At 61.2% G+C, this 53,975-nt stretch carries 51 protein-coding genes and 1 other RNA gene; 29 read left to right on the top strand and 23 right to left on the bottom strand.

Features of this window, described 5'->3' with window-relative positions; genetic code table 11:
* Window positions 1-468: hypothetical protein (locus tag AO064_RS30965; protein ID WP_208602914.1), on the top strand; the 468-nt coding region annotated here is incomplete at its 5' end.
* On the opposite strand, the gene AO064_RS20010 is transcribed toward AO064_RS30965, so the two are convergent.
* Complete coding sequence (locus AO064_RS20010; RefSeq protein ID WP_064054394.1) at window positions 465-932, bottom strand: TIGR02444 family protein; 468 nt, start codon at window positions 930-932, stop codon at window positions 465-467. The genes AO064_RS30965 and AO064_RS20010 overlap by 4 nt on opposite strands.
* A gap of 50 nt (window positions 933-982) precedes the next feature.
* Between AO064_RS20010 and AO064_RS20005 the strand changes: the two genes are divergently transcribed.
* The 3 genes from AO064_RS20005 (at window position 983) to AO064_RS19995 (ending at window position 4,184) form a co-directional block, all read left to right on the top strand.
* Window positions 983-2,893 (top strand): ATP-binding cassette domain-containing protein, encoded by a 1,911-nt coding sequence (locus AO064_RS20005; RefSeq protein WP_015886483.1) that lies wholly within the window; start codon window positions 983-985, stop codon window positions 2,891-2,893.
* The gene (locus AO064_RS20000) at window positions 2,893-3,465 is read left to right on the top strand and encodes a mechanosensitive ion channel family protein (protein WP_015886482.1); all 573 of its coding nucleotides are present in this window, start codon (window positions 2,893-2,895) and stop codon (window positions 3,463-3,465) included. The genes AO064_RS20005 and AO064_RS20000 overlap by 1 nt, the downstream gene beginning before the upstream one ends.
* Before the next feature lie 86 nt (window positions 3,466-3,551).
* Window positions 3,552-4,184, top strand: coding sequence for a LysE family transporter (locus AO064_RS19995; RefSeq protein ID WP_015886481.1), 633 nt, complete (start codon window positions 3,552-3,554; stop codon window positions 4,182-4,184).
* Between the two features lie 80 nt (window positions 4,185-4,264).
* Here the strand turns inward: AO064_RS19995 and AO064_RS19990 are convergent, their stop codons facing one another.
* From AO064_RS19990 to AO064_RS19975, 4 genes are read right to left on the bottom strand one after another with little or no spacing between them, the layout of a single operon-like run.
* Window positions 4,265-5,005, bottom strand: coding sequence for a hypothetical protein (locus tag AO064_RS19990; protein ID WP_064054393.1), 741 nt, complete (start codon window positions 5,003-5,005; stop codon window positions 4,265-4,267).
* A 3-nt stretch (window positions 5,006-5,008) separates the two neighbouring features.
* Complete coding sequence (gene lpoB / locus AO064_RS19985; RefSeq protein WP_015886479.1) at window positions 5,009-5,596, bottom strand: penicillin-binding protein activator LpoB; 588 nt, start codon at window positions 5,594-5,596, stop codon at window positions 5,009-5,011.
* A 35-nt stretch (window positions 5,597-5,631) separates the two neighbouring features.
* Window positions 5,632-6,003, bottom strand: coding sequence for a YcfL family putative periplasmic lipoprotein (locus AO064_RS19980; protein ID WP_015886478.1), 372 nt, complete (start codon window positions 6,001-6,003; stop codon window positions 5,632-5,634).
* 10 nt (window positions 6,004-6,013) lie between these two features.
* Complete coding sequence (locus tag AO064_RS19975) at window positions 6,014-7,408, bottom strand: COG3014 family protein (RefSeq protein WP_064054392.1); 1,395 nt, start codon at window positions 7,406-7,408, stop codon at window positions 6,014-6,016.
* Window positions 7,409-7,696: 288 nt separating this feature from the next.
* Between AO064_RS19975 and AO064_RS19970 the strand changes: the two genes are divergently transcribed.
* Together AO064_RS19970 and AO064_RS19965 are read left to right on the top strand one after the other, a co-directional pair.
* Entirely contained in the window at window positions 7,697-9,592 is a 1,896-nt protein-coding gene (locus tag AO064_RS19970) for an FTR1 family protein (protein WP_064054391.1), read from the top strand.
* Between the two features lie 2 nt (window positions 9,593-9,594).
* A complete protein-coding gene (locus AO064_RS19965) occupies window positions 9,595-10,050 on the top strand; it encodes a YaiI/YqxD family protein (protein ID WP_064054390.1) in 456 nt (151 codons plus the stop codon).
* A gap of 251 nt (window positions 10,051-10,301) precedes the next feature.
* Here AO064_RS19965 and elbB read toward each other — a convergent pair whose 3' ends face one another.
* A complete protein-coding gene (gene elbB / locus AO064_RS19960; RefSeq protein WP_064054389.1) occupies window positions 10,302-10,967 on the bottom strand; it encodes an isoprenoid biosynthesis glyoxalase ElbB in 666 nt (221 codons plus the stop codon).
* 116 nt (window positions 10,968-11,083) lie between these two features.
* Between elbB and AO064_RS19955 the strand changes: the two genes are divergently transcribed.
* Window positions 11,084-12,319: a sterol desaturase family protein gene (locus tag AO064_RS19955; RefSeq protein WP_015886473.1), complete on the top strand. Its 1,236-nt coding sequence runs from the start codon at window positions 11,084-11,086 to the stop codon at window positions 12,317-12,319.
* Here the strand turns inward: AO064_RS19955 and AO064_RS19950 are convergent.
* Window positions 12,300-12,935, bottom strand: a complete 636-nt coding sequence (locus AO064_RS19950; RefSeq protein ID WP_015886472.1) for a DedA family protein — start codon at window positions 12,933-12,935, stop codon at window positions 12,300-12,302. The genes AO064_RS19955 and AO064_RS19950 overlap by 20 nt on opposite strands.
* A gap of 207 nt (window positions 12,936-13,142) precedes the next feature.
* Between AO064_RS19950 and hemB the strand changes: the two genes are divergently transcribed.
* Entirely contained in the window at window positions 13,143-14,156 is a 1,014-nt protein-coding gene (hemB, locus tag AO064_RS19945; RefSeq protein ID WP_064054388.1) for a porphobilinogen synthase, read from the top strand.
* An 18-nt stretch (window positions 14,157-14,174) separates the two neighbouring features.
* Complete coding sequence (gene ppk1, locus AO064_RS19940) at window positions 14,175-16,397, top strand: polyphosphate kinase 1 (RefSeq protein ID WP_064054387.1); 2,223 nt, start codon at window positions 14,175-14,177, stop codon at window positions 16,395-16,397.
* 221 nt (window positions 16,398-16,618) lie between these two features.
* Here the strand turns inward: ppk1 and ppx are convergent, their stop codons facing one another.
* Window positions 16,619-18,121, bottom strand: a complete 1,503-nt coding sequence (ppx, locus tag AO064_RS19935; protein WP_015886469.1) for an exopolyphosphatase — start codon at window positions 18,119-18,121, stop codon at window positions 16,619-16,621.
* Window positions 18,122-18,564: 443 nt separating this feature from the next.
* Here ppx and AO064_RS19930 point away from each other — a divergent pair, with 443 nt between their 5' ends.
* From AO064_RS19930 to AO064_RS19915, 4 genes are all read left to right on the top strand, one after another.
* Window positions 18,565-19,215 carry a DUF1120 domain-containing protein gene (locus tag AO064_RS19930; protein WP_064054400.1) on the top strand — a complete coding sequence of 217 codons (651 nt, stop codon included), beginning with the start codon at window positions 18,565-18,567 and terminating at the stop codon, window positions 19,213-19,215.
* Window positions 19,216-19,354: 139 nt separating this feature from the next.
* Window positions 19,355-20,047: a fimbria/pilus chaperone family protein gene (locus AO064_RS19925; protein WP_082893965.1), complete on the top strand. Its 693-nt coding sequence runs from the start codon at window positions 19,355-19,357 to the stop codon at window positions 20,045-20,047.
* A gap of 7 nt (window positions 20,048-20,054) precedes the next feature.
* Entirely contained in the window at window positions 20,055-22,571 is a 2,517-nt protein-coding gene (locus tag AO064_RS19920) for a fimbria/pilus outer membrane usher protein (protein ID WP_064054386.1), read from the top strand.
* Between the two features lie 4 nt (window positions 22,572-22,575).
* The gene (locus AO064_RS19915) at window positions 22,576-23,109 is read left to right on the top strand and encodes a DUF1120 domain-containing protein (protein WP_015886465.1); all 534 of its coding nucleotides are present in this window, start codon (window positions 22,576-22,578) and stop codon (window positions 23,107-23,109) included.
* On the opposite strand, the gene AO064_RS19910 is transcribed toward AO064_RS19915, so the two are convergent.
* Genes AO064_RS19910 through AO064_RS19895 form a run of 4 tightly spaced genes read right to left on the bottom strand, consistent with a single transcriptional unit; the run spans window position 23,096 to window position 25,929 of the window.
* Window positions 23,096-23,827: an amino acid ABC transporter ATP-binding protein gene (locus AO064_RS19910; RefSeq protein ID WP_015886464.1), complete on the bottom strand. Its 732-nt coding sequence runs from the start codon at window positions 23,825-23,827 to the stop codon at window positions 23,096-23,098. The two genes, AO064_RS19915 and AO064_RS19910, sit on opposite strands and share 14 nt — an antisense overlap.
* Window positions 23,814-24,464 carry an amino acid ABC transporter permease gene (locus tag AO064_RS19905; RefSeq protein ID WP_046034889.1) on the bottom strand — a complete coding sequence of 217 codons (651 nt, stop codon included), beginning with the start codon at window positions 24,462-24,464 and terminating at the stop codon, window positions 23,814-23,816. Before AO064_RS19905 ends, AO064_RS19910 begins: the two co-directional genes overlap by 14 nt.
* Window positions 24,461-25,129: an amino acid ABC transporter permease gene (locus AO064_RS19900; RefSeq protein ID WP_010207407.1), complete on the bottom strand. Its 669-nt coding sequence runs from the start codon at window positions 25,127-25,129 to the stop codon at window positions 24,461-24,463. The genes AO064_RS19905 and AO064_RS19900 overlap by 4 nt, the downstream gene beginning before the upstream one ends.
* A 14-nt stretch (window positions 25,130-25,143) precedes the next feature.
* Window positions 25,144-25,929, bottom strand: a complete 786-nt coding sequence (locus AO064_RS19895) for a transporter substrate-binding domain-containing protein (protein WP_015886462.1) — start codon at window positions 25,927-25,929, stop codon at window positions 25,144-25,146.
* A gap of 255 nt (window positions 25,930-26,184) precedes the next feature.
* On the opposite strand from AO064_RS19895, the gene AO064_RS19890 reads away from it, so the two are divergent.
* From AO064_RS19890 to AO064_RS19865, 6 genes are all read left to right on the top strand, one after another.
* Complete coding sequence (locus AO064_RS19890) at window positions 26,185-26,880, top strand: FadR/GntR family transcriptional regulator (protein WP_015886461.1); 696 nt, start codon at window positions 26,185-26,187, stop codon at window positions 26,878-26,880.
* A 121-nt stretch (window positions 26,881-27,001) separates the two neighbouring features.
* Complete coding sequence (trxA, locus tag AO064_RS19885; RefSeq protein ID WP_015886460.1) at window positions 27,002-27,331, top strand: thioredoxin TrxA; 330 nt, start codon at window positions 27,002-27,004, stop codon at window positions 27,329-27,331.
* Between the two features lie 234 nt (window positions 27,332-27,565).
* Complete coding sequence (gene rho / locus AO064_RS19880) at window positions 27,566-28,825, top strand: transcription termination factor Rho (RefSeq protein WP_003176825.1); 1,260 nt, start codon at window positions 27,566-27,568, stop codon at window positions 28,823-28,825.
* 156 nt (window positions 28,826-28,981) lie between these two features.
* Window positions 28,982-30,964: an acyltransferase family protein gene (locus AO064_RS19875; RefSeq protein ID WP_064054385.1), complete on the top strand. Its 1,983-nt coding sequence runs from the start codon at window positions 28,982-28,984 to the stop codon at window positions 30,962-30,964.
* Window positions 30,965-31,023: 59 nt separating this feature from the next.
* On the top strand, window positions 31,024-32,490 hold the full coding sequence (ubiD, locus tag AO064_RS19870) for a 4-hydroxy-3-polyprenylbenzoate decarboxylase (protein ID WP_003176824.1): 1,467 nt from the start codon (window positions 31,024-31,026) through the stop codon (window positions 32,488-32,490).
* Window positions 32,490-33,455, top strand: coding sequence for a CDP-6-deoxy-delta-3,4-glucoseen reductase (locus AO064_RS19865; protein WP_064054384.1), 966 nt, complete (start codon window positions 32,490-32,492; stop codon window positions 33,453-33,455). Before ubiD ends, AO064_RS19865 begins: the two co-directional genes overlap by 1 nt.
* A 157-nt stretch (window positions 33,456-33,612) precedes the next feature.
* Here AO064_RS19865 and AO064_RS19860 read toward each other — a convergent pair whose 3' ends face one another.
* Window positions 33,613-34,095: a hypothetical protein gene (locus AO064_RS19860; protein WP_064054383.1), complete on the bottom strand. Its 483-nt coding sequence runs from the start codon at window positions 34,093-34,095 to the stop codon at window positions 33,613-33,615.
* 325 nt (window positions 34,096-34,420) lie between these two features.
* Here AO064_RS19860 and AO064_RS19855 point away from each other — a divergent pair, with 325 nt between their 5' ends.
* Together AO064_RS19855 and AO064_RS19850 are read left to right on the top strand one after the other, a co-directional pair.
* Window positions 34,421-36,808 (top strand): TonB-dependent receptor plug domain-containing protein, encoded by a 2,388-nt coding sequence (locus AO064_RS19855; protein ID WP_064054382.1) that lies wholly within the window; start codon window positions 34,421-34,423, stop codon window positions 36,806-36,808.
* A 27-nt stretch (window positions 36,809-36,835) separates the two neighbouring features.
* Window positions 36,836-37,489: a gamma-glutamylcyclotransferase gene (locus AO064_RS19850; RefSeq protein ID WP_015886454.1), complete on the top strand. Its 654-nt coding sequence runs from the start codon at window positions 36,836-36,838 to the stop codon at window positions 37,487-37,489.
* On the opposite strand, the gene glpT is transcribed toward AO064_RS19850, so the two are convergent.
* Both glpT and AO064_RS19840 read right to left on the bottom strand, forming a co-directional pair.
* Window positions 37,486-38,823, bottom strand: coding sequence for a glycerol-3-phosphate transporter (glpT, locus tag AO064_RS19845; RefSeq protein ID WP_015886453.1), 1,338 nt, complete (start codon window positions 38,821-38,823; stop codon window positions 37,486-37,488). The genes AO064_RS19850 and glpT overlap by 4 nt on opposite strands.
* Window positions 38,824-39,118: 295 nt before the next feature.
* Window positions 39,119-40,096 carry an NADPH:quinone oxidoreductase family protein gene (locus AO064_RS19840; protein ID WP_064054381.1) on the bottom strand — a complete coding sequence of 326 codons (978 nt, stop codon included), beginning with the start codon at window positions 40,094-40,096 and terminating at the stop codon, window positions 39,119-39,121.
* A 150-nt stretch (window positions 40,097-40,246) separates the two neighbouring features.
* Between AO064_RS19840 and AO064_RS19835 the strand changes: the two genes are divergently transcribed.
* Window positions 40,247-40,654, top strand: a complete 408-nt coding sequence (locus AO064_RS19835) for a flagellar basal body-associated protein FliL (protein WP_015886451.1) — start codon at window positions 40,247-40,249, stop codon at window positions 40,652-40,654.
* Window positions 40,655-40,751: 97 nt separating this feature from the next.
* On the opposite strand, the gene AO064_RS19830 is transcribed toward AO064_RS19835, so the two are convergent.
* The 4 genes from AO064_RS19830 to AO064_RS19815 form a co-directional block, all read right to left on the bottom strand.
* Window positions 40,752-41,870 (bottom strand): ABC transporter permease, encoded by a 1,119-nt coding sequence (locus tag AO064_RS19830; RefSeq protein WP_064054380.1) that lies wholly within the window; start codon window positions 41,868-41,870, stop codon window positions 40,752-40,754.
* Window positions 41,870-44,587 carry a ribosome-associated ATPase/putative transporter RbbA gene (gene rbbA, locus AO064_RS19825; RefSeq protein WP_064054379.1) on the bottom strand — a complete coding sequence of 906 codons (2,718 nt, stop codon included), beginning with the start codon at window positions 44,585-44,587 and terminating at the stop codon, window positions 41,870-41,872. Before rbbA ends, AO064_RS19830 begins: the two co-directional genes overlap by 1 nt.
* Window positions 44,584-45,549 carry an HlyD family secretion protein gene (locus AO064_RS19820; protein WP_046035028.1) on the bottom strand — a complete coding sequence of 322 codons (966 nt, stop codon included), beginning with the start codon at window positions 45,547-45,549 and terminating at the stop codon, window positions 44,584-44,586. The genes rbbA and AO064_RS19820 overlap by 4 nt, the downstream gene beginning before the upstream one ends.
* A 69-nt stretch (window positions 45,550-45,618) precedes the next feature.
* Window positions 45,619-46,068: an EVE domain-containing protein gene (locus tag AO064_RS19815; RefSeq protein WP_064054378.1), complete on the bottom strand. Its 450-nt coding sequence runs from the start codon at window positions 46,066-46,068 to the stop codon at window positions 45,619-45,621.
* Between the two features lie 194 nt (window positions 46,069-46,262).
* Between AO064_RS19815 and AO064_RS30960 the strand changes: the two genes are divergently transcribed.
* The gene (locus tag AO064_RS30960) at window positions 46,263-46,409 is read left to right on the top strand and encodes a hypothetical protein (protein WP_015886446.1); all 147 of its coding nucleotides are present in this window, start codon (window positions 46,263-46,265) and stop codon (window positions 46,407-46,409) included.
* 7 nt (window positions 46,410-46,416) lie between these two features.
* On the opposite strand, the gene AO064_RS19810 is transcribed toward AO064_RS30960, so the two are convergent.
* From AO064_RS19810 to AO064_RS19795, 4 genes are all read right to left on the bottom strand, one after another.
* Entirely contained in the window at window positions 46,417-47,046 is a 630-nt protein-coding gene (locus AO064_RS19810) for a 5-formyltetrahydrofolate cyclo-ligase (RefSeq protein WP_064054377.1), read from the bottom strand.
* 56 nt (window positions 47,047-47,102) lie between these two features.
* A non-coding RNA gene (ssrS, locus tag AO064_RS19805) (6S RNA) lies at window positions 47,103-47,281 on the bottom strand.
* Between the two features lie 30 nt (window positions 47,282-47,311).
* Window positions 47,312-47,629, bottom strand: a complete 318-nt coding sequence (locus AO064_RS19800; protein WP_010207385.1) for a cell division protein ZapA — start codon at window positions 47,627-47,629, stop codon at window positions 47,312-47,314.
* Window positions 47,626-47,835: a TIGR02449 family protein gene (locus tag AO064_RS19795; protein WP_007982902.1), complete on the bottom strand. Its 210-nt coding sequence runs from the start codon at window positions 47,833-47,835 to the stop codon at window positions 47,626-47,628. Before AO064_RS19795 ends, AO064_RS19800 begins: the two co-directional genes overlap by 4 nt.
* A gap of 138 nt (window positions 47,836-47,973) precedes the next feature.
* Between AO064_RS19795 and AO064_RS19790 the strand changes: the two genes are divergently transcribed.
* The 6 genes from AO064_RS19790 (at window position 47,974) to AO064_RS19765 (ending at window position 53,930) form a co-directional block, all read left to right on the top strand.
* The gene (locus AO064_RS19790; RefSeq protein ID WP_015886444.1) at window positions 47,974-48,531 is read left to right on the top strand and encodes a YecA/YgfB family protein; all 558 of its coding nucleotides are present in this window, start codon (window positions 47,974-47,976) and stop codon (window positions 48,529-48,531) included.
* A gap of 20 nt (window positions 48,532-48,551) precedes the next feature.
* Window positions 48,552-49,874 (top strand): Xaa-Pro aminopeptidase, encoded by a 1,323-nt coding sequence (pepP, locus tag AO064_RS19785; protein WP_064054376.1) that lies wholly within the window; start codon window positions 48,552-48,554, stop codon window positions 49,872-49,874.
* Window positions 49,871-51,058: a 2-octaprenyl-6-methoxyphenyl hydroxylase gene (gene ubiH / locus AO064_RS19780; RefSeq protein ID WP_015886442.1), complete on the top strand. Its 1,188-nt coding sequence runs from the start codon at window positions 49,871-49,873 to the stop codon at window positions 51,056-51,058. Before pepP ends, ubiH begins: the two co-directional genes overlap by 4 nt.
* Window positions 51,051-51,536, top strand: coding sequence for a DUF4442 domain-containing protein (locus AO064_RS19775; protein ID WP_064054375.1), 486 nt, complete (start codon window positions 51,051-51,053; stop codon window positions 51,534-51,536). The genes ubiH and AO064_RS19775 overlap by 8 nt, the downstream gene beginning before the upstream one ends.
* A 9-nt stretch (window positions 51,537-51,545) precedes the next feature.
* The gene (locus AO064_RS19770; protein ID WP_163825876.1) at window positions 51,546-52,763 is read left to right on the top strand and encodes a 2-octaprenyl-3-methyl-6-methoxy-1,4-benzoquinol hydroxylase; all 1,218 of its coding nucleotides are present in this window, start codon (window positions 51,546-51,548) and stop codon (window positions 52,761-52,763) included.
* 162 nt (window positions 52,764-52,925) lie between these two features.
* Window positions 52,926-53,930, top strand: a complete 1,005-nt coding sequence (locus AO064_RS19765; RefSeq protein WP_064054373.1) for an extracellular solute-binding protein — start codon at window positions 52,926-52,928, stop codon at window positions 53,928-53,930.
* Window positions 53,931-53,975: the final 45 nt, after the last annotated feature.

The raw sequence follows: 53,975 nt of genomic DNA, 5'->3' as shown, positions 1-53,975 counted from the left end.
AAGCCAGTTGCTAAAACGGCTGCTGCAAAACCAGCCGCCAAGCCAGCCGCTAAAACCGCTGCTGCGAAACCAGCTGCCAAGCCAGCCGCTAAAACCGCTGCTGCGAAACCAGCTGCCAAGCCAGCTGCTAAAACGGCTGTTGCAAAACCAGCCGCCAAGCCAGCCGCTAAACCGGCTGCTGCAAAACCAGCCGCCAAGCCAGCCGCTAAAACCGCTGCTGCGAAACCAGCTGCCAAGCCAGTGGCTAAACCGGCTGCTGCAAAACCAGCCGCTAAGCCAGCTGCCAAACCTGCTGCTGCAAAGCCAGCCGCCAAGCCAGCCGTTACCAAACCCGCTGCCGCAAAACCCGCACCGGCCAAGCCAGCAACACCTGCTGCCGCCCCGACAGCGTCCACCGCTCCAACTGCACCGGCCAGCAACACGTCTGCACCGGTAGCGCCAAGCACCACCCCAACCAGCGCTTCCTAAGCGCTGGTGGCCACGACGCGCAGCCGCTGCAGCGCGTCGTGGTCAAGGTTGGCGGCATCCTCAGCCGCCAGTCCTTCCAGCCACAGTTGCTGATTCATCGCTTCGCCAGTCGGCCACGTTTGTGCCAACGCTTCCAGTCGCATCAACAGCTGCCGTTCGGCGTCCAGCTCCAAAGCCTTGACTCGCTCGCGTAATCCCGCCAAATCCTCATCCTGCTGCGCCATGGCGCGCCATTGCATGCGTACGCGTCGTAGCGGCTCGATCACCTGTGCCTGCCAGGGCCTGGCGATTTGTTTCAGCGCCTGTATGCGCTCGGCGGTCACTGTCACAGCGCGCTGCTCCAGCCAGGCGCCACACAGCAACAGGCACACATCCGCCCCTTGCTCCTGCAAGCGCAGGCAAGCGGCTTCGACGTCCGGGCGGGCGTAAGTCGAGAGGGCAAAGCTCCACAGGTCAGCGTACATATTCACACCCAAGCCAGCGGCCAACGAAGCTGGTAGACTCCGCCGCCATTATGATCCGACTTCAAAGCCTAACATTACAGCGTGGCCCGCAACGTCTTCTCGAAGACGCCGAGCTGACCCTGCACGCCGGTCACAAAGCCGGCCTGATCGGTGCCAACGGTGCCGGCAAATCCACGTTGTTCGCCCTGTTGCTGGGTGAGCTGACCCCGGACTCCGGGGACTGCTTGCTGCCGGCCGACTGGCGTATCGCCCATATGCGCCAGGAGATCGACACCCTGGACCGCATCGCGATCGACTACGTGCTCGATGGCGACCTGCGCCTGCGCCAGGTGCAACACGACCTGGCCGAGGCCGAGAAAGCCCAGGATGGCGCCGCTCAGGCCCGCCTGCACTCGGAACTCGACAGCGCCGACGGTTACACCGCCGACGCCCGCGCCCGCAAGATGCTCGCCGGCCTTGGCTTTACCAACGAACAGATGGACCGCCCGGTCGCCGACTTCTCCGGCGGCTGGCGCATGCGCCTGAACCTGGCGCAGGCGCTGATGTGCCCCTCGGATCTGCTGCTGCTCGACGAACCGACCAACCACTTGGACCTCGATGCGATCCTGTGGCTGGAAGACTTCCTCAAGAACTATCAGGGCACCTTGCTGCTGATTTCCCACGACCGGGACTTCCTCGACGCCGTGGTCGACAACATCGCCCACGTCGAACAGAAGAAAATCACGCTCTACCGGGGCGGCTACACCGCATTCGAACGCGCCCGCGCCGAACGCCTGGCCCAGCAGCAACAGGCCTTTGAAAAGCAGCAGGCGCAGCGTGCGCACATGGAAAGCTATATCGCCCGTTTCAAGGCCCAGGCCACCAAGGCCCGCCAGGCCCAGAGCCGGATCAAGGCCCTGGAACGCATGGAAGAGCTGTCGGCGGCCCACGTTGATTCGCCGTTCGACTTTGTGTTTCGTGAGTCGGCGAAGATCTCCAGCCCTCTGCTGGACTTGTCAGATGCCCGCTTGGGGTACGGCGACAAAACCATCCTGGAAAAAGTGAAGCTGCAGCTCACGCCAGGTGCGCGCATCGGTTTGCTCGGCCCTAACGGTGCGGGCAAGTCGACGCTGATCAAGAACCTGTCGGGTGAGCTTTCGCCCCTGGCCGGGCGCTTGACCCGTGGCGAGAACACGGTGGTGGGCTACTTCGCCCAGCACCAGTTGGACTCCCTCGACGCCAAGGCCAGCCCGTTGCTGCACTTGCAGCGCCTGGCGCCGACCGAGCGCGAGCAAACCCTGCGCGACTTCCTCGGTGGTTTCGACTTCCGTGGCGCGCGCATCGATGAGCCGGTGCTGAATTTCTCCGGCGGCGAAAAAGCCCGCCTGGCCCTGGCGTTGATCGCCTGGGACCGCCCGAACCTGCTGCTGCTCGACGAACCGACCAACCACCTGGACCTGGAAATGCGTCTGGCGCTGACCATGGCCCTGCAAGAGTTCAGTGGTGCGGTACTGGTGGTGTCTCACGATCGCCACTTGCTCAAGAGCACCACGGATAATTTCCTGCTGGTGGCGGACGGTAAAGTCGAAGAATTCGACGGCGACCTGGATGACTACGCACGCTGGCTGACGGATTACCGCCTGCGCAATGCGCCGGTCAGCAATACCCCGGTCAACCCCGACAAGACTGACAAGAAAGCCCAGCGTCAGGCTGCCGCTGCGTTGCGCCAACAATTGGCGCCGCACAAGCGTGAAGCCGACAAGCTGGAGGCCGAGTTGGGCAAGGTGCACGAGCGCCTGGCCAAAATCGAAACCAGCTTGGGCGACAGCGCCGTCTACGAAGCCGCCCGTAAGGACGAGTTGCGCGACCTGCTGGCTGAACAGGCCAAGCTCAAGGTCCGCGAAGGGCAATTGGAAGAGACTTGGATGGAAGCCCTCGAAGTGCTGGAAACCCTGCAAGCGGAGCTGGAGGCGCTGTCCTGATGGAAGCGTTGCAACTGCCACTGCCGGCGCAATGGATCGAACCCGTGTGGATCGGCGTGCAAATCCTGCTGATTCTGCTGGCCGGCTACCTCGCCCAGCGTTTTGTTGCCAAAGGCCTGACGCGCCTCGGTGAGCGTTACCCGTTCCCACCGCAATTGTTGATGCCGCTGCGCGGTGGCTTGCGCTGGCTGATCATGGGCAGTGCGCTGATCTTTGTGCTGGGTCGCCTGGGTGTGTCTGCAACGGTGTTGTGGACGGCGCTGTCGGGGTTTGTCGCGGTGGCGGCGGTGGCGTTCTTCGCCATGTGGTCGGTGCTCTCCAACCTGCTGTGCGCCATTCTGATCTTCACCGTCGGGCCGTTTCGCCTGGGTGACATCGTCGAGTTGGTGGACACCGTCGACAAACCGGGTGTGAAAGGCCGCGTCGTGGCGATCAACCTGCTCTACACCACGCTGGTCGAAGTAGCGGAAGCCGGAACCGACAGCGCGATGGTGCAAGTGCCCAACAGCTTGTTCTTCCAGCGCTCGGTGCGACGTTGGCCAGGTACCCATGTGTTTCCGGGCGACCGCTAGCAGTCATCCTGTAAAAATCTATAGCCATTCTTTGGTCGGCGGAGTTAGTTTAAGGCACAACAGCAAACTCCCTCCTGAGGTGTGTAATGGCACTCGATACGTGGCTGGCCTTTTTCCTGGCCAGTTGGATCATCTCCCTTTCCCCTGGCGCCGGCGCCATCGCCTCGATGTCCAGCGGCCTGCAATACGGTTTCCTGCGTGGTTACTGGAACGCCATTGGCCTGCAACTGGGCCTGGCGATGCAGATTGCCGTCGTTGCTTGCGGCCTGGGTGCCATTCTGGCGACGTCGTCCACGGCCTTCTATGTGATCAAATGGTTTGGCGTGGCGTACTTGGTGTACCTGGCTATCAAGCAGTGGCGCGCCTTGCCCATGGACATGACCGATGACGCGGCGGTGCGCCCGATCGGCAAGCCGATGGCGATGATGTTCCGGGGCTTTCTGGTCAATGCCAGCAACCCCAAAGCCTTGGTATTCATGTTGGCGGTGCTGCCGCAGTTCGTGAACCCGCAGGCGCCGCTGCTGATCCAGTACCTGATCCTGGGCGCGACGATGATCTGCGTCGACATGGTCGTGATGGCAGGCTATACGGGGCTGGCGTCGAAGGTGTTGCGCTTGTTGCGTACGCCTAAGCAGCAGAAGCGTATGAACCGCACGTTTGCCGGGTTGTTTGTGGGCGCTGCGGGTTTCCTGGCCAGCTTGCATCGTGCTACCGCGTAACTGAAAAAACTGAATCAAAAATGTGGGAGGGGGCAAGCCCCCTCCCACATTTGGTTTTGTGTTGTCTGTGAGGCTTAGGCTCAGCGCAGAATCTTCGGCGCTTCATCCCTTGGCAGGTTATTGCGCAGTGGCGGTTGGCCAGGGTCTTGATACCCGCCACCCAACTGTTCCGCCAACTGCCGGGCCACATCTTCACCCAAGGCTTTCGACACTTCCTTCACCACGCGCGGCCGGTTCAGGCTCACGCGTACGTCACGGCTGTTCACCAGCTTGGTGTCCTGGCCTTCACCCATGGCGGTAAACGCCGAAGTGATCTCGTAGGTGCGCGTATTGATCAGGCTGAAATCCGCCACCAGCGTCAGGCCCAGCACCGCCGAGTAGCTGTTGGTGTGGTCCAGGGCGTTGATGTCCTGGGTGAAGTCGATGTCTGACAGTGTGCCGAACAGCACATAGTCGGCGCCCTTGAAATTACCGGCCTTGATGCGTTTGATCACGTCGTAGACGTCACCCTTGGCATCGGCGGTGTAGGGCGTGCCCTGCACCAGTTGGAACTGTCGGGACTTGAGGATCTCGCCCTTGATATCACCGCTGAATTTACGCAGCTCGGTCTGTTCGATGTAGCTGGTACGGCTTTCGTACTCGCTGTAGTTCGACGCCCCACTGGCGTGGTAAGCGCTGGCCTGGAAGTTGTTGCTCGCCGAAACCTGGTGGATGTATTCCTCGACCCGCGCCTCGTAGGCCAGGTCGGTCACCGCGATCTTCGGGGCGGCCGAGGCGCCGAAGGCACACAGCAGGCCGATCATGCCGATCCATGCACGCATTGCTTAGCGCTCCGTGGTTTTGCGGATTTCTTTTTCGTCCATCCATTCGGCCAGGCCGCTCTCGACGTCAATCAGCTGCAGGCTGAATTTGTAGAACACGTCCTTGTAGTCCGAGCTGCGCTTGACGATGGAGCTGATGGAGCCTTCCAGGCGGTACTTGGCGGCGACCATATTGCCGGTCTTGCTGACGGTGGACTTCTTGTACAGGCCGCTCTGGTTCTGCAGCTTGAGCTGGTCGACCTGGCTCTGCATGTCGGTGTTGTCGCTGGCAAAGCGTGCGGTGCCGGTCTTCATCAGTTGGGTCTTGATCGACGTGGTGATTTCACGGGTGTCGATGTACTCACTGGTCTTGTTCTTCACGTCGTATACCTGCACCACCGGACGGCCTTGCAGGATGCCGGACTGAGCCAGGGAGCGGGTCATGCTTTCGGCGATCATCTGCAGGTCGGTGGAACCGAACTCATTGGTCACCAGTTCCACTGCCTTGGTATCGCCGTAGCTGATGTTTTTACCGCCCAGTACCGGGGAGGTGTTGGCGCAGCCGCTGGCCAGGACGGCGACGACGGCAAGGATCGAGAAGCGTGCAAACATTGGGAATTCTCTCAGCAGCAAAAAGGATGGACGGCTCAAGGGGTTTTCACTTCAAGACGGAAGTCCGCCGCCTGCGGCACATTGGCAATCGCAGGCAGGAAGGTCGCCTGGTTGGCGTACAGGTTCAGCACTTTCCAGGTTTCTTCATCGCCCACCGGGAAGCCGTCGGCACCCAGCCAGGCAAAGCGGTAATACATCATCTGGTTGCTGCTGGTGATGTTGCTCAACTGAACCTTGGCGGTGAGGAAGCCGTTCTCGCGGGCCACGCGGATGGCACCGACCGCGATGCCCTTGAACTTGCCCATCACCACGATTTTGCTCGCGGCGCTGCCAGGCTCCGGCGGCGGCGGGGTGGCACAGCCGGCCAGCAGGACCAGCGCCAGGGCGCCGAGGATGAAATGACGCATAACGTGCTCCTTAAGGTTGTTTGAGGGCGATGGCCTGGTTGGCGGTGTTCGGCTCCACGTGGGCGGCCAGGCCGCCGGCGAATACCTGGTTGCCGACCACGCGCAGGGTGATGACCTGATAACGCTGATCGGCCTTTACCGTCACCCGCGTGCCGCCCAGGGCGTTGGGCAGGCTGACCTGATGCTCGCCATGCTTGAGGCGCAGGCGGGTCACCTGGGTCAGGTCCGGCAGGGTACGCCACGTGCGGGTGTCGGCGCCTTCGGTGATGGCCGAGGCGATACCCAGCACCAGGCCCGCCATGGGGTTGGTCTTGTTCAGGTTGTTTTGCGCCACGCCACGGGTGACCGCACGCACGGTGGTGCGCAGGATGATCCCCGGCATGTCATCGCGCAGGGCGCGGCGGGACATGGCCGTGGTGCTGTTGAGTGCAGTGAGGTTCTGTTGCTGGCCGTCGACGCCAATCTGCGCGAAGGTTGCGGTGGACGTATCAGCCTTGATCACCGGGAACGACAGCGGGGTGATCACCAGGTTGCCATTGATCGGGATCGGCAGCGGCAGGCGAATAGAGTCGCGGGCCGGTGCCAGGCCGCTCTGTACCACGATCAGCACGTCGGTTTCATCGGCGCCGACCTTGGATTTGTCCAGGTCCAGCAGGGCCTTTTCCAATAATGGCGTGTTGGGGCGCAGTTCAACGGCCTTGCGATAGCCGGGTGCCGCCAGGTCTTTTTCGCCGAGGGCTTCGTAGACAAAGCCAGCCAGGTAATGGCTGAACGCACTCTGGTAGCTGTTTTTCAGGCCGACCACTTCCGGCGCGTCCAGGGTTTCCACCGGGTAGCCGCGCAGGTCTTTCATCTGGGTGGTCACGCCTTCGCGCTGGGCTTCGTCCTCGCGCTTGAGGTATTCCTTGTCCCGCAGGTCGGCGATCACGGCTTCACGTTCATGGGTCTTCTTGATTTCGGTGCGTGCGCCGTTGAAGTCGTTCAGGGCCAGCAGGTTCAGGGCCATCTGCGTGGTCAGCATGACCTTTTCGTAGTCATAGCCTTCGTAGCGACGCACCTTGTCATTGGCCAGGAAGCTGCCAAATTGGGCGAGGTACCTGGCGCTGTCGAACTTGACCGACTCTTCCCACTTGTAGACTTGCAGGTCGGCGCTGCGCCAGGCGGTCTGGCTGCCGGTCAAGTCACCCTTGGCACGCAGCAGCTCGCCCTTTTCGAAGAAATAGAGCAGGTCCTTGTCGTCGCCGGTGTTGTTCTTTTCCAGCAGGGTCAGGGCGGCGTCGACATTGCCGGTGGCCAATTGCTGATTGGTGGCTTGCAGCTCGGTATCGTAGCTGCGGAACATCGAGCAGCCGGACAACAAGGTCACCGCCGCGAGCGCGAGCGAGGGTAAGGCGCGAAATGCCATGCAGACTTCTTCCCTGAAAGTATCAACCGATGTGGTCATTCCTCATAAAAACAAGGAACGAAATTCCCTTTCGCACTAACAGGGCGCGGCATTATAAGCACCATTACTGGCAAAACAATGGCTTTTTGCCCCGACGAAGTCGCCAAAACGCCACTAGTCCGCTTCTAAAAATGCCCCGCCCCCACCAACACCCAATCACTTACGCCTTGAGTCAAACCCATTAAGGCTCAACAATGTGTTACTTCGTATTTCCCTTTGAGATTCGTTCATGCCCTTTGAGATTCGTTCATGACTGCCCCCTTCCGTTTTCTCGCCTGGCTGATATTGCCGGCGTTGATGTCGTGCAGCTTCAACCTGTTGGCCGCGACTGCCGAGGGCGCCCCACAAGCCCTACATTTGCTGGACTACATTGGCGCTGACTATCCTCCGACGGTGGAGGCGGGCAAGGTTATCGATGAATCCGAATACCGCGAACAACTGGAGTTTCTCGGCGTGTTGCAGGGCCTGGTGGCCGAACTGCCACAACGCCCGGAGCGCGCGGCGTTGGTCAAGGGCGTCGACGAACTGTTAGCGGCTGTAACTGCCCATCAAGACGGCGCGGCAGTCGCTCGCCAAGCCCGTCAATTGGGCGCCCAGTTGGCCGTGGCCTATGAAGTCAGCCAGGCCCCGGCGATCACCCCTGATCCCACGCGCGGTGCGCCGCTCTACGCCCAGCATTGTTCGGTATGCCACGGCACTGCTGGCGCCGGTGACGGCCCAGCCAGCGTGGGCATGACGCCGCCGCCCGCCAACCTGCGGGACGCCGTACGCCTGGACCGCTTGAGCCTTTACGCGATCTACAACACCCTTGGCCTGGGCGTCGAAGGCACTGACATGCCGTCCTTCGCCGACCAACTGGACGACCGCCAGCGCTGGGACCTGGCCACCTACATCGCCGGCTTCACCGCCGACCCGGCCGCTGCGAAAAGCGAGCAACCGTTCAACCTCGCCGACCTGGCCCGCCAGACCCCCAATGAAGTGCTGGCCGCCAGCGGTCCGGCGGCTGCCGCGACGTTCCGCGCCCAGCGTGCGCAACCGCCGCAGGTCAAGCGTGGCCCGGCGCAGTTGCTGGACTACACCGCCAGCACGCTGGACAAGAGCCTGGCGGCTTTCCAAAAGGGTGACCACGAACAGGCTTACGACCTGTCGGTGGCCGCGTATCTGGAAGGTTTCGAGCTGGTAGAAAGCTCGCTGGATAACGTTGACGCCAACGTGCGCAAGGACACCGAGAAGGCGCTGATGGCCTACCGACAGTCGTTGCAGGACGGTTTGCCGGTAGAGCAGGTGCAACAACGCCTGGACGTGGCCAAGGGCAAGCTCACCGAGTCTGCCGGCTTGCTGGGCAGTGATGGCCTGAGTTGGTCGTTGAGCTACATCTCCGGTTTGCTGATCCTGTTGCGCGAAGGCCTGGAAGCGATCCTGGTGCTGGCCGCGATCCTCGCGTTCCTGCGCAACACCGGCCAGCAGTCGGCGGTGCGCAGCGTCAACGTCGGTTGGGGCCTGGCGCTGTTGGCGGGTCTGGCGACCTGGGCGTTGGCGGCGTATGTGATTGACGTGAGCGGCGCCCAGCGCGAATTGCTTGAAGGCTGCACAGCCCTGTTCGCCAGTGTGATGGTGCTGTGGCTCGGCGTGTGGATGCACGATCGCCGCCACGCCGCCGCTTGGCAGGACTACATCAAGAGCAGCCTGGTGGGCGGCGGCGGGCGGTTCGGCTTTGCGATGCTGGCGTTCTTCTCGGTGTACCGCGAGTTGTTCGAAGTGATCCTGTTCTACGAAACCCTGTGGCTGCAAGCTGGCCCGGCCGGGCACAACGCGGTGTTGGCCGGTGGCGCCACGGCGCTGGTGCTGCTGGTGGGCCTGGCGTGGGTGATCCTGCGCGGTTCGGCGAAGCTGCCGCTGGCGTTGTTCTTCGGGATCAACGCGGCATTGTTGTGTGCACTGTCGGTGGTGTTTGCCGGGCATGGCGTGAAGGCGTTGCAGGAGGCCGGCATTTTTGGCACGCGGCCGGTCGCCTTCTTTGACTTCGACTGGCTGGGCATCCACGCCGATGCGTACTCGCTGAGTGCGCAGGCCGTGGCGATCCTGGCGATTGTGGTGCTGTATGGCCGCAGCCGTTTGGCCGAGAAGCGCCGGGTGATGGCTTAAGTATGCGGGTGTGGATCGATGCCGACGCTTGTCCTCGGGCGGCCAAGGACCAAGTGGTGAAGTTTGCCCTCAAGCGCCAGTTCGAAGTGGTACTGGTGGCCGGTCAGAGCCAGGTCAAGCCGAGCTTTTCTTGCGTGAAGTTGATCGTGGTGCCCAGTGGCCCGGATGCGGCGGATGACTACCTGGTGGAACACGCGGTGCCCGGCGAGTTGGTGATCTGCAGCGATGTGCCCCTGGCTGACCGCTTGGTGAAAAACGGCGTCACGGCCCTTGACCCACGCGGCAAGGAGTTCAGCCCGGCGAACATGAGCGAACGCCTGGCGGTGCGCAACCTGTTCACTGATCTGCGTGAGCAAGGCCAGATGGGCGGAGGGCCACCGCCGCACGGGGAGAAGGAGAAGCAGGCGTTTGCCAATGCGTTGGACCGGATCCTGACACGGTTAATGCGCCAGGCCTGACCCTGTGGCAGGGTAGCTGTGCCGAGCAGGCTTGTTTTGGTGAGGGTGCTTGTTGTGGTGGTCAGGCTTGTTGTGGTGAGCGGGCTTGTGTGGTGAGCGGGCTTGCCCCGCGCTGGGCTGCGCAGCAGCCCTAAACCCTGCAATCATGTTCTAACTGACTCACCGCGTCGGCTGAATTGGGGCGGCTTCGCCACCCAGCGCGGGGCAAGCCCGCTCACCACAACAAGTCCGCTCACCACAGTAGGGGGCTATCAGTCGTTCTCGTGGGTCAGTTCCAGCACCCGGTCCACCAGCTTGTTGATCCCCGACGCGACCTCGCTGATGTTCTTGCCGAGCATATAGGCCGGCGTGCTCACCAGTTTGCGTGCCGTGTCTTCGACGATATCTTCCACCGCACATTCCTGGTGTGTAGCGCCCATCTTGTCCAGCGCGGCAGCGGTGTCGGCACAGTTGCCGATGGTGCAGGTCACGCCTGGGCCGTAGATTTTGGCCGCCAGGGCCGGTGAAATGCAGATCAGCCCCACAGGCTTGCCTGCTTCGGCAAACGCCTCGGCCAGTTCCAGCACCTGCGGGTTTACGCTGCAGCCGGCGCCTTCAACGGCAAAGTTCGAGAGGTTTTTCGCCGCGCCGAACCCGCCGGGCACGATCAGCGCATCGAAGTCTTCGGCGTTGGCGTCGCGAAGGTCCTTCACGTCACCCCGTGCGATCCGGGCCGACTCCACCAGTACATTGCGCGACTCGGGCATCTCTTCGCCGGTGAGGTGGTTGATCACGTGCAATTGCGCGATATCCGGGGCAAAACATTGGACCTGAGCGCCACGCTGGTCCAGGCGCAGCAAGGTGATCACGCTTTCGTGAATCTCTGCGCCGTCGTACACGCCGCAGCCGGAAAGGATCACTGCAATCTTTTTGCTCATGGGCATTTCTCCTGGGTTCTTGGCGTTAAATGTCTACTAATTTGTCATCTGTTGCCAATGGGATCTCGCGCCGCTGCACCTAATCTTGATGTAACAAAAATAGACCGGACCAGACCATGGACTTTGTGCCTTACGCGGTACCGTTTTTCGTCGTCTTGATCATCGTGGAGCTGCTTGCCGACCGTTGGCGCGGCGAGCGCAACTACCGGGTGGCGGATGCTATCAACAGCCTCAGCACCGGGGTGTTGTCGACGACCACGGGGTTGTTGACCAAGGGTGTGGGGCTGTTGACCTACGCGTTCGCCCTCAAGCATCTCGCTGTCATCGAACTGCCTGCCCAAAGTGTCTGGACCTGGGTGTTCGCGTTTGTGTTCTACGACTTCTGCTATTACTGGCTGCACCGCATGGGCCACGAGCGCAACATCCTGTGGGCCGCGCACTCGGTGCATCACCAGAGCGAGGACTACAACCTCAGCACCGCACTGCGCCAGACCAGCACTGGCTTCCTGCTCAGCTGGATCTTCTACCTCCCCCTGGCTGTACTTGGCGTGCCATTGGTGGTGTTTATCAGCGTGGCATCGCTCAATTTGCTGTATCAATTTTGGGTGCACACCCGGCATGTGCCGAAGCTCGGCTGGTATGAGTGGTTTTTTGTCACGCCGTCCAATCATCGGGCCCACCATGCACAGAACGCTCTCTACATGGATCGTAACTACGGCGGGGTGTTCATTATTTGGGACCGACTGTTCGGCACCTTCCAGGAGGAAGACGACAACGAACCGGTGATTTTCGGCGTGACCACGCCGCTGGCCAGCTGGAATCCGCTGTGGGCCAACCTGCAGTTTTATGCACAGTTATGGCGTGATGCACGGCGCACCGAGAGCCGGTGGGACAAGCTGCGCATCTGGTTCATGCGCACCGGCTGGCGCCCGGCGGACGTGAAGGCCAAGTACCCGTTGGCCAAACATGACTTGAGCCAGTTCCGCAAATTCGAAGTCCCGCTGGGTGTGCGCCAGCAGGTCTATATCGCCCTGCAGTTTGCGGCGTATGTAGGTTTTGGCAGCTATTTGATGAATGTTGGCGAAGGCTTGCCCACGGCGGCGTTGATCCTGGGCTGGAGTGCGATGGCGCTGGGGCTGTTTACGTTGGGCGTGGCCCTGGAGAACCGGCCGTGGGCGTGGAAGGCCGAGCTTTTAAGGCTGGCACTGAATGTGCCGCTGGTATGGCTGGCGCCGTTGACCGGGCTATGGCCGGCCAGCAACTTGGGCTGGCTGGGCCTGCTGAGCTACAGCCTGCTCAGCGTGATCGGCCTCTATTGCTGCAGAGGCCGGTTTACTCGACTGGCGTCTTAGGGGCTTCGACAGGGGCGGGTTCGGCGGCCAGTCGGGCCTTGGCTTCGGCGCAGGCCTCACGGGCAATACGCGCATTCTTGAAGCGGCGGCGCAGCCACAGGCCGAAGCCCAGTACCAGCAACGCACCCAATACCCACAGCTCATATTTCTTGACGCTACCCAGCATGCCTTCCAGTACGGCACCGAAGTGATACGCCGCAGCGCCCAGCGCGGCAGCCCAGATCGCGGCTCCAATACCGTTGAGGATCAGGTAGCGCAGGGGTGGGTAGCCGGAAAGGCCGATCGCCACCGGCATGACCGTGCGCAATCCGTAGACAAAGCGAAAGCTCAGCACCCAGATATCCGGGTGTTTGCGGATATGCTCCAGGGCCTTGTCGCCCATCAACTGCCAGCGTGGCTTGCGCGCTAACAGCTTGCGCCCGTGTTTACGGCCCATGTAATACCAGAGCTGATCGCCGGCGTAGCTGCCGAAAAAGGCAACCACGACCACCAGGTTGATATCCATGTACCCACGGAACGCCAGGAAGCCTGCGAGCACCAAGATGGTCTCGCCTTCGAAGAAGGTGCCTAGGAAGAGGGCAAAGTAACCGAAGTCATGCAGAAATTGTTGAAGCATGGTCTGGGTGCTGGCGAAATGAACGCGCAGCCTACGCCTTCACGAAGATTCATGAAAGTATCGAGATGTGTCACGAAGTGAACAATTCCTACGGAAATGACGAATGCGACTACAGGTCGCATCGTTAAGCACAACTGTCATACCTTCGTCATAATGGCCGCTTATAACTGCAACGCTCGCCCGTGAACCCGGGCTCAGGAGTCTGTCGTGAGCTTTACCCCTGCCAATCGCCTGTTTCCCGCCACCCGTCTGCGTCGCAATCGTCGAGATGATTTCTCTCGTCGCCTGGTACGTGAAAACGTGCTGACGACCAACGATCTGATCCTGCCGGTGTTTGTGCTGGACGGTGAAAATCGTCGCGAAGCAGTGGCTTCGATGCCCGGTGTGGAGCGCTTGACCATTGACCTGCTGCTTGAAGAAGCCGCCGCTTGGGTCGAGCTGGGGATTCCGGCATTGGCGCTGTTCCCGGTCACGCCGCTTGAACTCAAGTCTTTGGATGCTGCCGAAGCCTGGAATCCGGACGGGATCGCACAGCGCGCCACCCGTGCCTTGCGCGAGCGGTTCCCGGAGCTTGGGGTGATCACCGACGTGGCGTTGGACCCGTTCACCACCCATGGGCAGGATGGCATTCTTGACGAAGACGGCTATGTTCAGAACGACATCACTGTCGACGCGCTGGTAAAGCAGGCGTTGTCCCACGCAGCGGCAGGCGCCCAGGTGGTTGCACCGTCGGACATGATGGACGGCCGCATCCAGGCGATCCGCGAAGCCCTGGAGCTGGCCGGTCACGTCAACGTGCGGATCATGGCCTACTCGGCCAAGTACGCCAGCGCCTATTACGGCCCGTTCCGCGATGCGGTGGGCTCGGCGCTGAACCTGGGCAAGGCCAACAAGGCTTCGTACCAGATGGACCCGGCCAACAGCCATGAAGCCCTGCACGAAGTGGCGGCCGACCTGGCCGAAGGCGCTGACATGGTGATGGTCAAGCCGGGGATGCCTTACCTGGACATCCTTTACCGGGTCAAAGAAGAATTCAAAGTGCCGACTTTCGTCTATCAGGTCAGCGGCGAATACGCGATGCACATGGCTGCAATACAGAATGGATGGCTGAGTGAAGGGGTGATTCTTGAATCCCTGACAGCCTTTAAACGCGCCGGGGCTGATGGCATCCTGACTTACTTCGCCGCCCGCGCCGCCCAATTGCTTAGAGAGCAACAATAGCCCTCACAGGAACACTCGATGAATACCGAAGGACTCACAGAAGTTGCCGTAAAAGACGCTCACCCGGTGGTTGAACAGGTCAGCGAGACCCCGCCGGAGCACGAGCCTGCCGCGCCGGTCGTGGTCACCGAGCCGCCCGTACCGGCCCCGGTGGTCGCCGTGACCAACCTGGATGACAGCAGCCTGTACATCCACCGCGAGCTGTCACAACTGCAATTCAACATCCGCGTGCTGGAGCAGGCGCTGGATGAGTCCTATCCGTTGCTGGAACGGCTGAAGTTCCTGCTGATCTTCTCCAGCAACCTGGACGAGTTCTTCGAGATCCGCGTCGCCGGCCTCAAGAAGCAGATCACCTTTGCCCGCGAGCAAGCCGGCGCCGATGGCCTGCAGCCTCACCAGGCCCTGGCACGCATCAGCGAGCTGGTACACGGCCATGTGGACCGCCAGTACGCGATCCTCAATGACATCCTGTTGCCGGAACTGGAAAAACATCAGGTCCGCTTCATCCGCCGCCGTCACTGGACCACCAAGATCAAGACCTGGGTGCGCCGTTACTTCCGTGACGAGATTTCCCCGATCATCACCCCGATCGGCCTCGACCCGACGCACCCGTTCCCGTTGCTCGTGAACAAGAGCCTCAACTTCATCGTGGAGCTGGAAGGTATCGACGCCTTCGGTCGCGACTCCGGCCTGGCGATCATCCCGGCGCCGCGCCTGTTGCCACGGATCATCAAGGTACCCGAAGAGGTGGGGGGCGCTGGCGATAACTATGTATTCCTGTCGTCGATGATCCATGCGCACGCCGATGACCTGTTCCAGGGCATGAAGGTGAAGGGCTGCTACCAATTCCGCCTGACCCGTAACGCCGACCTGGCGCTGGATTCCGAAGACGTCGAAGACTTGGCCCGTGCCCTGCGCGGTGAGCTGTTCTCGCGGCGCTACGGCGACGCGGTGCGCCTGGAAGTGGCCGACACCTGCCCCAAACACCTGTCGGACTACCTGCTCAAGCAGTTCAACCTGTCCGAGTCCGAGCTTTACCAGGTCAATGGCCCGGTGAACCTGACGCGCCTGTTCAGCATCACCGGCCTGGACAGCCACCCGGAGCTGCAATACACGCCGTTCACCCCGCAGATCCCGAAGCTGCTCCAAAACAGCGAGAACATTTTCAGTGTGGTGAGCAAGCAGGACATCCTGTTGCTGCACCCGTTCGAGTCCTTCACCCCGGTGGTCGACCTGCTGCGCCAGGCTGCCAAGGACCCGCACGTCTTGGCCGTACGCCAAACCCTGTACCGTTCCGGCGCCAACTCGGAAATTGTCGACGCCTTGGTCGACGCCGCGCGTAACGGCAAGGAAGTCACTGCGGTGATCGAGTTGCGTGCGCGGTTCGACGAAGAATCCAACCTGCAGCTGGCCAGCCGTCTGCAGGCGGCGGGTGCGGTGGTGATCTACGGCGTCGTGGGCTTCAAGACTCACGCCAAGATGATGCTGATCCTGCGCCGTGAAGCCGGTGAGATCGTGCGTTACGCCCACTTGGGCACCGGCAACTATCACGCCGGCAACGCCAAGCTCTACACCGACTACAGCCTGCTGACGTCCGACGATGCCTTGTGTGAAGACGTCGGCAAGTTGTTCAGCCAGTTGATCGGCATGGGCAAGACCTTGCGCATGAAGAAGCTGCTGCACGCGCCGTTCACCCTCAAGAAGGGCATGCTCGACATGATTGCCCGCGAAACCCAGTTCGCCTTGGAGGGCAAACCTGCGCACATTATTGCCAAGTTCAACTCGCTGACCGATCCGAAGATCATCCGCGCGCTGTACAAGGCCAGCCAGTCCGGCGTGCGTATCGACCTGGTGGTGCGTGGCATGTGCTGCCTGCGTCCGGGCATTGTCGGGGTGTCGCACAACATTCATGTGCGCTCGATCATCGGCCGCTTCCTGGAACACACACGGGTGTTCTACTTCCTCAACGGCGGCGAGGAGCAGATGTTCCTCTCCAGCGCCGACTGGATGGAGCGCAACCTCGATAAGCGTGTGGAGACTTGCTTCCCGGTGGAAGGCAAGAAGCTGATCATGCGGGTCAAGAAGGAGCTGGAAAGCTACCTGACCGACAACACCCACAGCTGGAGCCTGCAGTCGGACGGCCGCTACGTGCGCAACACACCGACCGGCAACCAGAACCCGCGCAGTGCGCAGGCGACGCTGTTGGAGAAGTTGGGTAGCCCGATCCTGTCGGTGAATTAATCCAGGCTAACGCGACCCCATGTGGTAGCAGGCTTGTGTAGTGAGCGGGCTTGCCCCGCGCTGGGCTGCGAAGCAGCCCTAAAACGAAACGCCGCATTCTGTCTGACAGAATGCGGCGTTTTTATTGGGGCCGCTTCGCAGCCCAGCGCGGGGCAAGCCCGCTCACCACGCAAGCCCGCTCGCTACAACAGGCCCGCTCACACAGTTGTTTGCGGTGTTCATCAGCGCAAATTAAGGCTGAACCCCACCCGCGTCAGCCACTCCGCTTCCTGGCCAAAATCCGCCTGGGTCAGCTGGTTCTCATCCAGCCAGCCTTTCGGGAACACCACGTCCAGGCTGTCGCCGTCGGCGCGCAGGGTTACCTGAGGCATTTCCTGGGTGCCACGAATGTGGTGGAACAGGATCGCAAAGCGCAGCAGCACGCACAGGCGAATCAGCTTGATGCCTTCGTCACCGAATTCAGCGAACTTGTCCCTGGGGATGTTGCGGCGATGGCCGCGCACCAACAGGGCGAGCATCTGCTGGTCTTCCCGGGAGAAACCCGCCAGGTCCGAATGCTCGATCAGGTAGGCGCCGTGCTTGTGGTAATGGTAGTGGGCGATATCCAGGCCCACTTCATGCACCTTGGCGGCCCAGCCCAGCAGCTCGCGCCATACACCGTCTTCCAAGTCCCAATCCTCGGCCACCTGGTCGAAGGCGTGCAGCGCTTTGCGTTCCACGCGGGCGGCTTGTTCCAGATCGACGTGGTAGCGCTCCATCAACGAGGTGAGCGTGCGCTCCCGCACGTCTTCGTGATGGTGACGCCCCAGCAGGTCGTAGAGCACGCCTTCGCGCAGGGCGCCGTCGCAGTGGTCCATGCGCTGAAGTTCGAGGGCGTCGAAGATCGCTTCGAGAATCGCCAGGCCGGCGGGGAAGATAGTACGACGGTCAGGCTTGATGCCGTCGAAGTCGATTTTTTCTGCATCCCCCAGCTTGAACAGTTTGCGCTTGAGCCACGCCAGGCCTTCGGCGTTGACCTCGCCGGTGCCATGGCCGCCGGCCTTCAGGGCCAGGCCGATGGCGCGGATGGTGCCGGACGAACCGATGGCTTCATCCCAGGTCAGGCGGTGCAGGGCGTGCTCGATGCTCATGATCTCCAGTCGCGCCGCCGTGTAGGCCTGGGCATAGCGCGCCGGGGTGATCTTGCCATCCTTGAAATAGCGTTGGGTGTAGCTGACGCAGCCCATCTGCAGGCTTTCGCGCAGCAGCGGCTCGAAGCGCTGGCCAATGATGAATTCGGTGCTGCCGCCGCCGATGTCGGCGACCAGGCGTTTGCCAGGGGTGTCAGCCAGGGTGTGGGACACGCCGAGGTAGATCAGGCGCGCTTCTTCACGGCCGGAGATGACTTCTACCGGATGCCCGAGGATCTCCTCAGCGCGCCGGATGAATTCGCCGCGGTTACGGGCTTCACGCAGGGCGTTGGTGCCGACGATTCGCACGGCGCCCAGGGGCATGCCGTTGATCAGTTGGGCAAAGCGCTTGAGACAATCAAGCCCGCGTTGCATGGATTCTTCATTGAGTTGGCGCTCATCGTCGATTCCGGCAGCCAGTTGCACTTTTTCGCCGAGCCGCTCAAGGATGCGGATTTCGCCGTTCTGGGCCTTGGCCACGACCATGTGAAAGCTGTTCGAGCCCAGGTCGATGGCGGCGATCAGGGACAGATTCTTGGCTTGGGATTGCGGCATGGTTAGGGGGTCTCGGTCGATAACCCAGCCATCGTGCCACGATCGACCTTTGGTGCCAACGCGTACGGCTTCGGTAATTTTCATGTAGGTGTCTGTGAGGAATTCTTGTAGGTAATGTAGGGCGGTTTCTAAACCACCCTTGAATAGAGCTTCACTTTTGTAGGAGTTATTAACCTTTTGTTGTCATTTTGCTGTTTATGATTTTGCCTACAAGGGAGCGATTAATAACTTATTGGTTTTGTATTTACGCCTACTTGGTGTTTTGGCTTGGCTCACTATTTGTTTTTACGGTTCCCACAATGACTGGCGTCTAATCTGATTCTTTAAGCAGGTACCAAAACGACAGACTGTCATCCGGCAATTACGCCGTGGTGTTATTTATTTAGGGTCGGAATGTTCGGCCTTCGTGAATGCACCGACTCATTACAGATGACAGGTTGACTATGAAAAAAATGCTTGGTGTGACAGTGGGGACTCTTTGCCTGGTCGCGAGTATCGGGGCTCATGCAACGAATGTTGCTGAACTGATTGTACGCGGGACTATCAAACCGGTGGCTTGCAACCTTAGCCTCGCCGGTGGCGGCATCGTTGATTACCAGACAATTCCCGCCGCAAGCTTGTCGCCGACGCAGTTCACTTCTCTTGCAGCGAAAACGGTCGGCTTGAGCATCAGTTGCGGCCAAACCCCAGCGCAGTTCCGAGTGGCGCTGAGTGACCTGCAATCCGCCAGCAAGGTGACAGGCATCCTCGGTGCCGGGTTCACCGAGGCGCAGAACTACGGCCTGGGTCTCGCCAATAGCAAGCGTACCGGTGGGTACTCCGTCACTCTCAAAAATCTGCAATCGTCCAGCGGGACCCTGAGCCCTATCATGCGCAGCAGTTCGGGCGCTGCCTGGCAGAACAGTGACGGTAAAGTCGCCCAATCACCCGCCCAGTATTCGTGGCGTAGCGGTACCAGTGTGGTACCTGCATCCGTCACCAGTCTTACGGGCACACTTGAAGTGCAAGCCGTTATCAACCGCACGCAGGATCTGGACCTGACCCGCGATGTAACGTTGGATGGTCGCACCAGTCTGTCAGTGGATTACATCTAAGTACGTCATTAACGGCCGGCATTAACGCAAAGGTACTGACCTATCTTTGTTAAATGTCGGCTGTTTTAACGTGTGCGTTTGTCGGTGTTTGACTTTATGGCTGTGGGGAAAATCGGTGAATGCTCTATCAATAATGGTTATGTCGTTGCTGCGCTATATAGGCTTGTGCCTCTTGTGGTGTGGTTCGGCAGTCGCAGACGGAATGCAGCCCGAAACAACCGTTGTCATTCTGAATGAAGAAGAGGGTGAGGCGACGCTTAATGTTAAAAATACCGACCTTGGCCCTGCGTTGCTCCATTCGGTCATACAAAACATACCCGAAGACCTGGAACCCTTGTTGATCGTAACGCCCCCGATTACTCGGGTCGAAGCGGGCGACACCCAACTTGTTCGCTTCATCAGTACCACGAAGAAACCGCTCAAGACCCAGCGCCTGAAACGGGTTTCCTTTGAAGGTATTCCCGAGGCACGTGCACCTGGCGGTGCGACCATTGGTATCACCCTGCGCCAGAGCCTGCCCTTGATCCTGCACCCTAAAGGCTTGCCGAAGCATGACGCGCCCTGGCAGTTGCTGACATGGAAGCGTGAAGGGGATCAGTTGAGGGTCCACAACAACAGCGCTTACGTCGTACGCCTGGGGATGGAAGTACAACTGCATCCGCAGGCAAGCGTTGCAACGTTGCCGCGAACCTACATCCTGCCGGGTGAAGTGCTGACGCTTGCATCGGCAGGCTCGGTGGCGGGCGTGGTCGCCGTGGGGATTCAACCGGCCACGGTCTACGGGTTTACGGTGGATACCTACCGCGCACCCGTTACGGCTGATGCGGATTGACGGGCCTATGAAGAAGATCAGGCATACCCGTCGCTCTGCCAATAGTGTGCCGAGCAATGTTTCCCAGGCGCGTTCCAGGATTCTGCTGGGGCTTGCGACGCTGTGGAGTCTGCCCGGTACCAGCGCAGCGGTCGGGCTGGGGGAAGGTTTTGATCTGGCTGCGTTGACCTCCCTTGGCATTGATCCACAGGTGTCGGAATACTTTCGTAGCGCCGCGCGCTTTCGCGAAGGTGTCCATGTGGTCGGGCTGCGAGTCAATGGCACCCCGCTGGGGTTGGTTGACGCACGTTTCGATTACCAGGGCCAACTGTGCTTCACCCCTGCGTTACTGGCAAAGGCCGGTCTGGTCACCCCGTCCAGGGTTCTGCGCGAGGGCATCACACCTGACCAGGCCTGCCATGACTTCGTCGGGGAATACCCGGCGACCATGGTGCGGCTACGCCCCAGCAGCGATGAGATCACCCTGGTGGTGCCCACGCAGTCCCTGCGCGAGCCCGAGTGGGAGACCGGGAATTTTTCCCAGGGGGGCGCGGCAGCCCTCTTTAACTACGACATATTGGGTTTCGATACCCACTCGCGCGGTGGGCCAAGTCGCTTCGTATCGGCCTATACGGAGGCGGGTTTCAACCTGGGTAATTGGATTGTCCGCAGTCGCCAGTTTTATGTGTCCGACAATGGCAAGACGCGCACCGAGCAGGTGAATGCTTATGCCCAGCGTGATATCGCGGCGTTGCAGTCGACCTTCCAAGTGGGGCAGATTTCCAGCAACAACCCGATATTTGGCGGTGTGCAACTGACGGGCTTGCAGTTCTCCCCGGATGGCCAGCAGCGCACCGGCGCGGGCGACAGCAACGTCGTGGTGGAAGGGCTGGCTCAAAGCCAGTCTCGGGTCGAAGTCCGTCAATCGGGCGCATTGATCCACTCCACCCTGGTGCCGGAAGGTCCGTTCAGGCTCACCGGTTTGCCATTGCTGAACAGCACCAGCGACCTCGACGTGAGCGTGATTGACGTGCGTGGGGCCAAGCGCAGTTTCGTGGTGCCCGCTGCTTCCTTTCGTGGTGGAGCGCCGGTGGAGCCGGGGTACTATTTTTCCCTCGGCAAGGTGCGTGAGACGTCCCTCGACAACCGGGAGTCCCCTGTGGTCGCCATGGGCAGCGGCACCTGGGGATTGGGCCAGCGTTCATCGTTGGGCTTCGGTCTGCTGAGTACCGATGAGTACCAATCGGCAGGCGGCTCCCTGAGCAGTGTATTTTTCCACCAGGTGACCGTGGGTGTGCGGCATAACCTGTCCCGTGATGCTCAAGATGAGGTGGGAGGCGCACGTAGCACGCTGTCTTTGGGGACTCCGTTATTTGCCAACCTTGATATCAACCTGAGTGCCTCGGCACAGAGCCGCGGCTACCGGGAAGTACTGGACGCCGGCCAGGCGTCGCGAGGGTACGATCTGGATGCGCGTTTCAAGCGCCAGTACACGGCAGGTTTGAGCTGGGCGGACCCGTCCCTGGGTGGTTTCTCCCTCGGCTTCACACGTAACTCGCAATTTGACGGGCACTCCAACGATCACCTCTTTGCCTCGTGGAATAACACCTTCAACGGCGTGGGGGTAGCCCTGATCGCCGACGCTCAGGTAGGTGCGACCGAGCCTCGGCGCCTGGACCCGGTTCGGGGCGGTCGCCGTGACGAGCGGCTGGACGAGGGCACGTCTGTCCGGCTGCAGGTCACGGTGCCGCTCGGCGATGATCGGCGTGTGAGCGCTTACGTCAGTCGTCGAGGTGACCGGCTGGATGCCGGCACCGCCCTCAGCGAGCGGGTCAACGACTATGTGAACTACGAGGTCGGTGTTGATCGGGACCTGAAAGAACGAGAGCAAAGCGTGCGTGGCCGTGTGGACATCCTGCCGCTCTATACCCGCGTGAGCCTGGGCGTCGACCGTGACCCGTCGAACACCAACTATTCCGGCCAACTGCAAGGCGGCATCGTGGCCCATGAGCACGGCGTGACCTTCTCGCCGTATGCGGTGCAGGACACCTTTGGCATTGTCTCGGTGGGCGATATCGGTGCGGCAAAGGTCTCGACGCCCCAAGGACCGGTATGGACCGATTTCAGCGGTCAGGCCGTGATCCCCGGGCTGCAGGCCTACAGCAACAACCATCTGCAGGTGCAGACCCAGTCGCTGCCCAAGCGCGTCGACTTGAAGAACGGGACCAAGGTGCTCGCCGCTGGTCGGGGTTCAGTCAATATTCTCAACTTTGATGTGGTGAAAGTCCGTCGCCTGTTGCTTGAAGCTCAGGATGAACAAGGTCGGCCCTTGCCTCAAGGGGCTGCTGTGTTTGGCCAGGACAACAACTTTGTAACCAGCGTGGTGGGTGAGGGCATGATTTTCCTCAGCAACATCGATGGGCCGCAAGCCCTGAAGGTTTCATTGCCGGATTCGCAATCCTGCCTGCTGCAAGTCAACCCGGAGCAAGAGCCTGACGATGACCAACTCTACGAAACCGCACCCGTGGTATGCCATGTTCGCTGAACGGATGAACGGCCCGCGTGCCGCTGGCGTGTGTCTGGTGGTCGTCGCCCTGCTGGTGAACCAGGCGCGGGCTGAAGACTGCCGGATGACCTTGAGCGAGCCCCGGGTCGATTACGGGGTGATTCGACCCTCGCAAACGTCGTCTGGTCGCTCGACACTGAGGCTGGATACGCAGCGTACGCTGCACCTGAGCGTGCTCTGCGCCAACCCGGCGGCAATGGCATTGCGCTTCAGTGGTGCGCCTGCCGATGCCCAGGGTTTTCAGTTTGGCCGGCAAGGACGCTTCATGTTGAGCCTAAGGCGGGCTCAGGTCGACGGCAGGCCGGTGGCGTGGCAACCCGATGAAACGGCTGACGGGCGGCTGTTACCTGGCCGCACATTGGTGGCGAGCGCAGCCGGTGTGCCAGTGACGGGCCGCCGGTTGACGGCCCAGGTAGAGATTGAGGTTCACTTGCCCGCCGATGCCCTCTCGGTGCGCCGGGAGGTGCTGCTGGAGGGGCATGGCCAATTCGAACTGGTCAGTCCTACTGTTCCGTAGAGCCGATGAAGTTGGCCAGTTCGACCGTTTGCGGGTTGGCGAACAGCTGCTTGGGGTCACCCACTTCATGCACCTTTCCTTGGTGCATGAACACCAGCTTATCGCCGACTTCCCGCGCGAAGCGCATTTCGTGGGTCACCATGATCAGGGTCATGCCGTCCTTGGCCAGTTGGCGCACCACGCTGAGCACTTCGTTGACCAGTTCCGGGTCGAGGGCCGAGGTGATCTCGTCGCACAGCAACACCTTGGGTGACATCGCCAGCGCGCGGGCAATCGCCACGCGTTGTTGCTGGCCGCCGGACAGGCGATCGGGGAAGGCGTCGAATTTCTCGCCCAGCCCCACGCGTTCGAGCATTTGCCTGGCCAATTGGGCGGCCTTGGCCTTGGGCACCTTCTGCACCACTTGTGGCGCAAGCATGACGTTTTCGCCGACAGTCAGGTGCGGGAACAGGTTGAACTGCTGGAACACCATGCCGACTTTCTGCCGCAGGCTGCGCAGGTCGGCGCGGGCGGCGTCCAGGTATTCGCCATCGACTTCGATCACGCCGTCGTTGATGGATTCCAGGCCGTTGAGGGTTCGCAGCAAAGTGGACTTGCCCGAGCCGCTGCGGCCGATGATCGCCACCACCTGGCCTTCTTCAACGGTCAGGTCGATGCCCTTGAGTACGTGGTGATCGCCGTAATACTTATGCAGGGCGGAAATTCTAAGCAGAGGCATGCAGTCTCCTTTCCAGGTAGCGCGCACTGAGGGACAAGGGGTAGCAGAGCAAAAAGTAACCAAGGGCCACCAGGCCGTAGACCATGAAGGGCTCGAAGGTGGCGTTGGCGAGCATGCCGCCGGTCTTGGTCAGTTCGGTGAAGCCGATGATCGAAGTCACGGCGGTGCCTTTGACGACTTGCACCGAGAAGCCCACCGTTGGCGCCACGGCAATTCGCAGCGCCTGGGGCAGGATCACGTAGCGCAGTTGCTCCAGTGGGTTAAGCGCCAGGCTGGCCGACGCTTCCCATTGCCCATGGGCGATGGAGTCGACGCAGCCGCGCCAGATTTCGGCCAGGTAGGCGCTGGTAAACAGGGTCAGGGCAATGGCCGCCGCCAGCCAGGGCGAGATATCCACGCCGAGCAGGGCAATGCCGAAAAACACCAGGAACAGCTGCATCAACAGCGGTGTGCCCTGGAACAGTTCGATATAGGTGCGCGCGACGTTGCGTGGGAAGGCTTTGCGGCTGATGCGCATCGTCATCACCAGCAAACCGATCACGCCGCCACCAACAAACGCCACCAGCGACAGCAGGAGTGTCCATTGCAGGCCGGTGGCCAGGTTACGCACGATGTCCCAAAAGGAAAAATCACTCATCGGCTGTTCCTCATCACGAAGCGTCGACCGATCCAATTGAGCAACTGGCGAATCATCAGCGCCATGCACAGGTACACCAAGGTGGTCAGGGCATAGGTTTCGAACGCACGGAAGTTACGCGACTGGATAAAGTTGGCGGCAAAGCTCAGCTCTTCGGTGGCGATCTGGGAACACACCGCCGAACCGAGCATCACGATGATGATCTGGCTGCTCAGCGCTGGCCACACCTTGCCCAGCGCCGGCAGCAGCACCACATGACGGAAGGCTTCGAAACGCGTCATGGCCAGCGCGGCGGCGGCTTCCAGTTGCCCGCGGGGAATGGCTTGGATGCCGGCGCGGATGATCTCGGTGGAGTAGGCCCCCAGGTTGATCACCATCGCCAGCACGGCGGCTTGCCACTCGGTAATTTTCAGCCCCAATGACGGCAGGCCGAAGAAGATGAAGAACAGCTGCACCAGGAACGGTGTGTTGCGAATCAACTCGACATACACACCGAAGCACCAGGCGAAGGGCTGGATCTTCCACGCCCTCACCACCGCTCCGACGGTGCCCAGGGCTACCCCCAGGATCGCACCGATCGCTGTTAGCTCAAGGGTGAACAGTGCGCCGCGCAGCAGCAGGTCGGTATTGGCCAGCACCGGCACAAAGTCGAATTGATAGGCCATGGGTAAGCTCCGCCTTAGAGATCAGCAGGCAATGGTTCTTTGAGCCACTGCATCGCGTTCTTTTCCAGGCTGCCGTCGGCCTTGGCCGCAACCAGGATCTGATTGACCTTCTCCAGCAGCGCGGGCTCGTTCTTGTTCACGCCCACGTACACGGGGGAATCCTTGAGCTTCACCTTCAGCGCCGGCACGCGTTTCGGGTTGCGCTCGCTGATCGCCACCATCACCACGTTACCGCTGGCAATCAGGTCGACCTGGCCGGCCAGGTAGGCGGCGATGGTCGAGTTGTTGTCTTCGAAGCGTTTGATCGTGGCTTCCTTGGGCGCGACGGCGGTCAGCTCGATGTCTTCAATGGCGCCACGGGTCACGCTGATGGTCTTGCCCTTGAGGTCGTCGACGCTGCTGATGGCGGCATCAGGCGGACCGAACACGGCCAGGTAGAACGGCGCGTAGGCCTTGGAGAAGTCGATGACCTTTTCGCGCTCGGGGTTCTTGCCCAGGCTGGAAATCACCAGGTCGACCTTGCCGGTGGTGAGGAACGGAATACGGTTGGTGCTGTTCACCGGGGTCAGCTCCAGCTTGACCTTGAGCTGGTCGGCCAACAGCTTGGCGGTGTCGATGTCGAGGCCGCGAGGCTTCATGTCAGGGCCGACCGAGCCGAACGGCGGGAAGTCCTGGGGCACGGCGACCTTTAGGGTGCCACGGGCAACGATGTCGTCCAGACCATTGGCCTGGGCGGGTGCCTGGCTCAGCATCAGGCTGGCGAACAGGGCAGTAAGCAGGGCGCTGTAGCGCTTGGTCATGGCAACTCTCCGAGAAGGGCGAAGGGATTTTCTGGATTTGCCCAGTGCACAGCCCATGCCAGCACCGCTCAGATCGTCTGTAAGGCTGGTGTTTATTGAGTCGAGGTGGTCTTACTGGTCTGAACAGTTGCCGGGCTTTTCGCACCCTTTTCGAGCGCTGGCAGAATCGGGCGAGCGCCTTTGGGGCGTGGCTTGCCGCCTGCCGCGAATAGCTTTACAACTAGCCGCTCAGTTGACTGGAACCTTGAGTTTTTTATGAATTCCATCGCCCAAGCCGTACCGGAAGCGGCCCTGCAGGCCATCCGCAAACTGATCAAGGAGCAAGGCTTCGGGCCGGGCGATGCGTTGCCGTCCCAGCGTGACCTGGCCGTGCAGTTGGGCGTGAGCCGGGCGTCGTTGCGCGAGGCGTTGTCGTCACTGAGTGCCTTGGGAGTGGTGAGTGTGCAGCCTGGCAAGGGGGTGTTCGTGCAAGCGCCCGAGGAATCGCCAGGGTTTGCCTGGCCATTCGCGGCGCAGGCCACGCCGCTGGATATCTTCCAGTTGCGCTACGCCCTTGAGGGGTTTGCGGCGGGGCTGGCGGCGGTCACGTTGACGACGGATGAACTGGACCGCCTGGAAGACAACGTCGAAGCGATGCGCAAGGTGCTCAAGGTCGGCGACTTTGAAGCCGCCGCGCGGCTGGACTTTGAATTTCACCAACGCATCCTGCTGGCCAGCGGTAACCAAGCCATGGTGAGTATCCTGAGCGCCAGCGCCGAGGTTTTCCTGGAAAGCCAGAAACTACCGTTCATCCGGCCGGAGCGGGCCATGGAAACCTGGCAGGAGCACCGCAAGATCCTGCGTGCCCTGGCCCGGCGCGCCAGTGCGGCGGCGCAGAAAACCATGCAGGAACACGTGCGCAATGCGGCGTTGCGCACGGGCATCGCCTTCGTGACTCCCGTAACACCGTGAGTTGGGCTATACGCAAACTCATGCGCCACCATAGCAAGACTCAATCAGAGGCGGCTTCCTGAACGGGGGAAGGGCGGCTATGATGGGCCACGTTTTTTTTGCTTACAATCCGGAGACATCCATGAGCAACGATCTTATCAAGCACGTCACCGACGCGACCTTTGAGGCCGAAGTACTCAAGGCTGCTGGCCCGGTGCTGGTTGACTACTGGGCTGAATGGTGCGGCCCTTGCAAAATGATCGCTCCAGTCCTGGACGACATTGCGACCACCTACGAAGGCAAGCTGACCATTGCCAAGCTGAACATCGATGACAACCAGGAAACCCCGGCCAAGCATGGCGTGCGTGGTATTCCTACGCTGATGCTGTTCAAGAACGGCAACGTCGAAGCCACTAAAGTAGGCGCGCTGTCGAAGTCTCAGCTGCAAGCTTTCCTCGACGCGAACATCTAAGCGTCGTCAAAAAAGCCCCGCAAATAGCGGGGCTTTTTCGTGAAACAGGGCTAGACGCTCCCAAACTCAGGTGGTACATTCGGCCCCGCACTGGTTTCTCCACTGCCCCCTGCAAGCCGTCGCCGACGCATTCCTTTTCGATTAGTACGCGATCCTGTCGCCTTCTCTGCGGCGCGGCCTCATTAAGCCAAAAGCTTAATTTCCCCCCTCCATAAATGATTACGTCATTCCTATATGAATCTGACTGAACTCAAGCAAAAGCCGATTACCGACCTGCTCCAACTGGCCGAAGAAATGGGCATAGAAAATATGGCCCGTTCGCGCAAGCAGGACGTGATTTTCTCCCTGCTGAAAAAGCACGCGAAAAGCGGCGAGGAAATCTCCGGTGATGGCGTGCTGGAGATTCTCCAGGACGGCTTCGGCTTCCTCCGCTCTGCAGACGCCTCCTATCTCGCCGGCCCAGACGATATCTACGTCTCGCCGAGCCAGATCCGTCGCTTCAACTTGCGCACCGGCGACACCATTGTTGGCAAGATCCGCCCTCCGAAGGAAGGCGAGCGTTATTTCGCCCTGCTCAAGGTCGACACGATCAACTTCGATCGTCCCGAGAACGCGAAAAACAAGATTCTCTTCGAGAACCTGACGCCGCTGTTCCCGACCGTGCGCATGAAGATGGAAGCCGGTAACGGTTCCACCGAAGACTTGACCGGCCGTGTCATCGACCTGTGTGCCCCGATCGGCAAAGGCCAACGTGGCCTGATCGTCGCACCGCCGAAGGCCGGTAAGACCATCATGCTGCAGAACATTGCAGCGAACATCGCACGTAACAATCCTGAAGTTCACCTGATCGTGCTGTTGATCGATGAGCGTCCGGAAGAAGTGACCGAAATGCAGCGCACTGTGCGCGGCGAAGTGGTTGCCTCCACGTTCGATGAACCGCCAACCCGCCACGTGCAGGTTGCCGAAATGGTGATCGAGAAGGCCAAGCGCCTGGTCGAACACAAGAAGGACGTGGTGATCCTGCTCGACTCCATCACCCGTCTGGCCCGCGCCTATAACACCGTGATCCCGAGCTCCGGCAAGGTATTGACCGGTGGTGTCGATGCCCACGCCCTGGAGAAACCGAAGCGTTTCTTCGGCGCCGCGCGGAACATTGAGGAAGGCGGCTCGCTGACCATTATCGCCACCGCACTGGTTGAAACAGGTTCGAAGATGGACGAAGTGATCTACGAAGAGTTCAAGGGTACCGGCAACATGGAACTGCCCCTGGACCGTCGCATCGCGGAAAAACGCGTGTTCCCGGCGATCAACATCAACCGTTCCGGTACCCGCCGCGAAGAGTTGCTGACCGCCGATGACGAACTGCAGCGTATGTGGATCCTGCGCAAGCTGCTGCACCCGATGGACGAAGTCGCTGCCATCGAGTTCTTGATCGACAAGCTGAAAACCACCAAGACCAACGATGAGTTCTTCTTGTCGATGAAGCGTAAGTAAAACCACGTTTCAGGTCCGAAAAAATGGCGCCCTCAGGGGCGCCATTTTTTTTGTGTCGAAAAGGGGAGGTTTGAGCGCCTCAAGTGTCAGTTAAGAAACAAAAATAGGTGAGTGCGGCTACGCTCATCCCCATTCGTATCTGGCTGACCATTGTTTATGACCGTTCTTGCTTATCGAAGAGACATCGACGGCCTGCGTGCCATTGCTGTCCTGGCTGTCGTGCTGTTCCATTTTGGCGTTCCAGGCGTCACTGGCGGTTTTGTCGGCGTCGATGTGTTTTTTGTGATTTCCGGTTTTCTGATTACCTCGATCATTTGGCGCGAACGTCAGGCCGGGCGTTTCAGTTTCGTGGAGTTCTGGGCGCGCCGTGCCCGGCGTATTCTGCCGGCGCTGTTTGTGATGATGGCGGCGACGCTGGTGGTGGGTTGGTTCCTGCTGGCGCCCAAGGACTACGAAGCGTTGGGGCGCTCGGCGCACTATCAGGCGACCTTCAGCTCCAACCTGCTGTTTGCACGCCAGCACGGTTATTTCGATGCGGCCTCCGACATCAAGCCGTTACTGCATACCTGGTCGTTGGCAGTGGAAGAGCAGTTCTACATTGTCTTTCCGCTGTTGCTGACCCTGCTTTCAAGCCGTTTGAAACACTGGCGGCTGGCGTTGCTGGGTGTGTTGCTGGTGTCTTTCGGCATGAGCGTCTGGGCGGTCACGCATCAGCCGCAAAAAGCGTTCTATCTGCTGCACCTGCGTGCCTGGGAGTTACTCGCCGGGGCGATGCTGGCGGTGATGCCCCTGCGTGACTGGCGCGCCCCACCCGCCCTGGCCCAAGGGGTCAGCCTGGTCTCCCTGGCGTTGATCCTGATTGCCGTGTTCGGTTTCGATCGACACACGCCGTTTCCTGGTGCTGCCGCGTTGCTGCCGGTGCTGGGCGTGGTCGGGTTGATCTGGGCCAACGGGCAGCAACACACCTGGGTCGGGCGCTGGTTGAGCTCTCGGGTGATGGTGGGCGTGGGGCTCATTTCATATTCCTGGTACCTGTGGCACTGGCCGGTGTTCGTGTACGCCAACTATGCGGCGGTGGACGGTTTGAGCCCGTTTGAGTTGGCGGGCCTGATGCTGGTGAGCCTGGTGCTGGGCTATCTGTCCTGGCGATTCGTGGAGGCACCGTTTCGCGAAAAGCGCTTGCTGGTGGGCCGCAAGGCGATCCTGGCGGCGGGTCTCGCCGGGATCCTGTGCCTGGGTTTTACCGGTTTGGCGTTGCGTGAAGCCAAAGGGGTGCCCTGGCGCTTGTCCGAACAGGCGCTGCGTTATGCCCAAGCGAAAACATGGAGCCCGGCGTTGATGGCGTGCATGGCCGACAAAAACACGCCGGATGAACGCCTGTTTTGCCACTTCGGTCCCAAAAACAGCTCGGTGTCCGCGCTGGTCTGGGGTGACAGCCATGCCACCGCATTGATTCCGGCACTCGAGGACGGCGCCAAACGTCACGATATCAGCCTGGTGCAGGCGAGCTTCGCCGGCTGCATGCCGTTGGATGGCCTGGAGAATATTGCCCGTTGCGCGCATTTCAACCAGCGGGTCGAGAAAGCCATGGCCGAACAGCCGTTCAGCGATGTAGTGCTGGTGGCGCGCTGGAGCCTGTACCTCTATGGGCAAATGTCAGGGGACAAAGAGCATGCGCTCAAAGACCCTGCCACCGGCAACTACGTACGCGCCGTGGCTGAAGAGCGCTTCGCCCAGGGCCTGCGCGAGCGCATTAAAGGGCTGCGCGCCGCCGGGCATCGGGTGTGGCTGGTCAAGGAGGTGCCGTTGCAGGAAATCATTGTGCCGTACCGCCTCAGTCGCCTGGCCATGATGCACCGTCCGGTGGACAAGGAAGGGCTGCCCGTGGAGGAACATATGAAGCGCCAGGCCTTTATCACTCAGTTGTTTGACGAACTGGCGGCGGCCGACAGCGGCGTGACCGTGTTGGACCCCGCGCCCCTGCTGTGTGGCGCCGATGGCCTGTGCCGGGTCGAGCTCAATGGTCGCGCGTTGTACACCGACGACAACCACCTCTCTGACGTGGGCGCGCGGCACATCGAGGCCTTCCTGGAACCGCTGTTCAGTTCCTTGCAATCACGGCGGCTGACGGCCAATTAAGCTGCCAGCTGCCTTCAGAGCAGGTAGGATGTACGCCTATTTTACGGGTGGCATGGTTAATGAAATTCAAGGATCTTCGGGATTTCGTGCAGCAACTTGAGCAGCGCGGAGAGTTGAAACGTATCCAGATGCCGATTTCCCCGGTGCTGGAAATGACTGAGATTTGCGACCGTACCCTGCGCAACAAGGGCCCGGCGCTGCTGTTCGAGAACCCGACCGGCTTTGATATTCCGGTGCTGGGCAACCTCTTCGGTACCCCCGAGCGCGTGGCTTTTGGCATGGGCGCCGAGTCGGTCAGCGAGCTTCGCGAGATCGGCAAGTTGCTGGCCTTCCTCAAGGAGCCCGAGCCGCCCAAGGGGCTGAAGGATGCCTGGTCGAAGCTGCCGATCTTCCGCAAGATCATTGCCATGGCCCCCAAGGTGGTCAAGGACGCGGTGTGCCAGGAAGTGGTCATCGAAGGCGATGATGTCGACCTCGCCATGCTGCCGGTACAGACCTGCTGGCCCGGCGACGTCGGCCCGCTGATCACCTGGGGCCTGACCGTCACCAAAGGCCCGAACAAGGATCGCCAGAACCTCGGTATCTACCGCCAGCAAGTGATCGGCCGCAACAAGGTGATCATGCGCTGGCTGAGCCACCGTGGCGGTGCCTTGGACTTCCGCGAGTGGTGCGAAAAACACCCTGGTAAACCGTTCCCGGTCTCCGTAGCCCTGGGTGCCGACCCGGCCACCATCCTCGGGGCCGTGACCCCGGTGCCTGACAGCCTGTCCGAATACGCCTTCGCCGGCCTGCTGCGCGGCAACCGTACCGAGCTGGTGAAGTGCCGCGGCAACGACCTGCAAGTGCCGGCGACTGCCGAAATCATCCTCGAAGGCGTGATTCATCCCGGCGAAATGGCGGATGAAGGCCCTTACGGCGACCACACCGGCTACTACAACGAAGTCGACAGCTTCCCGGTGTTCACCGTCGAGCGCATCACCCATCGGATCAAACCGATCTACCACAGCACCTACACCGGCCGTCCGCCGGATGAGCCGGCCATTCTCGGCGTGGCGCTCAACGAAGTGTTCGTGCCGATCCTGCAAAAGCAATTCCCGGAGATCACCGACTTCTACCTGCCGCCGGAAGGCTGCTCGTACCGCATGGCCATCGTGACCATGAAGAAGTCGTATCCCGGTCATGCCAAGCGGGTAATGCTCGGTGTGTGGTCGTTTTTGCGACAGTTCATGTACACCAAGTTCGTTATTGTCACCGACGACGACATCAATGCCCGCGACTGGAACGACGTGATCTGGGCCATCACCACGCGCATGGACCCCAAGCGCGACACTGTGATGATCGACAACACGCCGATCGACTACCTCGACTTCGCGTCGCCCGTGTCTGGCCTGGGGTCAAAGATGGGCCTGGACGCTACCCACAAATGGCCGGGTGAAACCACCCGCGAGTGGGGCAGGGTGATCGTCAAGGATGAAGCCGTCACCGCGCGTGTTGATGCGATCTGGAAAGAATTGGGAATAGATTGATGCGTGTAACCCTGCAACCTTCCGGCGCCGTGCTGGAGCTGGTCCCCGGCGAGCGAATCCTCGAAGGTGCGCGCCGCCTGGGCTACGAATGCCCCCAGGCCTGCCGCAACGGCGTGTGCCATGTGTGCGCGGCGCTGTTGGTGGAGGGCCGCGTGCAGCAAGCCGGTGAGGTGCGTGACCACGGCGAGTTCTACACCTGCATCGCTGAGCCGCTGGAAGACTGCGTTGTGTTGTGGGATGGCGTGCTGGCGCCGGGAGAGTTGCCGTTGCGCAAGTTGTCGTGCCAATTGAGTGAATGTGTAGAGGTCGGTGGCGACGTGTGGCGTGTGCGCCTGCGGGCGCCAGCCGGCAAGGCGGTGCGTTACCACGCCGGGCAATACTTGATGATCGAGCGGGAGAATGGCGAGAAGTCGGCGTTTTCCCTGGCGTCGGCCCCCCATGCCGGGCGCGAGCTGGAGCTGCATGTGCTGGCCCGTGAGGACAGCGCGCGTAGCTTGCTGGAGCAACTGCAGCGCAATCAGATGGCCCGTGTGGAGCTGCCGTTCGGCGACACCCATTTGGCCGAGTTGCCGGATGGGCCGCTGGTGTTGATCGCCGCCGGCACCGGCATGGCGCAGATGCACAGCCTGATCGAACATTGTCGCGCGTCCGGCTTCAAGCACCCGGTGCACCTGTACTGGGGCGTGCGTCGCCCGGAAGATTTCTACCAGATAGAACACTGGGACCAGTGGCTGCAACTGCCCAACCTGTTCCTGCACAAAGTCGTCAGTGACTTGTGCGGCTGGGAAGGGCGCTGCGGGTTGCTGCACGAGGCGGTGTGCGAAGACATCACCGACCTCAAGTCGGTGCACGTCTACGCCAGCGGTTCACCGGCGATGATCTACGGCACCCTGGATGCCCTGGTCGAGGCCGGTATGGATGCGCACCAGATGCGTGCCGATGTGTTTGCCTACGCGCCACGCTGAGAGACCTACTGGGAATGCTTTTGTAGTGAGCAGGCTTGCCCTGCGTTGGGCTGCGAAGCAGCCCCAGTAAAGGCACCGCGCAGTTTCAGTTAAAGCGAGTCGTCTGGTGTGGGGCTGCTTCGCAGCCCAACGCAGGGCAAGCCTGCTCACCACAGAGTCAAAATCGTACGCCGGTCGTCACCATCGCTGCGTTGAACCCCAGTAACACCAACTCCGCCGCCACCGGCCCGTAATGCGTGCCCACGGACGGAATGATCACCGGCGCCACGCCAAAACGATTCAACGGGATCTTGTCGCGGTACTTGCCGCGATAACCTTGGATCGCCCCGCCTGTCAGCTTCAAATACACCGGATAGTCGGCCATGTCATAGCGCTTGCCCGCATAGGCGTAGTACGAGCGTTGGCGGAACGAGTTGCGGAACGTCGCCCCGCCGTACACAAAACCGGATGCTTCGTTGCGCTCCAGGCCGATCAGATCCTGGTTGTTGTTGTGGTCTGGGTCGGGCGCGAAGTGCCGCGTGTAGACGCTGGTCTGTGCATACCAGAAGCCTTTGTCGTCCTCGGTAGCGGATGTTTCGCCCGCCAGTGCGGTGGTGGCCTGGGCCAGCAGCAACAGGCCAGGCAGTCGGAATTTCTTCATGGGTGCGACCTCGGTAGTCGATTATTGGGCGGCTAGGTGGGTCGTGATGTGTGCGTTATTTTGAGGGTTTGGCACGTTCCCAGGCTGAACCGGGGCTGAAAGTAGCGAGATTGGCGCGCTCAATCCTGATGAATGGGCGGGTTTGCTTATGCATTCGCTTATTCTTTAAAGGTATTTAATTTGTTTCATAAATATCATTAGGCTATATATCAACGGACTACCGAACACTCACAACAACCAATCACTGACCGCCACCGCCCGCCAGCCGGATCGATCGTACGAACTCAGAGCACGACGTTCTGGTTTTTGATTCAAGGGGAGCGGTATGGGGAGCTACAAGCAACACGCGCTGTACACGGCGATTTTGTCGGCCAATTTGCTGACCGCTGTGGGTTTCAATCCCGTCTTTGCGGCCGAAACGTCCGCCACCGATACACCCAAGCTCGACACTGTGATCGTCACCGGTACCCGCGCCCAGGAGCGTACGGCCAGTGCTTCGCTGTCACCGATCGATGTGATTTCCGGCGATACCTTGCGCAGCACGGGTTCCGATGAGTTGGGCGCGGTGTTGGCGCGGCTGATTCCGTCGATCAATTTCCCACGCCCAAGCCTGGTGGACGGCGCCGAACTGGTGCGCCCTGCGCAATTGCGCGGCCTGTCGCCGGATCAGGTGCTGGTGCTGGTCAATGGCAAACGTCGCCACACCAGCGCCTTCGTTAACCTGGGTGGGGCGGTGGGCCGTGGCTCTGCACCGGCGGACTTGAACGCGATCCCGCTGTCGGCGGTGGACCATATCGAAGTGCTGCGCGACGGCGCGTCCGCCCGCTATGGCTCCGATGCGATTGCCGGGGTGATCAACGTGATCCTCAAGCACGCCGACCAGGGCGGCTCGATCTCCACCAAGTTCGGCGAGTACAAGAAGGGCGACGGTATCCAGCGTAATGTCAGCGGCAATACCGGCCTGGCGCTGGGCGACAACGGCTTTATCAACCTGTCGGCCGAAGGCGCCGATAACGATTACACCAACCGCGCCGGCAATGATTACCGCCCAGCCAGCATCGGTTCCACCACCTACGGCCAGCGCGTGTTCCGCCAGGGCGAGCCGGCCACCGATGAAGGCAAATTCCAGTTCAACTCGGAATATGCCTTCAACGATGCCGCCGAGTTCTACAGCTTCGGTGGCTACAGCAAACGGCGCGGGGAGACGGCAGCGTTTTACCGGGCGAGCAACGCCTCCAACAACATCGCGGCACTCAACCCCAACGGCTACCTGCCGCTGATCAAGGGCAACCTGGAAGACACCTCGCTGGTGGTGGGCCTGCGCGGGCTATTGGCCTACGACTGGCATTACGACCTGTCGGCCAACTACGGCAAGAACCAGTACGAGCTGGGCACCGAAACCATCAACACGTCCCTGAGCCTGGCCACGCTGCGCAAGTTCAACAACGGCACCCTGAGCAACGATCAGAAGCAGATCAGCCTGGACCTGTCGCGTGAGTTCGACGTGGGCTTCCTGCCTTACCCGGTCTCCGTGGCCTTTGGTGGCGAATACCTGCACCAGGGTTACGAGATCGAAGCGGGTGAGCCGGCGTCCTACTTCCAGACCGGCAGCTCCGGCCTGGGCGGTTTCCGCGATGCCGACGCCGGTACGAGCACGCGGCATAACTGGGCGCAGTACCTGGACCTGGAAACCAATTTCACCGAAAAACTCAGCGCCTCCGCCGCCGTGCGCCATGAGGACTACAGCGACTTCGGTTCCAACGTCAGTGGCTCGCTGTCGGCCCGCTACGACTTCACCCCGCAGGTGGCCTTGCGCGGCAGTATTTCCAATGGTTTCCGCGCGCCGTCCCTGGCCCAGCAGAACTTTGCCTACACCTCATCGCAACTGATCGGCAGTACCGTCCAGGAAGCGGGCACCTTCCCGGCCAACAGCCAGGTGGCTCGCTTGCTCGGCGCCGAAGACCTCAAGGCTGAAAAGTCCCGCAACTACAGCCTCGGCCTGGTGCTGGAGCCTGCCGATGACCTGACCGTGACGCTCGATGTGTACCGTATCGACATCCGCGACCGCATCAGCCTGTCGTCAAACCTGAACCTCAACCCGGCGGCGATTGCCTACCTGCAAGCCAATGGCGTGGGCAACATCAACTACACCAGCGCCCGCTACTTCACCAACGCGACTGACACCAGCACCGACGGTGTCGACCTCGTGGCCAACTATCGCTACCAGTTCGATAACGGTATCCGCTGGAACAGCACCGTGGGCTATAACTACAACCACACCAAAGTCACCGACGTAAAAGCCAACCCGGCGATTCTCGACAGCCTGGGTGTGAACCTGTTGCGCGTGGACCGTCGCGAGCGTATCGGGTTGCTCGGCGATACCACGCCACAACATAAGCTGAGCCTGGGTAACGACTTCACCTTCGGCCGTTGGGCGCTGCACAGCAACCTGGTGCGCTATGGTGAATTCACCAGCTACCAGGCAGACAAGGTCAATGACCAGACCTTCAAGGCGGCCTGGGTGCTGGACCTGTCGGCAGACTACACGCTGAAGAACTGGACCTTCACCCTGGGCGGCGACAACGTCACTGATAAGTACCCGGAGAAGGTCAACGCCTTCGCCAGCAGTGGTGGCAATTTGGCCTATAGCACTTTTTCGCCGTACGGTTACAGCGGCGCGTTCTATTACGGTAAAGTTGCCTATAACTGGTAAGAGCACAGGAGACCTAAGCGATTTGCCATGACCGCCATTGAAACCGATCTTTTGCAATTGGCTTACCCTCCGCGACTCGATCTTGGGCCGCAACTCACTCACGAACAATTGATGAGCTCGATGCAAGCCACCATGGCTCGGCATAAGGGTGGGCCGGTCTGGCTGTTTGCGTATGGTTCGCTGATCTGGCGGCCTGAATGCTCGTCGACCGAGCGCGTGCGGGCGCGGGTTCACGGTTATCACCGGGGCCTGTACCTGTGGTCTCACGAGCATCGGGGCACGCCGGAGTTGCCGGGGCTGGTGTTTGGTCTGGACCGTGGAGGCTCTTGCAGTGGGTTCGCTTACCGCTTGCCGGAAGATCAGCTGGAGGCCTCGCTTTATGCCCTGTGGCAGCGCGAGATGCCTTACCCCTCCTATCGGCCGCACTGGCTCAGTTGCCGTCTTGAGGATGGCAGTACCGTGCAGGCGCTCGGGTTTGTATTGGAGCGACACCTGCCCAGCTACGCCGGCAACCTGCCCGACATCGTGCTGAACCATGTGTTGCAAAGCGCTTGCGGGCGTTACGGCACCACTCGCGATTATGTCGAGCAGACCGTCAACGCCCTGCGTAGCCACGCCATGCCAGATAAAAACCTGGAGGCGCGGCTCAAGCGTTGTGCAAAGGATTGCTCAGGCGATTAACGCGCCGAGCTGACGCTGTTGGTGTGCCACAGCGTGGGGATCAGGAAGGCGATCGCCAATACGCACGCGCCAATCAGCAGCACAAAACCACCGTCCCAGCCGAAATGGTCCACGGTGTAGCCCATGGCCGCGCTCGCCGCCACCGAGCCGCCCAGGTAACCGAACAGACCGGTGAAACCTGCCGCGGTGCCGGCGGCTTTCTTCGGTGCCAGTTCCAGCGCTTGCAGGCCGATCAACATCACTGGGCCGTAGATCAGGAAGCCGATGGACACCAGCGCGATCATGTCGACCATCGGGTTACCCGGCGGGTTGAGCCAGTACACCAGGGTCGCCACGGTCACCAGCGCCATGAACACGATACCGGTCAGGCCACGGTTGCCACGGAAGATCTTGTCCGACATCCAGCCGCACAGCAGCGTGCCTGGGATACCCGCCCATTCGTAGAAGAAGTACGCCCAGGATGATTTATCGACCGTGAAGTGCTTGGCTTCCTTGAGGTAGGTCGGTGCCCAATCCAGTACGCCGTAGCGCAGCAGGTAGACGAAGACGTTGGCGAAGGCGATGTACCACAGCATTTTATTGCGCAGCACGTACTTGACGAAAATTTCCTTGGCGCTGAATTCGTCTTCGTGGCTGGCGTCGTAGCCTTCCGGGTAATCGTTCTTGTATTTCTCAATCGGCGGCAGGCCGACCGACTGCGGCGTGTCGCGCATGGTGATGAAGGCAAACGCTGCCACTGCCAAGGCCACTGTCGCCGGTACATAGAACGCCGCATGCCAGTCGTTGAACCAGGCCATGCCCAGCAGGAACAGCGGGCCGATCAGGCCGCCGCCGACGTTATGCGCCACGTTCCACACCGACACCACACCACCGCGTTCTTTCTGCGACCACCAGTGCACCATGGTGCGTCCGCTCGGCGGCCAGCCCATGCCCTGGGCCCAGCCATTGATGAACAGCAAAATGAACATCATGGTCACGCTGGACGTCGCCCAAGGTGCGAAACCGAAAATGAACATCACCCCTGCTGAAACCAGCAGGCCGAAGGGCAGGAAATAGCGCGGGTTGGAGCGGTCGGACACCAGGCCCATGAGGAATTTGGACAGGCCGTAGGCAATCGCGATGGCGGACATCGCCAGGCCCAGTTCGCCACGGGTGTAACCCTCGTCGATCAGGTACGGCATGGCGAGGGAGAAGTTTTTGCGCAGCAGGTAGTACCCGGCGTAACCGAAGAAAATACCGGCGAAGATCTGCCAGCGCAGGCGTCGGTAGGTACTGTCTATTTTTTCTTCAGGCAGGGGCGCCTGATGTGCGGCAGGACGAAAGAAAGCAAACATTCAAGGGCTCCAGATTTCTTGTTTTGACTGCGGATGCGAATGTTACAGTTTCGTTACCGAAAATAGCATCGCCTCTTGGTGGCAAACACAGGAAATGGGCGCAATTGCATGTTCTCTTATGAACATGTCGCTAATAGACAAGTGCGGGTCGTGATTGAGTTCTTCAGGGTGATGGAGATCCAAATGTGGGAGGGGGCTTGCTCCCGATAGCGGTGGCTCAGTCGACAGATTCAGTGACTGACACCCTGCAATCGGGAGCAAGCCCCCTTCCACCTGTGAGCGCATTTCACATCGCTCAGCGCGTTTGGACCACGACCTTGCCCACCGCCTTGCGCTGCCCCAGGTCATTGATCGCCTGGGCGGCTTGTTCCAGCGGATACACCTGCGACACCAACGGCTTCAACTTGCCCTCGGCGTACCAGCCGAACAATTGCTGGAAATTCGCCGCATTGTCCTGCGGCTGCCGCTGGGCAAATGAACCCCAGAACACCCCGACCACCGCCGCCCCCTTGAGCAGCGCCAGGTTCACCGGCAGCTCCGGGATGCGCCCGCTGGCGAACCCCACCACCAGCAAGCGGCCGTTCCAGGCGATGGCGCGGATGGCCTGGTCAAACAGGTCGCCTCCCACCGGGTCGTAGATCACATCGGCACCGTTGCCGTCGGTCAGGCGCTTGATCTCGTCTTTCAGGCTGGTTTCGCTGTAGTTGACCAGCTCATCGGCGCCGGCGGCCTTCGCCACCGCCAGTTTGTCGGCGCTGCTGGCGGCAGCGATCACCCGTGCGCCCATGGCCTTGCCGATTTCCACGGCGGCCAGGCCCACGCCTCCGGAGGCGCCCAGGACCAACAGGGTTTCGCCGGGTTGCAGGTTGGCCCGTTGTTTCAGCGCGTGCATGGACGTGCCGTAGGTCATGCTGAACGCGGCGGCCGTGTTGAAGTCCATGCTCGGCGGGATCGGCAGCACGTTATAGCCCGGCACCGCGACCTGTTCCGCAAAGCTGCCCCAGCCGGTCAGCGCCATGACCCGGTCACCAACTTTGAGGTGGCTGACTTTTTCGCCCACTTCACTGACCACGCCCGCCGCTTCGCCACCCGGCGAGAACGGGAAGGGCGGCTTGAACTGGTACTTGCCCTCGATAATCAGGGTGTCCGGGAAGTTGACCCCGGCGGCATGCACGTCCAGCAGGATTTCGTTCTTCTTGATCGCCGGGCTGGCGATCTCTTCCAGCACCAGGGTTTCGGCGGGGCCGAAGGCTTTGCACAGCACAGCTTTCATCGGACTATTCCTTTTGGCGTCGTGGCCGATAAGTGTAGGAGGGTATGCCCCTGGGTCAACGAGCATGCCCGGGCCTGATAAGTCGCCATAAGCTTGTGCTCTGCCTTGCTAGCGTTATGCTACCCGGCAACCGAATGTGAGGAATGAACTGTGAAAGCGTGGATCCTATTGATGCTGGCCCTGACCTTGCCGATGGCAGCCCAGGCCGAAGAGGCCAAAGAAGGCGAGGCGCCGAAAGTCAGCTATATCAGCCTGAGCCCGCCGTTCGTGGGTAACTATGGCCTGGATGGCACGGCGAAGCTCAAGGTGTTCAAGGCCGACATCGCCCTGCGCGTGACCGGCACCGAGGCGGCAGCACTGGTCAAAGCCAACGATCCATTGATCCGCAACCAGCTGGTGGCACTGTTCACCCAGCAGACCAACGAGGCCATGAGCACCGTTGAAGGCAAGGAAAAGCTGCGCCAGGAAGCGTTGAAGCAAACCCAGCAAGTGATGAACGACGAGACGGGCAAGCCGGTGGTGGAAGACCTGTTGTTCAACAACCTGATCATCCAATAAGTCGCTACGCAACTATCGGGGGCAAGCCCCCTCCCATAGTTGGAATGCGATCAAATGTGGGAGGGGGCTTGCCCCCGATGACGGCGGTACAGACGCCTCAGGACGCCAGGCTCTTCCTGAACCGCGCCAACGCCACCGCAAAAAACACCAACCCAATCCCCGCCAGCGCCAGCAAGTCCGGCCACACCACGCTTACTCCCGCATCCCGAAACAGAATCGCCGCGCTCAGACTCACAAAATGCGTCGACGGCGAGCCCTGCATTATCCACTGCAGCCACTCGGGCATGCTGTCCAGCGGCGTGCTGCCGCCTGAGAGCAGCAGCATCGGGATGATCACCGGGATTGCCAGCAAGCCGAACTGCGGCGTCGAGCGGGCGAGGGTGGCGAGGAAGATGCCCAGCGCGGTGCTGGCAAACAGGTACAGCGCCGTCACGAACAGAAACAAGCTCAGCGACCCGGCCAGCGGTACGCCGAGTAGGCCTTTGACCACTACTTCCAGCGACAGCCAGGTGCACAGCACCACCACGAGCATGTTGCTCCAGATTTTCGCCAGCATGATTTCCAGCGCCGTCAGTGGCAGTACCAGCAGATGGTCGAGGGTGCCGTGCTCGCGTTCGCGCAGCAGCGCCGTGCCGGTCAGCACGATAGCCAGGATGGTGATGTTGTTGACGATCTGGATCACCGCCAGGAACCAGCCACCTTCCAAGTTGGTGTTGAACAGGGCGCGGGTGGTCAGCAACGCGGGCGCCTGGCCGGCGGCATCGGTTTGTCCGCTGTTGCTCAGCAGTTCGCGTTGAAATATCCGCCCAATGTAGCCCGCGCCCATGAACGCCTGGCTCATCGCCGTGGCATCCACATTCACCTGCACGCCCGGCTGGCGCCCTGCCAACAGGTCGGCCTGGAAGTTCGCTGGCACATTGATCACGAAGGTGTATTCGCCGCTGTCCATGACCTTGTCCAACTGGTCATAGGGTAACGGCACAGGCGCTTGGAACTCGGGCGGCTGCAACGCCTCGGCCATTTGGCGTGAGAGTGAGCTGTGGTCTTCGTCCACAAACGCCACGCTGGCGTTGTGCACGCCGATCACCGAGCCGGCGGCGGGCATATAGATGGCGACGGTGAAGGCGTAGAACAGAAACAGCAACAACACGCTGTCGTGTCGCAGGCTGGTCAGCTCCTTGATCCCCAGCCGCAGGATGTGTGCGAACGTGTGCATCAGGCCTCCTGCTTCTTGAGCATGATCAGGCTCAGCCCGGTAAACCCGACGAAAAACCCGAACAGCGCCAGGCATTGCGGCCACAACTGGCGCAGGTCCAGGGCCTTGGTGAACGTGCCCACGGCGATATCCAGAAAGTGCCCGGCCGGAAACAGCATGCCCATCAATGCCGCCGCTCCTTCCAGTGACGAGCGTGGCACGATCAGCCCGGAGAACTGGATCGTCGGCAGGCTGGTGATGATCATCGTGCCGAGGATCGCCGCGATCTGCGTACGGGTGAACGCCGAAATCAGCAGGCCCATGCTGGTGGTCGCCAGCACGTACAGCAACCCGCCGAACGCCAGTGTCAGGCCGCTGCCCTTGAACGGTACGCCGAACAACCAGCGGTTCATCGCCACCAATACCGCCAGGTTGACCAGGCTGACGGCCAAGTAGGGCGCTTGTTTGCCAAGCAGGAACTCCAGGCGGGTCAGCGGCGTGGCGTAGAAGTTGGTGATCGAGCCCAGTTCCTTCTCGCGCACGATGCCGAGGGCGGTGAGCATCGCCGGGATAAACGCCAGGATCAGCGCCATCACTCCTGGGCCGATGGCGTTCACGCTGACCACGTCCTGGTTATAGCGAAAGCGCGTCTCCAGCCTGGCGGCGGTCAGGTCGTTGCGGGGCAGGCTGCTCAGTTCGGCCAGTTGCGCAAGGTTGCCCTGGTGTACGGCCTCGACGTAGTTGCGGCTGGTTTCCGCGCGAAACGGCATGCCGCCATCGAGCCACGCGGCCACTGTGGGCTGGCGACCGGCGTACAGGTCGCGGCCAAAACCGGGCGGAATCTCCAGGGCCAGTTTGATTTCCGAACGTTGCAGGCGTCGGTGCAATTCAGTCGAATCCTGAATGGGCGACTGCTCGGCGAAATAGCGTGAGCTACGAAAGGCTTCCAGGTAGGCGCGGCTTTGCGGCGTCTGGTCCTGGTCGTAGACGGCGAACGCGAGGTTTTCCACGTCCAGGGAAATGCCATAGCCGAAGATCACCATCATGAACATCGCTCCCAGCAGCGCGAAGGCCATGCGCACTTTGTCGCGCAGCAGTTCCTTGCCTTCGCGGCTGGCCACGGCCAACAGGCGAGCGAGGCTGAATCCACGCTTGCTCACGGGCGGTGCGCTGGTCGCGCTGACGGTTGCGGTGGCTGCAGCGGGCTCGGCTTCGCCCTGGGCCTGTTCCAGGCAGGTGACGAACGCGGCTTCCAGCGTGTCACCGTGAAATTGCCGTCGCAGCGCATCCGGTGTATCGCAGGCCAGCACCTTGCCCGCATGCATCAGGGAGATGCGATCGCAGCGCTGGGCTTCGTTCATGAAGTGGGTGGACAGGAAGATGGTCACGCCTTGTTCGCGGGATAGCTCGATCAGCAGCCGCCAGAAATCATCTCGCGCAGCCGGGTCGACGCCCGAGGTGGGCTCATCGAGGATCAGCACTTCCGGGCGATGCAATACGGCCACCGCCAATGACAGTCGCTGACGCAGGCCGAGAGGCAGTTCACCGGACGCTTGCTCGGCGACGTCAATGAGATCGAAGCGTTGGATCAGCTCGTCAATGCGCGGACCGCTATCAGCTGTGGGCAAGTCGAACAATTGCGCATGCAGCACCAGGTTCTGGCGCACGCTGAGTTCGCCATACAGCGAGAAGCTTTGCGACATGAACCCCACGCGCTTGCGGGTGGCCAGGTCCTTGGCATTGACCGGGTTGCCCAGCAGCGTCGCACTGCCCTCAGTGGCTGGCATCAGCCCGGTGAGGACTTTCATGGTGGTGGTCTTGCCGCAGCCGTTGGAGCCGAGGAACCCGAATATTTCACCTCGGCCGATGGCGAAGCTGACGTTGTTGACTGCGGTGAAATCGCCGAAGCGCAGGGTCAGGTCGTGGGCTTCGATGGCGATGTCGGTGTTGTCGCCTTCGCGCGGCGGAATCACCAGCGGTTGGTTGTCGTGGGCGCTGTCACCCTGGAAGTGGGTGAACGCCTCGTCCAATTTGCCGCTGGATGTTGCGCCAGCCAATTCACTGCTCAGGCCGTCGGCGATCAACTTGCCGCGATCAAGCATCAGGCAATGCTCGAACTGCTCGGCTTCCTCCATGTATGCCGTGGCCACCAGCAGCGTCAGTTGTGGCCGCTCGCTGCGTACACTGTCGACCAATTCCCAGAAGCGTCGACGTGACAACGGATCGACGCCAGTGGTGGGCTCGTCGAGGATCAACAGGTCGGGGTCGTGGATCAGCGCGCAACACAGGCCAAGCTTCTGTTTCATACCGCCAGACAGCTTGCCGGCCGGACGGTCGGCGAAGCGTGCGAGGTCGGTGGCCAGCAGCAGGTTGTGCATGCGCTGGTCGCAATCGGCTTTCGACAGGCCGAACAACGTGGCGAAGAATCGGATGTTTTCGCGGATAGACAGCTCGGGGTACAGGTTGCCGCCCAAACCCTGGGGCATAAAGGCAATGCGTGGGTACAGGCTGTTGCGGTGACGGCGGTCTTCGATGGCGCCGCCGAGCACATGCAACTGGCCATCCTGAAGCTTTTTAACCCCGGCGATCAAACCCAGCAGGCTCGACTTGCCCGCGCCATCCGGACCGATCAACCCGCAGCGCGTACCGGCCGGCAGGCTGAAAGTGATGTCGACCAGTGCCTGCTGCTTGCCGTAGCGATGCTTGATCCCCGTGGCCTGCAGCGCCAGGGCGGTCATTGCAGGTTGGCCGGCCAGTCAGTGTCAGCCGTGCGCACATAACCTGCGCCGGGCATGCCCGGTTTGGCTTGGGGCACGGCGCTGGGCTGGGTGAGGCGCAGTTTGACGCGGAAGACCAGTTTCTGGCGTTCGTCGCGGGTTTCCACCTCTTTGGGGGTGAACTGGGATTTGGCGGCGACAAAACTGATCTTGGCCGGCAGTGGCTGGCCGGGCAGGGCGTCGAGCAGGATACGCGCGTCGCTGCCGACGGTCAGGCGACCGGTGACGGACGCGGGCAGGTAGAGGTTCATGTATTGATCATTGGGATCAATCAACAGCAGTACGCGCCCACCCGCGCCCAGCACCTCACCTGGCTCGGCCAGGCGCAATTGGATAATGCCGTCGATGGGCGCGCGCAGGCTGCTGTCGTCGATTTCGCTGGTAAGTTGAGCCACCTGGGCTTGGGCGGCTCCGATGGCGGCCTTTCCCGAGTTGACCTGCGCTTGGGCGGCAATCACTGCCGCATTGCCGGTGTTTTGCCGCGCTTGCTGCTGGTCGATCAGCTGGCTGCTGGCGAAGCCGCGCTTGTACAGCTCTTGGGTGCGCTTGAGTTCCTGGTTGGCCAGCAGTTGCTCGCTCTGGCGCAGTTGCACATTGGCTTCGGCGGCGGCGAAGTTTTCCTTGGCGCGCAGTACTTCGGCTTCGGCTTGGGCGCGCTGGGCTTCGAGGGTGCGCGTGTCCATGCGTGCAAGCAATTGGCCCTTGAGCACCTTGTCGCCCTCGTCAACCCGCACTTCGGCCAGGCGTCCGGGGATCTTGGCGGCGATCTGCACTTCGGTGGATTCCAAGCGGCCATTGCCCATGCCGATGCCTTCCGGCAGGCGGTCCTGGGTGGAGCGCCAGTAACCAAAGCCACCGGCACCCAACAACAAAGCGATGAGTGCGACGGCGAAAAGACGGGAGGTATGGTGATTCGTCGACATGGCGGCTTCCTGCGGCATTAGCGTCCTAGTTTGAGCGGTTTGCCCCGACGGGGCGTTGATACCCGTCAGTTAAAGCAAGTTGATTACTGCAGCCCATTGCTCGGGCGTGACGGCCATCACCGACAGCCGGCTGCCTTTTTGCACCAGGGGCAGTTCGGCAAGGGCGGTTTGCTGCTTCAGGAAACCGAGGCCGAGCACTTTGGGAAAGGTCTGGACGTGGGCCACGTTGATCGCACTCCACGGGTTTTTCTCCGGGGTGGCCTTCGCGTCGAAGTAGTGGCTTTGCGGCTCCAATGCAGTAGGGTCCGGATAGGCCGCCTCGACGATCTTGCCGATACCGGCAATACCCGGTTCCGGGCAACTGGAGTGATAAAAGAAAAATTCGTCACCCACCGCCATGGCGCGCAGGAAGTTGCGGGCCTGGTAGTTACGCACCCCGTCCCAGCGCGCTTCACCGAGCTTTTCCAGACCGTTGATGGAGAGTTCGTCGGGCTCGGATTTCATCAGCCAATAGGCCATTTTGGGGCTCCTGAAAAAGGCATTGGGCAAGTTGTCAGGCAATTTGATGACAAACCGACAGTCGGTTGGCGTCAAGGTTTGCGTGTTGGTTCACGTTACCGCAAAATGCCGGCCTTTAAGCTTGACGCAGCTGCAACGGACTACTTTGGAACGTTGTTGTCATCGTGTACGAGGTGCCTGAAGGGGGGCAATCGATGCAACGTAAACCGGATTTACTATGGATTTTGGTGATTTTGTTTGGTCTGGGCGTCGTGACCACCGGGTATGCGCAAAGCTTGTGGTCGAACAAGACCGATGCGCCGGTTGAACTGTCACCCGTGCAGCAGCAATTCAAGCGTTAACACGGCTTCAAGGCGCCGCTGATTCCAGTGGCGTCTCTGCGATATACCACTGCTTATCCGTGACGGTGCCAGCCAGCGGCACATCCCAACTCGCCTGCACCAAACGCTCGACCTTCTGACATTCATGGGCCAGGCCCAGCAGCGTCGGTTTGCGCCAGCTTTGGCGGCGCGCCAGGTATGCCAGGCTGCGATCGTAAAACCCGCCGCCCATGCCCAGGCGTCCCCCCGTCTCATCAAACCCCACCAACGGCAGCAGCACCAGGTCCAGCGCCCAGACCTTGCGTTGGCGGCTGATATTCACGCGTGGCTCCAGGATGCGAAAGCGATTGGGCAGCAGCTTTTCCCCAGGCCTTACCCGTTGGAACACCATCTTGGTCCGTGGCCAGGCGCTGAGCACCGGCAGGTAGGTGGCCTTGCCACGGCGCTGGGCGGCGCGCAGCAGCAGGCGCGGATCGATTTCACCGTCCGTCGGTAAATACAAAGAGATATGTTTGGCGCGGCGAAACAGCGGGTGCTGTGCCAGTTGCCGATACAGGCCGTGGGCGGCCTTGCGCTGCTCGCTCGGCGTGAGGGCGCGGCGGGCATTGCGCAACATGCGTCGAAGTTGCGGACGGGAAAGCGGCGCAGGTTCGGTCATGGTTTCGGCTCATAAAACAATGCCAGTCCGAGGACTGGCATTGAGTTTGGGAATTCAGGCTCCCCGACAGAGCCGCTGTCGACTTAGCCCTTGAACCCGAAAGTTCAAGGTGGAAGATGCAGTAGGCTTTAAGGCTTTCCGTCTAGCGGACATGCACACCAGCCCAACGTGCAACTTCCAGGGTAGTGCGAATCGGCTCAGGGACATCGCCGACTGGCAAACACGCCAGGGAGTGGGGCGAGTATACCCCAAACAGTCGCGGCAATCAGCCCTTGGGTGCGTCTGAGTCGCTGGAAAGCACCAGATCCACGCGTTCCAGCAGGTCACGCACCTGCTCACGGGTGGAGCCGCTGGCCTGCACGTCAGGGCGTTCCTGCTTATGCAGCAAATCGTGGGTGATGTTCAGTGCGGCCATCACGGCGATGCGGTCTGCGCCGATGACTTTGCCGCTGCTGCGGATTTCACGCATCTTGCCATCCAGGTAGCGGGCGGCGCTCACCAGGTTGCTGCGCTCTTCCTGGGGGCAGATGATCGAATATTCTTTATCGAGGATCTGCACGGTGACGCTATTGCTTGAACTCATGAGTCTTGCTCCAGGGCCTTCAGGCGCGAAATCATCGATTCGACCTTACGCCGGGCGATTTCGTTTTTTTCAATGAGGTGAGCGCGTTCCTCGCGCCAGGTCTTTTCCTGAGCTAATAGGAGTCCGTTTTGACTCTTAAGTTGCTCGACCCGAGTAATTAGCAATTCGAGTCTGGCCATCAGCGCTTGCAGGTCGGTGTCTTCCATTGGGTTCCACTGGATTTGTCTGATGAATGGCAACTGCAGGATAAACGATCTGACGCCCTTGATAGTCTTGGTACGTCTGCCGGTGCTAGGATACAGCGCTCCATTCTAGACATTGCGCCGTCTGGCGCCTAGCTCACCATGCCTATTCAGAACTCCCCGTACGACGCTTTTTCCAAACTGCTGAGCACCAGCGGCCACCCATGCTCGCCTGCCGAACTGCACGGCGTGTTGCTGGGCCGCAGCTGCACCGGCGTTGGCTTTGATGCCGACAACTGGCTGGCTGACGTGGCCGAGCTGCTGGAAACCGAACCGACCGACAACGTGCGCAACGCGCTGATCGGCCTGCAAGAGATGGTCAAGGGCGAGCTGACCGGTGACGACGTCACCGTGGTCCTGCTGCTGCCGACCGACGACGCGCCGCTCACCGAGCGCGCGGCTGCACTGGGCCAATGGTGCCAGGGCTTCCTCCACGGTTTCGGCGTGAACGCCGGTGGCCTGGAACTGAGCACCGACGCCAAGGAAGTGCTGCAGGACCTGGCAGCCATCTCCCAGGTGCAGGACGCCCTGGAAGAGTCCGAAGACGGCGAAGGCGACTACATGGAGGTGATGGAGTACCTGCGCGTTGCGCCGCTGCTGCTGTTCACCGAGACCAAGAAGTCCGCTGAGCCTGCTGCACCCAAGCCGTCGCTGCACTAAGAAAGGAAGCCAATCTGCCCATGATCCATATCCCCAAAGCGGAATACACCCGACGCCGCAAGGCGCTCATGGCGCAGATGGAACCCAACAGCATCGCGATCCTGCCGGCCGCCGCCGTGGCGATCCGCAATCGCGATGTCGAGCACGTGTACCGCCAGGACAGTGACTTCCAGTACCTGAGTGGTTTCCCCGAGCCGGAAGCCGTGATCGTGTTGATGCCCGGTCGCCAGCACGGCGAGTACGTGCTGTTCTGCCGCGAGCGCAATGTCGAACGCGAGCTGTGGGATGGCCTGCGCGCCGGCACCGAAGGCGCGATCCGTGACTTCGGTGCCGACGATGCCTTCCCTATCACCGATATCGACGACATCCTGCCCGGCCTGATCGAAGGCCGCGACCGGGTGTACTCGGCGATGGGCAGCAACGCCGAATTCGACCGGCACCTGATGGAGTGGATCAACGTGATCCGCTCTAAAGCGCACCTGGGCGCCCAGCCGCCGAACGAATTCGTTGCCCTGGATCATCTGCTCCACGACATGCGCCTGTATAAATCGGCGGCAGAGCTGAAGGTGATGCGCGAGGCGGCCCGAATCTCCTGCGCCGCCCACGTGAAGGCGATGCAGGCCAGCCGCGCCGGTTTGCATGAGTTCAGCCTGGAAGCAGAATTGGACTATGAGTTCCGCAAGGGCGGCGCAAAGATGCCGGCCTACGGTTCCATCGTCGCCGCCGGGCGCAACAGCTGCATCCTGCATTACCAGCAAAACGACGCGCTGCTCAAGGACGGCGACCTGGTGCTGATCGACGCCGGTTGTGAGATCGACTGCTACGCCAGCGACATCACCCGTACCTGGCCGGTCAACGGCAAGTTCTCGCCGGAACAGAGGGCGATCTACGAGATTGTGCTGGCCTCCCAGGAAGCCGCCTTCGCCGAAATCGCCCCGGACAAACATTGGAACCAGGCCCATGAGGCCACGGTGCAGGTCATCACCGCCGGGCTGGTAAAGTTGGGCTTGTTGCAGGGCGACGTCGACGAGTTGATCGCCGGCGAAGCCTATAAAGCCTTCTACATGCACCGCGCCGGCCATTGGCTGGGCATGGATGTGCATGACGTGGGCGAGTACAAAGTGGGCGGTGAATGGCGTGTGCTGGAAGTCGGCATGGCGTTGACCGTGGAGCCGGGGATCTACATTTCGCCGGACAACCAGAACGTGGCAAAGAAATGGCGTGGCATTGGCGTACGCATCGAGGACGACGTGGTAGTGACCAAGCAAGGCTGTGAAATCCTGACCGGCGGCGTGCCCAAGACTGTCGCCGACATCGAAGCGCTGATGGCGGCTGCCCGATGAGCCGGGTCAACCTGGCCATTATCGGCGGTGGCTTGGTAGGCGCCAGCCTGGCGCTGGCGTTGCAGGCCGGGGCCAAGGCCCGTGGCTGGAAGATCGTGCTGATCGAACCCTTCGCGCCGGGCGACAGCTACCAGCCGAGCTACGATGCGCGGTCTTCGGCGCTGTCCTATGGCGCCCGGCAGATCTATCAGCGCCTGGGCCTGTGGCAGGACATTTCCCGCCGTGCCGAGCCGATCAAGCAAATCCACGTGTCGGATCGTGGGCGTTTCTCCACCGCACGGTTGTCTGCCATGGAGGAGGGCGTGCCGGCCCTCGGTTACGTGGTGGAAAACGCCTGGCTGGGCCAATGCCTGTGGCAAGGCCTGGACAAAGACGTGGTCAGCTGGCGTTGCCCGGCGGAAGTTACACGCATGGAGCCGCTGGCCGATGGCTACCGCCTGACCCTCAACGATGAAACCGTACTGGAATGCGACCTCGCCGTACTGGCCGATGGTGGCCGCTCCGGACTGCGCGAACAGCTGGGCATCGGCGTGAAAACCCGCCCGTACAACCAGAGCGCGCTGATCGCCAACATTACCCCGAGCGAGTCTCATAACGGCGAAGCCTTCGAACGCTTTACCGATGAGGGCCCGATGGCCCTGTTGCCGCTGCCGGACAACCGTTGCGCCCTGGTCTGGACCCGCATCGGCATGGACGCACAGCGCCTGGCCAACCTCGACGAACGCAGCTTCTTGAGTGAATTGCAGGGCGTGTTCGGCTACCGCCTGGGCACCCTCAAGCAAGTCGGCGCCCGCCATCTGTACCCTCTGACCTTGGTCGAAGCCGAAGAGCAGGTGCGTTCCCACCTGGCGATCCTCGGCAACGCCGCCCACAGCCTGCACCCGATTGCCGGGCAAGGCTTCAACCTGTCCCTGCGCGATGCGAATGCCTTGGCCGAGGCCTTGCTGGCCGGGCCGCAAGTGCCGGGTGACCTGGCGACCTTGCAGGGCTATCGCGAACGCCAGCGCTTGGACCAGAAACTCACCGTGGGCTTCTCCGACCAGGTCACGCGCCTGTTCGGCAGCGCCCAGCCGCTGGTGGCGCTGGGCCGCAACATGGGCCTGCTGGGCCTGGACCTTTTGCCACCGGCCAAACGCTGGTTCGCCCGTCAGGCCATGGGCCTGGGCACGCGTCCCGATGCGTAAGTGGTTGATCGAGCGCCTGGGCAAGGCGCGGTTATTGCGCTGGATCATGACCCTGTATCCGCCGTACTTGGGGGCGGGGGTCAGCGTCCGGCACATGAGCGCCGATTTCCGTCACGTCAAAGTGCGCATGGGTCTGGGCTGGTACAACCGCAACTATGTCGGCACGCAATTCGGCGGCAGCCTGTATTCGATGGTTGACCCGTTCTACATGCTGATGCTGATGGAGAACCTGGGCCGCGACTACATTGTGTGGGACAAGGCCGCGAGCATTGACTTCGTGTCGCCGGGCAAAGGCCCGGTGTATGCCGAATTTTCCATCGACGAGGCCTTGCTGGACGAGGTCCGTCGACACACCGAAGGGGGCGAGAAGTACCTGCCCCACCTCAAGGTGCAGATTCATGACGGCTCCGGCACCCTGGTGGCGCGGGTCGAAAAAACCCTTTACGTGCGGCGCAAGCCGCCAGTGAGACAGGCTTAAAGCATGGACATGCGCGCAGATGTGCTGATTGTCGGGGCCGGAATGGTCGGAAGCGCCTTGGCGCTTGCGTTGCAGGGCAGTGGCCTGCAGGTGCTGTTGCTCGACGGCAGCCCGTTGAGCGTCAAGCCGTTCGACCGTGATGCGGCCTTCGAGCCCCGGGTGAGCGCCTTGTCGGCCGCCAGCCAGCGCATCCTCGAGCGCCTGGGCGTGTGGGACGGTATCGTCTCGCGGCGCGCCAGCCCCTACGGCGAGATGCAGGTGTGGGACGGCAGTGGCACCGGGCAGATCCACTTTTCGGCGGCCAGCGTGCATGCCGAGGTGCTTGGGCACATCGTCGAGAACCGCGTGGTTCAGGATGCCTTGCTCGACCGCCTGCATGACTGCGACCTGGGCCTGCTGGCCAATGCCCGCCTGGAACAGATGCGCCGCTCCGGCGATGACTGGCTGCTGACGTTGGCCGATGGCCGTAAGTTGCGTGCGCCGCTGGTGGTAGCCGCCGACGGCGCCCACTCCGCCGTGCGCCGGCTGACCGGCACCGCGACCCGCGAATGGGATTACCTGCATAACGCCATCGTCACCAGCGTGCGCAGCAGCCAGCCGCACCAGCGCACGGCGTGGCAACGGTTTACCGACACCGGGCCGCTGGCGTTTTTGCCGCTGGTGCGGGATGGGCAGGAGGATTGGTGCTCGATCGTGTGGTCGACCACGCCGGCCGAGTCCGAGCGCCTGATGGCGTTGGACGATGAAAGCTTCTGCGGTGAACTGGAGCGCGCCTTTGAAGGGCGGTTGGGGACCGTGGTGAGCGCCGACCCGCGTGTGTGCGTGCCTTTGCGCCAGCGTCACGCCAAGCGTTACGTGGCTGAGGGCCTGGCGTTGATCGGAGACGCGGCGCACGTGATACACCCGTTGGCGGGGCAGGGTGTGAACCTGGGTTTCCTCGATGCGGCGGTGTTGGCCGAGGTGTTGTTGGCGGCAACCGAGCGTGGTGAGCGGCTGGCGGATGTGAAGGTGCTGAGCCGTTATGAGCGTCGGCGCATGCCGCATAACTTGGCGTTGATGGCGGCGATGGAGGGTTTCGAGCGTCTGTTCCAGGCCGATCAACTGCCGTTGCGCTGGTTGCGCAATGCTGGCTTGAAGATGGTCGACCAGATGCCTGAAGCCAAGGCCGTGTTTGTACGCCAGGCGCTGGGCCTGACCGGCGATCTACCTGACCTGGCAAAACCCTGACATTGACGCCCGGTCCCCTGTGGGAGCGGGCTTGCCCGCGAAGAGGCCATCAGCTCCACCGCAAAAAGCTGACTATGCAACATCTGGTAACGCCTCCACCAAGCGCCACTAAATGCCAGTCCTTATCATTTGCCCTCTTTTTGCAAATGAGAGACCGCCCCCATGTTGGCACCCAAGCGCCTCCTGACTGCCCTGGCACTCACCTTGATCGGCAGCACGACCTTGCAGGCCGCCGACGAAGTGGTGGTCTACTCCTCGCGCATCGACGAGCTGATCAAGCCGGTGTTCGATGCCTACACTCAGAAGACTGGCGTGCAGGTGAAGTTCATCACTGACAAGGAAGCCCCGCTGATGCAGCGCATCAAGGCCGAGGGCGAGAACGCCACTGCCGACCTGCTGCTCACCGTGGATGCCGGCAACCTCTGGCAGGCCGAGCAAATGGGCATTCTGCAACCCTTCACCTCCGCGGTCATCGACAAGAACATCCCCCTGCAGTACCGCTCTTCAAAGCACGCCTGGACGGGCTTGAGCCTGCGCGCGCGGACCATTGCCTACTCCACCGACCGGGTAAAACCGGGTGACCTCACCACCTACGAAGCCCTGGCCGACAAACAGTGGGAAGGCCGCCTGTGCCTGCGTACGGCGAAAAAAGTCTACAACCAGTCGCTGACCGCCACCCTGATCGAAACCCACGGCGCGGCCAAGACCGAGGAAATCGTCAAGGGTTGGGTCAACAACCTGTCCACCGACGTATTCTCCGACGACATCGCCGTGCTCGAAGCCATCAATGCCGGCCAGTGCGATGTGGGCATCGTCAACACCTACTACTACGGCCGCCTGCACAAGCAGAAGCCGGACCTGGCGGTGAAGCTGTTCTGGCCGAACCAGGGCGACCGTGGTGTGCACGTGAATTTGTCGGGCATCGGCCTGACCAAACACGCGCCGCACCCGGAAGCCGCCGAGGCGCTGGTGGAATGGATGACCACGCCTGAGGCGCAGAAGATCTTTGCCGACGTGAACCAAGAGTTCCCGGCCAACCCGGCGGTACCGCCGTCGGCCGAAGTGGCGACCTGGGGCAAGTTCGTGGCTGATACCTTGCCGGTGGAAGTGGCGGGCAAGCGCCAGGCTGAAGCCATTCGCCTGATGGATCGCGCTGGCTGGAACTAAGTACCTCTGCCGGGCACCGTAGATCCAAATGTGGGAGGGGCTTGC

Origin of the sequence: Pseudomonas marginalis (genome assembly GCF_001645105.1) — a bacterium.
In the GTDB taxonomy this organism is placed as follows: Bacteria; Pseudomonadota; Gammaproteobacteria; order Pseudomonadales; family Pseudomonadaceae; genus Aquipseudomonas; species Aquipseudomonas petroselini.
This window is presented reverse-complemented; position numbering and strand designations above follow the sequence as displayed.

Coding starts and splice junctions, on each gene's coding strand:
- glpT (WP_015886453.1), bottom strand. CDS start 38,823: ATGTTTGCTTTCTTTCGTCCTGCCGCACATCAGGCGCCCCTGCCTGAA.
- AO064_RS19860 (WP_064054383.1), bottom strand. CDS start 34,095: ATGAAGAAATTCCGACTGCCTGGCCTGTTGCTGCTGGCCCAGGCCACC.
- AO064_RS19800 (WP_010207385.1), bottom strand. CDS start 47,629: ATGAGTTCAAGCAATAGCGTCACCGTGCAGATCCTCGATAAAGAATAT.
- AO064_RS19990 (WP_064054393.1), bottom strand. CDS start 5,005: ATGCGTGCATGGATCGGCATGATCGGCCTGCTGTGTGCCTTCGGCGCC.
- AO064_RS19875 (WP_064054385.1), top strand. CDS start 28,982: ATGACCGTTCTTGCTTATCGAAGAGACATCGACGGCCTGCGTGCCATT.
- rbbA (WP_064054379.1), bottom strand. CDS start 44,587: ATGACCGCCCTGGCGCTGCAGGCCACGGGGATCAAGCATCGCTACGGC.
- pepP (WP_064054376.1), top strand. CDS start 48,552: ATGATCCATATCCCCAAAGCGGAATACACCCGACGCCGCAAGGCGCTC.
- AO064_RS19855 (WP_064054382.1), top strand. CDS start 34,421: ATGGGGAGCTACAAGCAACACGCGCTGTACACGGCGATTTTGTCGGCC.
- ppk1 (WP_064054387.1), top strand. CDS start 14,175: ATGAATACCGAAGGACTCACAGAAGTTGCCGTAAAAGACGCTCACCCG.
- AO064_RS19865 (WP_064054384.1), top strand. CDS start 32,490: ATGCGTGTAACCCTGCAACCTTCCGGCGCCGTGCTGGAGCTGGTCCCC.
- AO064_RS19995 (WP_015886481.1), top strand. CDS start 3,552: ATGGCACTCGATACGTGGCTGGCCTTTTTCCTGGCCAGTTGGATCATC.
- AO064_RS19980 (WP_015886478.1), bottom strand. CDS start 6,003: ATGCGTCATTTCATCCTCGGCGCCCTGGCGCTGGTCCTGCTGGCCGGC.
- AO064_RS20010 (WP_064054394.1), bottom strand. CDS start 932: ATGTACGCTGACCTGTGGAGCTTTGCCCTCTCGACTTACGCCCGCCCG.
- AO064_RS19765 (WP_064054373.1), top strand. CDS start 52,926: ATGTTGGCACCCAAGCGCCTCCTGACTGCCCTGGCACTCACCTTGATC.
- AO064_RS19925 (WP_082893965.1), top strand. CDS start 19,355: ATGTCGTTGCTGCGCTATATAGGCTTGTGCCTCTTGTGGTGTGGTTCG.
- AO064_RS19895 (WP_015886462.1), bottom strand. CDS start 25,929: ATGACCAAGCGCTACAGCGCCCTGCTTACTGCCCTGTTCGCCAGCCTG.
- AO064_RS19795 (WP_007982902.1), bottom strand. CDS start 47,835: ATGGAAGACACCGACCTGCAAGCGCTGATGGCCAGACTCGAATTGCTA.
- AO064_RS19955 (WP_015886473.1), top strand. CDS start 11,084: ATGGACTTTGTGCCTTACGCGGTACCGTTTTTCGTCGTCTTGATCATC.
- AO064_RS19850 (WP_015886454.1), top strand. CDS start 36,836: ATGACCGCCATTGAAACCGATCTTTTGCAATTGGCTTACCCTCCGCGA.
- AO064_RS19840 (WP_064054381.1), bottom strand. CDS start 40,096: ATGAAAGCTGTGCTGTGCAAAGCCTTCGGCCCCGCCGAAACCCTGGTG.
- AO064_RS19900 (WP_010207407.1), bottom strand. CDS start 25,129: ATGGCCTATCAATTCGACTTTGTGCCGGTGCTGGCCAATACCGACCTG.
- AO064_RS19975 (WP_064054392.1), bottom strand. CDS start 7,408: ATGGCATTTCGCGCCTTACCCTCGCTCGCGCTCGCGGCGGTGACCTTG.
- AO064_RS19775 (WP_064054375.1), top strand. CDS start 51,051: ATGCGTAAGTGGTTGATCGAGCGCCTGGGCAAGGCGCGGTTATTGCGC.
- AO064_RS20005 (WP_015886483.1), top strand. CDS start 983: ATGATCCGACTTCAAAGCCTAACATTACAGCGTGGCCCGCAACGTCTT.
- ubiD (WP_003176824.1), top strand. CDS start 31,024: ATGAAATTCAAGGATCTTCGGGATTTCGTGCAGCAACTTGAGCAGCGC.
- AO064_RS19910 (WP_015886464.1), bottom strand. CDS start 23,827: ATGCCTCTGCTTAGAATTTCCGCCCTGCATAAGTATTACGGCGATCAC.
- rho (WP_003176825.1), top strand. CDS start 27,566: ATGAATCTGACTGAACTCAAGCAAAAGCCGATTACCGACCTGCTCCAA.
- lpoB (WP_015886479.1), bottom strand. CDS start 5,596: ATGTTTGCACGCTTCTCGATCCTTGCCGTCGTCGCCGTCCTGGCCAGC.
- AO064_RS19930 (WP_064054400.1), top strand. CDS start 18,565: ATGAAAAAAATGCTTGGTGTGACAGTGGGGACTCTTTGCCTGGTCGCG.
- AO064_RS19790 (WP_015886444.1), top strand. CDS start 47,974: ATGCCTATTCAGAACTCCCCGTACGACGCTTTTTCCAAACTGCTGAGC.
- ppx (WP_015886469.1), bottom strand. CDS start 18,121: ATGCCGCAATCCCAAGCCAAGAATCTGTCCCTGATCGCCGCCATCGAC.
- AO064_RS19905 (WP_046034889.1), bottom strand. CDS start 24,464: ATGAGTGATTTTTCCTTTTGGGACATCGTGCGTAACCTGGCCACCGGC.
- AO064_RS19920 (WP_064054386.1), top strand. CDS start 20,055: ATGAAGAAGATCAGGCATACCCGTCGCTCTGCCAATAGTGTGCCGAGC.
- AO064_RS19970 (WP_064054391.1), top strand. CDS start 7,697: ATGACTGCCCCCTTCCGTTTTCTCGCCTGGCTGATATTGCCGGCGTTG.
- AO064_RS19770 (WP_163825876.1), top strand. CDS start 51,546: ATGCGCGCAGATGTGCTGATTGTCGGGGCCGGAATGGTCGGAAGCGCC.
- AO064_RS19890 (WP_015886461.1), top strand. CDS start 26,185: ATGAATTCCATCGCCCAAGCCGTACCGGAAGCGGCCCTGCAGGCCATC.
- AO064_RS19815 (WP_064054378.1), bottom strand. CDS start 46,068: ATGGCCTATTGGCTGATGAAATCCGAGCCCGACGAACTCTCCATCAAC.
- AO064_RS19915 (WP_015886465.1), top strand. CDS start 22,576: ATGAACGGCCCGCGTGCCGCTGGCGTGTGTCTGGTGGTCGTCGCCCTG.
- trxA (WP_015886460.1), top strand. CDS start 27,002: ATGAGCAACGATCTTATCAAGCACGTCACCGACGCGACCTTTGAGGCC.
- AO064_RS20000 (WP_015886482.1), top strand. CDS start 2,893: ATGGAAGCGTTGCAACTGCCACTGCCGGCGCAATGGATCGAACCCGTG.
- elbB (WP_064054389.1), bottom strand. CDS start 10,967: ATGAGCAAAAAGATTGCAGTGATCCTTTCCGGCTGCGGCGTGTACGAC.
- AO064_RS19950 (WP_015886472.1), bottom strand. CDS start 12,935: ATGCTTCAACAATTTCTGCATGACTTCGGTTACTTTGCCCTCTTCCTA.
- AO064_RS19965 (WP_064054390.1), top strand. CDS start 9,595: ATGCGGGTGTGGATCGATGCCGACGCTTGTCCTCGGGCGGCCAAGGAC.
- AO064_RS19810 (WP_064054377.1), bottom strand. CDS start 47,046: ATGACCGAACCTGCGCCGCTTTCCCGTCCGCAACTTCGACGCATGTTG.
- AO064_RS19820 (WP_046035028.1), bottom strand. CDS start 45,549: ATGTCGACGAATCACCATACCTCCCGTCTTTTCGCCGTCGCACTCATC.
- ubiH (WP_015886442.1), top strand. CDS start 49,871: ATGAGCCGGGTCAACCTGGCCATTATCGGCGGTGGCTTGGTAGGCGCC.
- AO064_RS19830 (WP_064054380.1), bottom strand. CDS start 41,870: ATGCACACGTTCGCACACATCCTGCGGCTGGGGATCAAGGAGCTGACC.
- AO064_RS30960 (WP_015886446.1), top strand. CDS start 46,263: ATGCAACGTAAACCGGATTTACTATGGATTTTGGTGATTTTGTTTGGT.